The 57,252-nt window shown below is 70.4% G+C and carries 47 protein-coding genes and 2 pseudogenes (1 of these 49 only partly in view); 19 read left to right on the forward strand and 30 right to left on the reverse strand.

Annotation, left to right across the window (positions count from 1 at the left end):
* The 3 genes and pseudogenes from AV521_RS21220 to pgl all read left to right on the forward strand — a co-directional run.
* Positions 1-372: pseudogene (locus tag AV521_RS21220) on the forward strand (glucose-6-phosphate dehydrogenase); the annotation flags it as partial.
* A complete protein-coding gene (gene opcA, locus AV521_RS21225; RefSeq protein WP_076090053.1) occupies positions 369-1,412 on the forward strand; it encodes a glucose-6-phosphate dehydrogenase assembly protein OpcA in 1,044 nt (347 codons plus the stop codon). The pseudogene AV521_RS21220 and the gene opcA, both read left to right, overlap by 4 nt.
* Entirely contained in the window at positions 1,409-2,191 is a 783-nt protein-coding gene (pgl, locus tag AV521_RS21230) for a 6-phosphogluconolactonase (RefSeq protein ID WP_076090054.1), read from the forward strand. Before opcA ends, pgl begins: the two co-directional genes overlap by 4 nt.
* Positions 2,192-2,241: 50 nt before the next feature.
* Here pgl and AV521_RS21235 read toward each other — a convergent pair whose 3' ends face one another.
* From AV521_RS21235 to AV521_RS21255, 5 genes are all read right to left on the reverse strand, one after another.
* Positions 2,242-3,081, reverse strand: coding sequence for a carbohydrate ABC transporter permease (locus AV521_RS21235; RefSeq protein WP_076090055.1), 840 nt, complete (start codon positions 3,079-3,081; stop codon positions 2,242-2,244).
* A gap of 10 nt (positions 3,082-3,091) precedes the next feature.
* Positions 3,092-4,444, reverse strand: coding sequence for an ABC transporter permease subunit (locus tag AV521_RS21240; protein WP_076090056.1), 1,353 nt, complete (start codon positions 4,442-4,444; stop codon positions 3,092-3,094).
* Between the two features lie 11 nt (positions 4,445-4,455).
* Complete coding sequence (locus AV521_RS21245) at positions 4,456-5,781, reverse strand: ABC transporter substrate-binding protein (protein WP_076090257.1); 1,326 nt, start codon at positions 5,779-5,781, stop codon at positions 4,456-4,458.
* A 28-nt stretch (positions 5,782-5,809) separates the two neighbouring features.
* A complete protein-coding gene (locus AV521_RS21250; protein WP_179023277.1) occupies positions 5,810-7,420 on the reverse strand; it encodes a glycoside hydrolase family 13 protein in 1,611 nt (536 codons plus the stop codon).
* Between the two features lie 135 nt (positions 7,421-7,555).
* Complete coding sequence (locus AV521_RS21255) at positions 7,556-8,854, reverse strand: ABC transporter substrate-binding protein (protein ID WP_076090057.1); 1,299 nt, start codon at positions 8,852-8,854, stop codon at positions 7,556-7,558.
* A 130-nt stretch (positions 8,855-8,984) separates the two neighbouring features.
* On the opposite strand from AV521_RS21255, the gene AV521_RS21260 reads away from it, so the two are divergent.
* The 3 genes from AV521_RS21260 to AV521_RS21270 are packed head-to-tail and all read left to right on the forward strand — an operon-like array spanning position 8,985 to position 12,600.
* Positions 8,985-9,491: a PadR family transcriptional regulator gene (locus tag AV521_RS21260; RefSeq protein WP_076090058.1), complete on the forward strand. Its 507-nt coding sequence runs from the start codon at positions 8,985-8,987 to the stop codon at positions 9,489-9,491.
* A complete protein-coding gene (locus AV521_RS21265) occupies positions 9,488-10,285 on the forward strand; it encodes an ABC transporter ATP-binding protein (protein WP_256725645.1) in 798 nt (265 codons plus the stop codon). Before AV521_RS21260 ends, AV521_RS21265 begins: the two co-directional genes overlap by 4 nt.
* Positions 10,285-12,600 carry an FtsX-like permease family protein gene (locus tag AV521_RS21270; protein WP_256725646.1) on the forward strand — a complete coding sequence of 772 codons (2,316 nt, stop codon included), beginning with the start codon at positions 10,285-10,287 and terminating at the stop codon, positions 12,598-12,600. The genes AV521_RS21265 and AV521_RS21270 overlap by 1 nt, the downstream gene beginning before the upstream one ends.
* A gap of 158 nt (positions 12,601-12,758) precedes the next feature.
* Here AV521_RS21270 and pgi read toward each other — a convergent pair whose 3' ends face one another.
* The 13 genes from pgi to AV521_RS21335 all read right to left on the reverse strand — a co-directional run bounded on the left by pgi (position 12,759) and on the right by AV521_RS21335 (position 29,044).
* Complete coding sequence (pgi, locus tag AV521_RS21275; protein ID WP_076090059.1) at positions 12,759-14,411, reverse strand: glucose-6-phosphate isomerase; 1,653 nt, start codon at positions 14,409-14,411, stop codon at positions 12,759-12,761.
* A gap of 52 nt (positions 14,412-14,463) precedes the next feature.
* Positions 14,464-15,732 carry an MFS transporter gene (locus AV521_RS21280; protein ID WP_076090060.1) on the reverse strand — a complete coding sequence of 423 codons (1,269 nt, stop codon included), beginning with the start codon at positions 15,730-15,732 and terminating at the stop codon, positions 14,464-14,466.
* A 123-nt stretch (positions 15,733-15,855) separates the two neighbouring features.
* A complete protein-coding gene (locus tag AV521_RS21285; RefSeq protein ID WP_003976875.1) occupies positions 15,856-16,191 on the reverse strand; it encodes an RNA polymerase-binding protein RbpA in 336 nt (111 codons plus the stop codon).
* Positions 16,192-16,427: 236 nt separating this feature from the next.
* On the reverse strand, positions 16,428-16,658 hold the full coding sequence (gene secG / locus AV521_RS21290) for a preprotein translocase subunit SecG (protein ID WP_023551598.1): 231 nt from the start codon (positions 16,656-16,658) through the stop codon (positions 16,428-16,430).
* Between the two features lie 129 nt (positions 16,659-16,787).
* Complete coding sequence (gene tpiA, locus AV521_RS21295) at positions 16,788-17,564, reverse strand: triose-phosphate isomerase (RefSeq protein ID WP_076090062.1); 777 nt, start codon at positions 17,562-17,564, stop codon at positions 16,788-16,790.
* Between the two features lie 6 nt (positions 17,565-17,570).
* On the reverse strand, positions 17,571-18,782 hold the full coding sequence (gene pgk / locus AV521_RS21300) for a phosphoglycerate kinase (protein WP_076090063.1): 1,212 nt from the start codon (positions 18,780-18,782) through the stop codon (positions 17,571-17,573).
* Positions 18,783-18,917: 135 nt separating this feature from the next.
* The gene (gap, locus tag AV521_RS21305; RefSeq protein ID WP_076090064.1) at positions 18,918-19,925 is read right to left on the reverse strand and encodes a type I glyceraldehyde-3-phosphate dehydrogenase; all 1,008 of its coding nucleotides are present in this window, start codon (positions 19,923-19,925) and stop codon (positions 18,918-18,920) included.
* Between the two features lie 354 nt (positions 19,926-20,279).
* The gene (locus AV521_RS21310) at positions 20,280-23,234 is read right to left on the reverse strand and encodes a M14 family metallopeptidase (RefSeq protein ID WP_079249355.1); all 2,955 of its coding nucleotides are present in this window, start codon (positions 23,232-23,234) and stop codon (positions 20,280-20,282) included.
* Positions 23,235-23,407: 173 nt separating this feature from the next.
* Entirely contained in the window at positions 23,408-24,397 is a 990-nt protein-coding gene (gene whiA / locus AV521_RS21315) for a DNA-binding protein WhiA (protein WP_067125808.1), read from the reverse strand.
* A complete protein-coding gene (gene yvcK, locus AV521_RS21320) occupies positions 24,388-25,455 on the reverse strand; it encodes a uridine diphosphate-N-acetylglucosamine-binding protein YvcK (protein WP_076090065.1) in 1,068 nt (355 codons plus the stop codon). Before yvcK ends, whiA begins: the two co-directional genes overlap by 10 nt.
* On the reverse strand, positions 25,452-26,471 hold the full coding sequence (gene rapZ / locus AV521_RS21325; protein ID WP_076090066.1) for an RNase adapter RapZ: 1,020 nt from the start codon (positions 26,469-26,471) through the stop codon (positions 25,452-25,454). The genes yvcK and rapZ overlap by 4 nt, the downstream gene beginning before the upstream one ends.
* Entirely contained in the window at positions 26,468-28,600 is a 2,133-nt protein-coding gene (gene uvrC, locus AV521_RS21330; protein ID WP_076090067.1) for an excinuclease ABC subunit UvrC, read from the reverse strand. Before uvrC ends, rapZ begins: the two co-directional genes overlap by 4 nt.
* A 3-nt stretch (positions 28,601-28,603) precedes the next feature.
* The gene (locus AV521_RS21335) at positions 28,604-29,044 is read right to left on the reverse strand and encodes a hypothetical protein (protein WP_256725647.1); all 441 of its coding nucleotides are present in this window, start codon (positions 29,042-29,044) and stop codon (positions 28,604-28,606) included.
* Between the two features lie 282 nt (positions 29,045-29,326).
* Here AV521_RS21335 and AV521_RS21340 point away from each other — a divergent pair, with 282 nt between their 5' ends.
* Positions 29,327-30,274, forward strand: a complete 948-nt coding sequence (locus AV521_RS21340; RefSeq protein ID WP_076090068.1) for a hypothetical protein — start codon at positions 29,327-29,329, stop codon at positions 30,272-30,274.
* Between the two features lie 384 nt (positions 30,275-30,658).
* Here AV521_RS21340 and AV521_RS21345 read toward each other — a convergent pair whose 3' ends face one another.
* The 3 genes and pseudogenes from AV521_RS21345 to AV521_RS21355 all read right to left on the reverse strand — a co-directional run bounded on the left by AV521_RS21345 (position 30,659) and on the right by AV521_RS21355 (position 32,779).
* Positions 30,659-31,087 (reverse strand): Rieske (2Fe-2S) protein, encoded by a 429-nt coding sequence (locus AV521_RS21345; protein WP_076090262.1) that lies wholly within the window; start codon positions 31,085-31,087, stop codon positions 30,659-30,661.
* 249 nt (positions 31,088-31,336) lie between these two features.
* Positions 31,337-31,477: pseudogene (locus AV521_RS47755) on the reverse strand (IS5/IS1182 family transposase); the annotation flags it as partial.
* A 165-nt stretch (positions 31,478-31,642) separates the two neighbouring features.
* The gene (locus tag AV521_RS21355; RefSeq protein ID WP_076090070.1) at positions 31,643-32,779 is read right to left on the reverse strand and encodes an LUD domain-containing protein; all 1,137 of its coding nucleotides are present in this window, start codon (positions 32,777-32,779) and stop codon (positions 31,643-31,645) included.
* A gap of 151 nt (positions 32,780-32,930) precedes the next feature.
* Between AV521_RS21355 and sigJ the strand changes: the two genes are divergently transcribed.
* The 3 genes from sigJ to AV521_RS21370 all read left to right on the forward strand — a co-directional run bounded on the left by sigJ (position 32,931) and on the right by AV521_RS21370 (position 36,269).
* Positions 32,931-33,881: an RNA polymerase sigma factor SigJ gene (sigJ, locus tag AV521_RS21360; RefSeq protein ID WP_076090071.1), complete on the forward strand. Its 951-nt coding sequence runs from the start codon at positions 32,931-32,933 to the stop codon at positions 33,879-33,881.
* 322 nt (positions 33,882-34,203) lie between these two features.
* Positions 34,204-35,361, forward strand: coding sequence for a LacI family DNA-binding transcriptional regulator (locus tag AV521_RS21365; protein ID WP_076090072.1), 1,158 nt, complete (start codon positions 34,204-34,206; stop codon positions 35,359-35,361).
* Positions 35,358-36,269 carry a carbohydrate kinase gene (locus AV521_RS21370; protein ID WP_076090073.1) on the forward strand — a complete coding sequence of 304 codons (912 nt, stop codon included), beginning with the start codon at positions 35,358-35,360 and terminating at the stop codon, positions 36,267-36,269. The genes AV521_RS21365 and AV521_RS21370 overlap by 4 nt, the downstream gene beginning before the upstream one ends.
* A 147-nt stretch (positions 36,270-36,416) precedes the next feature.
* Here AV521_RS21370 and uvrA read toward each other — a convergent pair whose 3' ends face one another.
* Positions 36,417-39,443, reverse strand: a complete 3,027-nt coding sequence (gene uvrA / locus AV521_RS21375; RefSeq protein ID WP_076090074.1) for an excinuclease ABC subunit UvrA — start codon at positions 39,441-39,443, stop codon at positions 36,417-36,419.
* Between the two features lie 224 nt (positions 39,444-39,667).
* Here uvrA and AV521_RS21380 point away from each other — a divergent pair, with 224 nt between their 5' ends.
* The 5 genes from AV521_RS21380 to AV521_RS21400 all read left to right on the forward strand — a co-directional run bounded on the left by AV521_RS21380 (position 39,668) and on the right by AV521_RS21400 (position 43,990).
* Positions 39,668-40,354: a maleylpyruvate isomerase family mycothiol-dependent enzyme gene (locus AV521_RS21380; RefSeq protein WP_076090075.1), complete on the forward strand. Its 687-nt coding sequence runs from the start codon at positions 39,668-39,670 to the stop codon at positions 40,352-40,354.
* 45 nt (positions 40,355-40,399) lie between these two features.
* Positions 40,400-41,056 (forward strand): MBL fold metallo-hydrolase, encoded by a 657-nt coding sequence (locus AV521_RS21385; RefSeq protein WP_076090076.1) that lies wholly within the window; start codon positions 40,400-40,402, stop codon positions 41,054-41,056.
* Between the two features lie 347 nt (positions 41,057-41,403).
* Positions 41,404-42,303, forward strand: a complete 900-nt coding sequence (locus AV521_RS21390) for an ABC transporter substrate-binding protein (protein ID WP_076090077.1) — start codon at positions 41,404-41,406, stop codon at positions 42,301-42,303.
* On the forward strand, positions 42,300-43,235 hold the full coding sequence (locus tag AV521_RS21395) for an amino acid ABC transporter permease (protein WP_076090078.1): 936 nt from the start codon (positions 42,300-42,302) through the stop codon (positions 43,233-43,235). Before AV521_RS21390 ends, AV521_RS21395 begins: the two co-directional genes overlap by 4 nt.
* The gene (locus AV521_RS21400) at positions 43,232-43,990 is read left to right on the forward strand and encodes an amino acid ABC transporter ATP-binding protein (RefSeq protein WP_076090079.1); all 759 of its coding nucleotides are present in this window, start codon (positions 43,232-43,234) and stop codon (positions 43,988-43,990) included. Before AV521_RS21395 ends, AV521_RS21400 begins: the two co-directional genes overlap by 4 nt.
* A gap of 30 nt (positions 43,991-44,020) precedes the next feature.
* Here AV521_RS21400 and aroQ read toward each other — a convergent pair whose 3' ends face one another.
* Entirely contained in the window at positions 44,021-44,494 is a 474-nt protein-coding gene (aroQ, locus tag AV521_RS21405) for a type II 3-dehydroquinate dehydratase (protein ID WP_076090080.1), read from the reverse strand.
* Positions 44,495-44,703: 209 nt separating this feature from the next.
* On the opposite strand from aroQ, the gene AV521_RS21410 reads away from it, so the two are divergent.
* On the forward strand, positions 44,704-45,975 hold the full coding sequence (locus AV521_RS21410) for an MFS transporter (RefSeq protein ID WP_076090081.1): 1,272 nt from the start codon (positions 44,704-44,706) through the stop codon (positions 45,973-45,975).
* Between the two features lie 22 nt (positions 45,976-45,997).
* On the opposite strand, the gene AV521_RS21415 is transcribed toward AV521_RS21410, so the two are convergent.
* The 6 genes from AV521_RS21415 to AV521_RS21440 all read right to left on the reverse strand — a co-directional run bounded on the left by AV521_RS21415 (position 45,998) and on the right by AV521_RS21440 (position 54,327).
* Positions 45,998-47,098: a calcium:proton antiporter gene (locus AV521_RS21415; protein ID WP_076090082.1), complete on the reverse strand. Its 1,101-nt coding sequence runs from the start codon at positions 47,096-47,098 to the stop codon at positions 45,998-46,000.
* Positions 47,099-47,178: 80 nt separating this feature from the next.
* The gene (locus tag AV521_RS21420; protein ID WP_076090083.1) at positions 47,179-48,180 is read right to left on the reverse strand and encodes a TerC/Alx family metal homeostasis membrane protein; all 1,002 of its coding nucleotides are present in this window, start codon (positions 48,178-48,180) and stop codon (positions 47,179-47,181) included.
* A 222-nt stretch (positions 48,181-48,402) separates the two neighbouring features.
* Positions 48,403-50,475, reverse strand: a complete 2,073-nt coding sequence (locus AV521_RS21425; RefSeq protein WP_076090084.1) for a TerD family protein — start codon at positions 50,473-50,475, stop codon at positions 48,403-48,405.
* A gap of 57 nt (positions 50,476-50,532) precedes the next feature.
* Positions 50,533-51,111: a TerD family protein gene (locus AV521_RS21430; RefSeq protein ID WP_076090263.1), complete on the reverse strand. Its 579-nt coding sequence runs from the start codon at positions 51,109-51,111 to the stop codon at positions 50,533-50,535.
* A gap of 157 nt (positions 51,112-51,268) precedes the next feature.
* Positions 51,269-53,407 (reverse strand): excinuclease ABC subunit UvrB, encoded by a 2,139-nt coding sequence (gene uvrB / locus AV521_RS21435; RefSeq protein ID WP_076090085.1) that lies wholly within the window; start codon positions 53,405-53,407, stop codon positions 51,269-51,271.
* Between the two features lie 41 nt (positions 53,408-53,448).
* A complete protein-coding gene (locus AV521_RS21440; protein ID WP_076090086.1) occupies positions 53,449-54,327 on the reverse strand; it encodes an MHYT domain-containing protein in 879 nt (292 codons plus the stop codon).
* 280 nt (positions 54,328-54,607) lie between these two features.
* On the opposite strand from AV521_RS21440, the gene AV521_RS21445 reads away from it, so the two are divergent.
* Together AV521_RS21445 and AV521_RS21450 are read left to right on the forward strand one after the other, a co-directional pair.
* Complete coding sequence (locus tag AV521_RS21445; RefSeq protein WP_076090087.1) at positions 54,608-55,480, forward strand: glycerophosphodiester phosphodiesterase family protein; 873 nt, start codon at positions 54,608-54,610, stop codon at positions 55,478-55,480.
* Positions 55,481-55,521: 41 nt separating this feature from the next.
* Positions 55,522-56,076: a methylated-DNA--[protein]-cysteine S-methyltransferase gene (locus tag AV521_RS21450; RefSeq protein ID WP_076090088.1), complete on the forward strand. Its 555-nt coding sequence runs from the start codon at positions 55,522-55,524 to the stop codon at positions 56,074-56,076.
* 58 nt (positions 56,077-56,134) lie between these two features.
* Here AV521_RS21450 and AV521_RS21455 read toward each other — a convergent pair whose 3' ends face one another.
* On the reverse strand, positions 56,135-56,566 hold the full coding sequence (locus tag AV521_RS21455; protein WP_076090089.1) for a VOC family protein: 432 nt from the start codon (positions 56,564-56,566) through the stop codon (positions 56,135-56,137).
* Positions 56,567-56,664: 98 nt separating this feature from the next.
* Here AV521_RS21455 and AV521_RS21460 point away from each other — a divergent pair, with 98 nt between their 5' ends.
* On the forward strand, positions 56,665-57,252 hold the 5' portion of the coding sequence (locus tag AV521_RS21460; RefSeq protein ID WP_076090090.1) for a pseudouridine-5'-phosphate glycosidase. Its footprint extends 321 nt past the window's final position; 588 of the gene's 909 nt are visible here — the first part of the coding sequence; the start codon lies at positions 56,665-56,667; its stop codon lies beyond the right edge, outside the window.

Below are 57,252 nucleotides of genomic sequence, written 5' to 3' on the forward strand. Positions count from 1 at the left end.
ACCGAGGAACTGGGCCAGAACGCGATCGTCATCCGCGTCCAGCCGGACGAGGGCATCACGGTCCGCTTCGGCTCCAAGGTGCCGGGCACCTCGATGGAGATCCGCGACGTGTCGATGGACTTCGCCTACGGCGAGTCCTTCACCGAGTCGTCGCCGGAGGCGTACGAGCGCCTGATCCTGGACGTGCTGCTCGGCGACGCCAACCTCTTCCCGCGTACGGAGGAGGTCGAGCTGTCCTGGAAGATCCTCGACCCGATCGAGGAGCACTGGGACAAGCACGGCAGGCCCGCGCAGTACTCGTCGGGCACCTGGGGCCCCGCCGAGGCGGACGAGATGCTCGCACGAGACGGACGGAGCTGGCGCCGGCCATGAAGATCGACCTGACCGACACCACCGCCGGCGACATCAACAAGGCGCTCGTGCGAGGCCGCCGCGCCATCGGCACACCCGCCGTCGGCATGGTCCTCACCCTCGTCATCGTCACCGACGAGGAGAACGCCTATGACGCGCTGAGGGCCGCCAACGACGCGTCGCGCGAGCATCCTTCGCGCACGCTGGTGGTCATCAAGCGGGTCTCCCGCTCCCCGCGCGACCGTACGACGTCCCGGCTGGACGCCGAGGTGCGGGTGGGCGCGGACGCGGGCACCGGCGAGACGGTCGTGCTGCGGATGTACGGCGAGGTCGTCGAGCACGCCGACTCGGTCGTGCTGCCGCTGCTGCTGCCGGACGCGCCGGTGGTCGTGTGGTGGCCGGTGAACGCCCCGCTGGACCCGGCGAAGGACCCGCTCGGCGCACTTGCCCAGCGCCGGGTCACCGACACCTACGCCGCCGAGCAGCCGGTGCGGGAACTGTCCGCCCGCGCCGATGCCTACACCCCCGGTGACACCGACCTGTCCTGGACCCGGATCACGCCGTGGCGTTCGATGCTCGCGGCCGCCCTGGACCAGGTCACGTGCACGGTGCGGGGCGTCGAGGTGGAGGGCGAGGAGTTCAACCCGAGCTGTGAGCTGCTGGCGATGTGGCTCGCGGACCGGCTGGACGTCCCCGTCCGGCGCTCCCTGTCGTCCGGCCCGGGGCTGACGGCCGTCCGCATGGAGACGACCTGCGGCCCGATCGTGCTGGACCGCGCGGACGGCTCGCTGGCCACGCTGACCATCGAGGGACAGCCGGCCCGCGCGGTGGCGCTGAAGCGGCGGGAGACCGCCGAGCTGATCGCGGAGGAGCTGCGCCGGCTCGACCCGGACGACACCTACGCGTCGGCGCTGCGCTATGGCGTGGAGCGGCTGAACACCGCACCGGAGAAGGCGACTTCTCAGGAGTCGGCCGAGCCGGCTTCTGAGCCCGCGCCCGCCAACAAGGCACCGGCCAAGACCGCCAAGAAGGCACCGGCGAGGAAGGCGACGGCGAAGTGAGCACTCCGCAGCTGGTCGTCCACCGCGACAAGGAGCTGATGGCGCAGGCCGCCGCGGCCCGCCTGATCACGAAGATCGTGGACGCGCAGGCCTCCCGGGGCCGTGCGTCCGTGGTCCTCACGGGCGGCCGCAACGGCAACGGCCTGCTGGCCGCGCTGGCGGCGGCACCGGCCCGGGACGCCGTCGACTGGGCCCGGCTCGACCTGTGGTGGGGCGACGAGCGCTATCTGCCGGAGGGCGACCCCGAGCGCAATGTCACGCAGGCCCGCGCGGCCCTGCTGGACTCCGTACCGCTGGACCCGGAGCGCGTGCACGCCATGCCCGCCTCCGACGGCCCGTACGGCGCGGACGTCGAGGCGGCCGCGGAGGCGTACGCGGCGGAGCTGGCGAAGGCGGCCTGGCCGGAGAACCACGGCTCGGTGCCCACCTTCGACGTGCTCATGCTGGGCGTCGGCCCGGACACCCATGTGGCCTCGCTCTTCCCGGAGTTGCCGGCCGTGCGGGAGACCGAGCGCACGGTGGTCGGCGTGCACGGCGCGCCCAAGCCGCCGCCGACCCGGATCACCCTGACCCTGCCGGCGATCCGCTCGGCTCGCGAGGTGTGGCTGCTCGCGGCCGGCGCGGACAAGGCGGAGGCCGCGGCCATCGCCCTGTCCGGCGCGGGTGAGATCCAGGCGCCGGCGGCGGGGGCGTACGGTCGCTCCCGCACGCTGTGGCTCCTGGACTCCGCGGCAGCCTCGCAGCTGCCGAGGTCGCTGTATCCGCCTGCGTCGCCGTGACGCTCGACCGGGCACAGGGGCGGCGGGGACTTCGGTCCCCGCCGCCCCTCTCATTTCACCGACCCCGCCATCACGCCCTGCACGAAGTGCCGCTGGAAGGCGAAGAACACCACCACGGGCACGATCAGTGACAGGAACGCGCCCGGTGCCAGCACGTCGATGTTGCTGCCGAACTGCCGGATCTGGGACTGGAGTTCCACGGTGAGCGGCTGGGAGGAGCTGTCGGCGAAGAGCAGGGCGACGAGCATGTCGTTCCAGACCCACAGGAACTGGAAGATGGCGAGCGAGGCGATCGCCGGACGACCCACCGGCAGGATCAGCCGGGTGAAGATGCGCCACTCGCTGCCGCCGTCCATCCGCGCCGCCTCCAGCATCTCCTTCGGCATCTCCGCGAAGTAGTTGCGCAGCAGGAACACGGCGAACGGCAGGCCGTAGGCCACATGGAAGAGGACGACGCCGGGGATCGTGCCGAACAGGCCCAGTGCGCCGAAGAGTTTGGCCACGGGCAGCAGGCCGATCTGTACCGGCACCACCAACAGGGCCACCACCAGCAGGAAGAGGGGCTCCCTGAGCGGGAAGTCCAGCCAGGCGAAGGCGTATCCGGCGAGGGCGGCGATGACCACGACGAGTGTCGTCGCCGGTACCGAGATCAGGACCGTGTTCCAGAAGGCCTGGGTCATGCCGGAGTTCTTCAGCAGCGCCGTGTAGTTGTCGAAGGACAGCTGGCCGGGGCTGGCCAGGGCCGTCCACCAGCCGCCCTTCGCGGTGTCCTGGGCCGAGCGGAGGGAGGAGAGGAACAGGCCCGCCAGCGGGGTCAGCCAGACCAGGCCGATCACCACCAGGAAGGACTGCACCAGGCCGTTGCCCAGGCCCCGCCTGATCGCGTTCATCGCTGACTCCTCATCGTTGACTCTGCCGGAAGCGGCGGACGTTGAACACCATCGCGGGGATCACCAGGAGCAGGAGCAGCACGCCGAGGGCGCTGCCGAGGCCCTGGTTGTTGCCACCGCCGAAGGAGACCAGCCACATCTGGGTGGCCAGCACCGTGGCGTCCTCCTGCACCGGTCCGGGCGCGATGATGTAGACGAGGTCGAAGACCTTCATCACATTGATCACGAGGGTCACGAAGACCACGGTGAGCACGGGCGCGAGCAGTGGAACGGTGATCTTGCGGAAGATCTGCCACTCGTTCGCGCCGTCCATCCGCGCGGCCTCCAGCGCGTCCCGGGGCAGGGCGGACAGGCCCGCGCCGATCAGCACCATGGCGAAACCGGTCCAGATCCACAGGTACGCGCCGATGATCGCCGGGGTGACGAGCGTCGGACCGAGCCAGGAGACGCCCTGGTAGGGCGGGGCGAAGTTGGATTCCGGGAGTTTCACCGTGTACGAGCCCGCGCGCAGCCCGGAGAAGGTGAAGGAGCCGTCGGCGGCGGTCGTCGTGCTCGCGACCGTACCCCCGTCCCGCACCGCCTCGACCTTCATGCCCGGCAGTCCGCTCTCCTTCGGGTCGACCTTGCCCTGTCTGCCGCCTCCGCCGGGGGTGAAGTCCAGGTAGACGACACCGCGCAGTTCGCCGGGTGCGGCTTTGCGGCCGGCCGCCGGGTAGGCGGGCGAGGCGTTCCTGGGCAGGTCCCCCGGCAGCACGCCGACCATCGGGAGCGTCACCGAGTGGCCTGCGGAGGCGGTCGTACGGTACGAGCCGTCCCGGTCCTGGGTCAGCAGACCCTCGCGGCCGCGGGCCGTCGGATACGTGGACGTGCCCTTGAAGGCGTCGTGGACGGAGACCGCGGCCGCGTTCAGCACGCCCTTGCTCGGGTCCTGGTCGTAGGCGAGGCGGAAGATGATGCCGGCGGCGAGGAAGGACACGGCCATCGGCATGAAGAGCAGGAGCTTGAAGGCAGTGGCCCAGCGGACCTTCTCCACCAGGACGGCCAGGATCAAGCCGAGGCCGGTGAGCAGGGCCGGGGCCACGACCACCCAGAGGGTGGTGTTGCGGATGGCCTTCAGGGTCGCCGGGTCGCGGAACATCTCGGCGTAGTTGCCGCCGCCCACGAACCGGGTGCCGGAGGCGTCGAAGAAGCTGCGGCCGACGGAGAACAGCACCGGGTAGACGACGAGCGCGCCGAGCAGGAGCAGCGCGGGGAAGACGAAGAGCAGGGCGATCAGCCGGGCGCGCCGCCGGCTGCGGCGCCCGCGCGCCACGCCGGCGGCCCGCGGGCCCGCCTGCTGTTTCACAAGAGCGGTGGCGGTCATGGTGCTGCCGCTCAGCCCTGGTAGGCCTTGGCTGCGGCGGACTCCAGCTGCGCCGCCGTGCCCTTCGGGTCCGACGGGTCACGCAGGAAGTCCTGGAGGAGCTTCCACTCCCCCGCCCCCTTGGTGCCGCCGAAGGCCGCCGGGGCCTGGTCGGACATGTCGAAGCGGACCGAATCCCCGGCGCCGACCAGGGACTTGGCGGTGGCGCGGGTGACGTCGTCGGCGTACGAGGCGAGGTCGAGCTTCTGGTTCGGGGACAGGAAGCCGCCCGCCTTGGCCCAGACGGCCGCGGCCTCGGGGGTGGCCAGGTACTCCAGGAGCTTCATGCCGGCCTTGGCGTTCTTGCCGTCCTTGAGGACGACCGCCGCGTCACCGCCGCTGACCACGGGTGCCGTGCCGCCGTCGACCGCCGGGAACGGGAAGAAGTTCGCGTCCTTGCCGATGGTCTTGCCGAACTGGTCGTGCGCCACACCGGCCACGAAGTCGCCCTCGTAGACCATGCCGGCCTCGGGCTTGGGCCCGAACACCTTCTCCACCGAGCTGGGGAAGTCGGTGTTCAGGGCCTCCTTCTGGCCGCCCGCGAGCAGTTGCTTGTCCTTGAACAGCTTGCCGAGGGTGGTGAGCGCCGTGACCACGCTCGGGTCGGTCCACTTCAGTTTGTGAGCGGCGAGGGCGTCGTACTTCTCGGGTCCGGCCTGGGAGAGGTAGACGTTCTCGAACCAGTCGGTGAGGGTCCAGCCGTCCTCACCGGCGACGGCGAAGGCGGCGAGCCCGGAGTCGGAGACGGTGTGCCCGGCCTTCAGCAGCTCGTCGTACGTCTTCGGGGGCTTGACCCCGGCCTGGGTGAGGGCCTGGGGGCTGTACCAGACGGTCGACTTGTGGGCGGCCTTGAAGTACAGGCCGTACAGGGTGCCGTCGACGCTGCCGTACTTCTTCCACACGGGCGCGTAGTCGGCGGTGATCGTCTGCTGGGCGGTCGGCGAGAGCGGCGTGAGCCAGCCCTTCTTCGCGAACTGGTCCAGGACGCCGATCTGCGGGACCATCACGACGTCGGGTGCGTTGCCGCCCTCGATCTTGCTGCCGACGACGGTGGAGACGTTGTCGCCGGTGGAGACGAACTGGGTCTTGGCGCCGGTCTTCGCGGTGAACGCGTCCAGCACCTTCTGGAAGTTCTTCTGCTCGCTGCCGGACCAGACGCCGGCCACGGTGACGGTCTGGCCGCTGAGCGACTTGTCACCGCCGCCGGCCGAGACGGGTCCGCCGCCGCAGGCGGTGGCGCCGAGAGCGAGGGCGAGGGCGGTACAGGTCGTGAGCAGGGTCGTACGTCGTCGCATCATCATCGATGTCCCTTCAAGAGGCGGTTGATCAGAGATCGTTGAGCCACCAGGCCGCCGTGGCGCCGGGCAGGACACCGGCCGGGCAGGGGCCGCTGGAGAGCAGCGGAGTGCCGGAGACCGGTGCGGGTGTGGGGGCCGTACCGAAGTTGACGGCGCAGACCAGGCCGTCGCCGCGGGTGAAGGCGAGGACACCGGGCGGGGCGTCCAGCCAGTGGAGCGTGCCCTCGCCCAACTGGGGCAGTGAGGCGCGCAGTTGGAGGCCGTCGCGGTACAGGTGCCAGAAGGAGCGGGTGTCGGCGACGGCGCGGTCGGTGGCGTACTCGGCGAAGTACTCGGGCTGCGGCAGCCACGGCTTGGCGGACTCCGCGCCGGAGGTGAAGCCGAACGGGGAGGCCTGACCGGACCAGGGCAGCGGCACCCGGCAGCCGTCTCGGATGCGGGCGCGGCTGCCGGTGCGGCGGAATATCGGGTCGGTGAGCACGTCGTCGGGCAGGTCCACGACCTCGGGCAGGCCCAGTTCCTCGCCCTGGTAGATGTACGCGGCTCCGGGCAGCGCCAGCAGCAGCAGCGCGGCGGCGCGAGCGCGGGCGGCGCCGAGGCCGCTGCCCTCGGTGGCGGCCTCGCCGTAGCGGGTGACGGTGCGGACCTGGTCGTGGTTGTTGAGGACCCAGGTGACCGTCGAGCCCGTGCCGGCGATGTCCTGCATGGCCTCGGAGATGACCTTGCGGAAGGCGTCGGCGTCCCAGGGGGCGCCGAGCAGGTCGAAGAAGAAGGCCTGGTGGAGTTCGTCCGGGCGGACGTACAGGGCGTGTTCGCGGGCGGTGGGGACGGAGACCTCGCCGACGAGGAGCCGTTCGCGGCCGTCGCGGGCGGTGTACTCCTCGCACACGGCGCGCCACCAGCGCCACACCTCGTGCACCTCGGGCTGGTTCCAGGCGAGGGGGTTGACCGAGTCGCGGGTGCGGGCGTCGGCCTCCGGGTCGTCGGAGTCGGGCAGTTCGGGGTGCTTGTACAGGCCGGCCGCCACATCGATGCGGAAACCGTCGACGCCCCGGTCGAGCCAGAAGCGCAGCACGCGGTCGAACTCGGCAGCGACCTCGGGGTCGCGCCAGTTCCAGTCGGGCTGCTCGGGCGTGAACATGTGCAGGTACCACTGGCCGTCGCCGACCCTGGTCCAGGCCGGGCCGCCGAACATGGCGTGCCAGTTGTTGGGCGGCTCGGCGCCATCGGGGCCACGGCCGTCGGCGAAGTGGAAGCGGGCGCGGGCCGCGCTGCCGGGTGCGCCGTCCAGGGCTTCGCGGAACCACGGGTGAGCGCTGGAGCAGTGGTTGGGGACGATGTCGAGCAGCACCTTGATGCCGAGCCGCCGGGCGGCCGCCATCAGCAGGTCGAACTCGGCGAGGTCGCCGAAGAGCGGGTCGACTCCGCAGTAGTCGGCGACGTCGTAGCCGTGGTCGTGTTGCGGCGAGGGGTAGAACGGGCTCAGCCAGATGCCGTCGACACCGAGCTTCTTCAGATACGGGAGCCCGGCCCGGACGCCGGCCAGATCGCCGACGCCGTCGCCGGTGCTGTCCAGGAAGCTGCGGACGTACACCTGGTAGATCACCGCGTCGCGCCACCAGTGGTGCTTACTCAACATGCATGCATGTTAGGTAGGCGTATCGCGAAGGTGTCAATGAAAAGAACAGTAGCTACTGGCGAGTTGGGGCACCGAATACGGACTTATCGGGTCACTTCTGCAACAGATGAGATGTGCGCGTTACCTAACAAGTAACTAGCGGCTGGAGACGGCCGCCAGCTCCCGGGCCAGTCGGCGCACCGCCGCCGCGGGCGTCTCCTGCCCGGTCAGCGCGTCATGCACGATCGCCTGCACCACCAGGCTGACCTGGTCGTAGTGCGCGCTCTTGGGGCGCGGGGCGGCGGTGAGGACGGCGGTGCGCAGGGTCGGCAGATAGGGGAACCGCCGTACCAGCGCGGGATCTTCGTAGAGCGCGGCGCGTACGGGCGGCAGCGCGCCCCGGGTGAGCACCTGGCGCTGGACGGGCGCGCTGGTGAGGTAGGCGATCAGGCGCGCGGCAGAATCGGGGTGCCGGGCATGGGAGTTGACGGCGAGGTTGGAGCCGCCGAGCACACTGGTCCCCGGCCCGTCGGGTCCGGGCAGCGGTACGGCGCCGATCTTCCCGGCGACCTTGGAGCCCTTGGCGGAGGCGACGGCATAGGCGTAGGGCCAGTTGCGCAGGAAGAGCAGCCCGCCGTTCTGGAAGGCCTGCTTGGATTCCTCTTCCTTGTACGTCAGCGCCGCCTTCGGGATCCAGCCCTCGCGGATGCCGCGGGCGAGGAAGCCGATGCCCTCGCGGGCGGCCGCCGAGTCGACGGTGACCCGGGTGCCCTCGTCGCCGAGGATCGAGCCGCCCGCCGAGTAGACGGCCTCGGCGGCGTTCACGGTGAGCCCCTCGTACGGCAGGAACTGGCCCGCGTAGCCACCGAGTCCGTACTTCGGCGCGATGGTCTTCGCGTCGTGCTCCAGCTCGGCCCAGGTGCGCGGCGGGGGGACGCCCTCCTTGGCGAGGATGTCCTTGCGGTACAGGAGAAGTCCGGCATTCGTGACGTACGGGACCGCGTACAGCCGTCCGTCGTAGGTGGCCGTGTCCACGACCGGCGGCAGGAAGGTGCCGAGCGGGAACCGCTCCCTCGGGAGCGGCCGTATCCAGCCGGCCGCCGCGAACTCCGAGGTCCAGTTGACGTCGATGTTGAGGACGTCGAACCGGCCCCGGTCGCCGCCGCGCAGATCGGTGGTCATCTGCGCATGGGTCTCGTCGGCGGAGTCCGGCAGCTCGACCAGGGTGACCTTCTCGCCGGGATGGGTGCGGTTCCAGCCCTGGAGCAGCGGGCCGAGATAGCCGGTGAGATCGCCTGCGGTGGCCAGGGTGAGCGGGCCACGGCCGGAACCGTCGCCCTCGTCGGCCCGCGCACCGGAGGCGACGTACCCGGTCATGAGCACGGCGAGGACGAGGAGGGCCCGGCCGGCGGCACGTATCCAGGACCCCCTACCGGCGGCGCGTATCCACCGCATAGGTTCCTCCCTGAACACGTACACACGACTTCGGGCATCCTCGCCGGGAGTCAGAGGCCATGTATACCTGTTAGGTATGGGCGATACTAGGGCCTGGAGCACATTGTGAGCAGACAGGAGGACAGCACGAGTGCGCCTTGCCCTCCTGGCACTCCTCGCCCGCGGCCCGGCCCACGGCTATGAGCTGAAGCAGGACCTTGAGCAACTGCTGGGCTCCGCGTACCCTCAGCCGAACGTCGGCCAGATCTACGTCACCCTCGGCCGCCTCGAGAAGTCGGGACTGATCGAGGGCGAGGACGTCGAGCAGTCCAGCCGGCCCAACAAGAAGGTCTACCACCTCACCGACGCCGGGCGGGAGGCGCTGCACGCCTGGTTCGAGGAGACCGAGGACGAGCCGCGGGTGCGGGACGAGTTCTTCATGAAGCTCGCCCTGGCCCCGCAGACCGGTCTCGCCGACCAGATCGCCCTCATCAACAGGCAGCGGCGCCAGTACCTCACCACCATGCGCAATCTGTCGAAGCTGGCCGCGGCCGAGAACCGGGACAACCGCATCGCCCATCTGCTCATCGAGGGCGCGATGCTGCATCTGCAGGCCGACCTCGACTGGCTGGAGCGGTGCCAGGAGGAACTGGAATGAACGAGGACGGTACTCCGGTTCCGCGGACCGAGGGCGCTGCGGCGCAGGCCGAGGGCACTCCCGTGCTGCGCGCCGAGGGGCTGGTGAAGACCCACCACGGCGAGGGCGCGCCCGCCCATGCCGTGCGCGGAGTCGATCTCTCCGTGGCGCGCGGCGAGTTCGTGGCGATCACCGGCCCGTCGGGCGCGGGCAAGTCCACGCTGCTGCATCTGCTCGGCGGACTGCAGCGGCCGGACGAGGGCAGCATCTGGCTCGACGGGCGGTGCACGGACTCCTTCAGCGAGGCACGCTGGGCGGTGGAGCGCCGCAGGGCCATCGGCATCGTGTTCCAGTTCTTCAACCTGGTGTCGAATCTGTCCGTCGCCGACAACGTCGAGCTGCCCGCCCTGCTCGCCGGCGTCCCGCCGAGGCAGGCCCGTGCCGAGCGCGAGGAACTGCTGGCCGAACTGGGACTCACGGGCAAGGAGCGCAGCATGCCGGGCGAGCTGTCCGGCGGCGAGCAGCAGCGGGTCGCGCTCGCCCGGGCCCTGGTCAACCACCCCCCGCTGCTGCTGGCCGACGAGCCCGCCGGGAGCCTGGACAGCAGGGGCACGCGCGAGGTGATGCGGCTGCTGTCCCGCTTCCACGGACGCGGCCAGACGATCGTTCTGGTCACACATGACGCCCGGCTGGCGAGCGCCGCCGACCGCGTGATCAGCTTCTTCGACGGCCGCATAGCCGACGACGCGCCGCTGGACGGCGCGCTCGCGTCCCGGAAGGCGGGGATCTCGGGCGTGCTGGAGCTGAGGGACTGATGGCAGCGGGTCCGCTGGGCATGGGCTCCGGCGTACGGGGCAGCCTGCGCTGGGCGCAGTCCGATCTGCGGACGCATCGCGGTGAGGCGCTGTTCCTCGTGCTGGCCACCGCCGGGATCGTCGCCTCGTTGCTGCTGGCCACCGCCCTGTTCGGGTACGCCACCAACCCCTGGCAGCGGATCTTCGCCCAGGCCCGCGGCGCGCATGTGTGGATCCACACCGTGCCGTCCGCCGACCCGCGTGGGCTGGCCCAGCTGGACGGCGTCGCCTCGATGGCCGGCCCCTACCGCACCGAGTCCGCCACCGTCGCCGTACGCGGCACCCGCGCCTCCGTCGAGCTGCGCGGCACCCCTCGCCTGCCCTCCGTCGACCGGCCGCTGCTCACCGCCGGGCACTGGCTGGACGCGGCCGAACCGGACGGCGTGGTGCTGGAGAGCAGCCTGGCCCGGGCCCTGCTGGCCGAGCCCGGGGACACCCTCACGCTGCCCGGTACCGCCCGCACCCTGACCGTCGAGGGCATCGCGGACAGCGCCGAGCCCCACTACAGCCCGGGCGAGCAGCCGGGGCTGGTGTGGGCCCTGCCCTCCGCCGTACGCGCTCCCGGCGGCCAGGTCATCGGGCTGCGGCTGGACGACCCGGCCGACACGGACTACGCGGTGCAGCGTGCCGTCACGGTGCTGGGCTCGGGCTCGGTCGGCGAGGTCTCCACCTGGCAGCAGGCGCGCTCCGCGGCGCAGGGCGACAACCGGCTGCTGGGCCAGGTGCTCGGTCTGTTCGGCCTCGGCGCGCTGATCGCGGCGGGGTTCGCCGTGCACGGGGCGATCGCCACCCGTATCCGGGGGCATCTTCGGGACCTCTCGGTGCTGAAGGCGATCGGTTTCACACCGGCCCAGGTCGTCCGGATCTTTCTGCTTCAGCATCTGGCGTACGCGCTGCTCGGCTCGGTGGCCGCCGCGGCGCTCACCGAGGCCCTCGGCAGCCGGATCCCCGGCCGGCTCGGCGACGCCGTGGGCGTGTGGCAGGGGCTGCCCGGGCACACCGTGGCGCTGTTGGCGGTTCCCTTGGGCGCGGTGCTGTTCATCGGCCTGACCACAGGGCTCGCGGCCTGGCGGGCCGGGCGGGTGCCGCCGGTTCCGGTGCCGCGTCCGGCAGCGCCGGCCGGCGGTCGGCTGACCGGCCCGGCCCGGCGGGCGCTCGGACTGCGGCTGCCGGCCCCGCTGGTCCTCGGTGTCCACAAGGCGTGCGCGGGGCGCGGCCGGTCGCTCGCCACCGTGGCCCGGCTGACGCTGCCGCTGCTGCTGATCGTGGTGGCGCTCGGCGCCTGGACCACGATCGACCGCTTTCACAGCCACCCGGAACGCATGGGCCTGCCCACGGCCCTCACGGTCCGCTCCGACAACGCCCTGGACGCGTCCGGCGTCCAAGCCCTCCTGACCGGTGAGCACCGGGTCGCCGACGCCTACCCCGGGGTCGAGGTCGCCGCGCTGGTCCCCGGCCAGACCGGCACCATCGCGCTGCGCGGCGTAGGCACCCGCGCCGAGCCCTACCCCTACGCCCTCGCCGAGGGCCGCGCCGCACGCGGACCGGACGAGGCGGTGGCGGGCCAGGGCCTGCTGGACCTGCTGCACGCCCGGGTCGGCGACTGGGTGCGCATGACGGTGGGCGACCGGCCGCAGATCCTGCACATCGTGGGCCGCAGCATCGAACCGCAGAACGCCGGCCGGGTCGTGACCACCTCCCTGGACACCCTCCGCGCGAACGACCCCCAGCTGACCACCGCCTTCTACGAACTGCGTCTGCGCCCCGGCGCCGACCCGCGGCAGGTGGCCGACGCACTGACCCGGGCCGGCCGCGGCCACCTCGACGTGCACCCGGTGACGAACCCGGCCGACGGCCTGTCCCCGCTGCGCGCGGTCGTCGCCGGGCTCATCGCCGTACTGGCCCTGATCGGCCTGGTCGAGCTGCTCACCGCCATCGGCGGCAGTGTCCGCGAGGGCGAACGGGACGTGCTGGCGCTGAAGGCGATCGGCATGTCCCCACGGCAGATCACCGCGATCACCGTCACGGCGACGAGCTGTACGGCCCTGGCCGCGGCGCTCGCCGCCACGGCACTGGGTCTGCCGCTGGCCCACCGGCTGATCGACGCCCAGGGCGGCTCCAGCGGCATCGGCGCCGGCATCGCCCAGTCCCCGTCCCCGGTGCTGCTCCTGTCGGTCGGCCTGGCCGCGGTCCTCGGTGCCGCGCTGCTGTCCGCCCTGCCCGCGGGCCGAGCCGCCCGCAAACGACTCGCGGACACACTCAGCGCGGTGGCCTGACCGACACGGAACTCCTCCCCGCGCGGCGCAACACCGGTACGGAGACCGGAGGTTGGACGGCCCCTGCACGGGATGCGGCCCCGGGACACCGGGCGGCCTGCTTCGCCCGATGCCCCGCGTCCCCAGCCGGTCGGCGCCCTGCTACCTGCTACCGGTGGTCAGCTCCGGCCGCGCAGCTGCCGGTACTTGGCGACCAGCGCCTTGCTCGACGCGTCCAGTCCGGGCACCTCCGCGCCCTCGGTCAGGGCGGGTTCCACCCGCTTGGCGAGGACCTTGCCGAGTTCGACGCCCCACTGGTCGAAGGAGTCGATGTTCCACACCGCGCCCTGCACGAACACCTTGTGTTCGTAGAGGGCGATCAGCTGGCCGAGGACGGACGGGGTGAGTTCCTTCGCGAGGACGGTCGTCGTCGGCCGGTTGCCCTGGAAGGTCTTGTGCGCGACCAGCTCCTGCGGCACCCCCTCCGCGCGGACCTCCTCGGCGGTCTTGCCGAAGGCGAGGGCCTGGGTCTGGGCGAAGAAGTTGGCCATCAACAGGTCGTGCTGGGCCTTCAGTTCACCGCTGAGCTCGGCCACCGGCTCGGCGAAGCCGATGAAGTCCGCCGGGATCAGCTTGGTGCCCTGGTGGATCAACTGGTAGTAGGCGTGCTGGCCGTTGGTGCCCGGCGTACCCCAGACGACCGGCCCGGTCTGCCAGTCCACCTGCCTGCCGTCCCGCGCCACGTACTTGCCGTTGGACTCCATGTCCAGCTGCTGGAGGTAGGCGGTGAACCTCGACAGATAGTGGCTGTACGGCAGGACGGCGTGCGACTGGGCGTCGTGGAAGTTGCCGTACCAGATGCCCAGCAGGCCCAGCAGCAAAGGCGCGTTGGCCTCCGCGGGCGCGGTGCGGAAGTGGTCGTCGACCAGCCGGAAGCCGTCGAGCATCTCGCGGAAACGGTCGGGCCCGATCGCGATCATCAGGGACAGCCCGATCGCGGAGTCGTACGAGTACCGGCCGCCGACCCAGTCCCAGAACTCGAACATGTTGGCCGTGTCGATGCCGAACTCGGCGACCTTCTCGGCGTTGGTCGACAGGGCGACGAAGTGCCTGGCCACGGCGGCCTCGTCACCGAGCGCGTCCAGCAGCCAGGTACGGGCGGAGGTGGCGTTGGTGATCGTCTCGATCGTGGTGAAGGTCTTGGAGGCGATGATGAACAGCGTCTCGGCCGGGTCGAGGTCGCGGGTGGCCTCGTGCAGGTCGGCGCCGTCCACGTTGGAGACGAAGCGGACCGTGAGGGTGCGGTCGGTGAAGCCGCGCAGCACCTCGTAGGCCATCGCGGGGCCCAGGTCGGAGCCGCCGATGCCGACGTTGATCACGTTCTTGATGCGCTTGCCGGTGTGGCCGGTCCAGGCGCCGGAGCGGACGCGGTCGGCGAAGTCGGCCATCTTGTCGAGCACGGCGTGCACCTTCGGGACGACGTTCTCGCCGTCGACCTCGATCACCGCCTCGCGCGGGGCGCGCAGCGCGGTGTGCAGCACCGCGCGGTTCTCGGTGACGTTGATCCTCTCGCCGCGGAACATGGCGTCCCGGAGCCCGAACACGTCCGTGGCGGCGGCCAGTTCGCGCAGCAGCCGCAGTGTCTCGTCGGTGACCAGGTGCTTCGAGTAGTCGATGTACAGATCGCCGACCTGGAGCGCGTACCCCTCGGCGCGCCCGGGATCGGTGGCGAACAGTTCCCTCAGATGGGTGTCGGCCAGCTCCTCCCGGTGCTTGGCGAGAGCGGTCCATTCGGGCGTCTGGTTGAGCCTGGTCCGGCCGTCTGCGTTCATTTCCGACTTCCGCCTTCTTTCGTGCCTGTCCCAGCTGTTCCAACCTAATTGATCACCGCGGGCCATGAGCCGTCGTGACGTCGTCCGCGCGGGCAACAACAGGTACGTCCGGCTTGCGGGCCGGTATCAGCGAGGTGACGGACAGGACGAAGAAGGCGGCCGTGAGCAGCGCCGGGGTGTTACGGCCCCAGGCCGTGGCCACGGCTCCGCCGAGCAGGGCGCCCAGCGGGGCCCCGGCGACGGCGAGGGTGCGGAATGCGGAGCTGACCCGGCCGAGCATGTCGGCGGGGGCACGCTGCTGCATCAGCGTCGTCGTGTTGACGTTCCACAGCATGCCCATGCAGCCGAAGACGGCGAGCGCGGCCACCGCGGCGGCCAGGCTGCGCACGGTGCCCATGACGATCAGCGCGCCGATCTGCACGGTGCCGGCGAGCAGGACGGTCCGCAGCGGGCCGAGAGCTGCCGCGACCCACCGGTTCAGCGCTCCGCCGGTCAGCCCGCCGACGGTGTACGCGGTGGTCACCGCCGCATAACCGGCCGTGCCCGCGTCCAGCCAGCCGGTCACCAGGACCACCAGGGTGGCGATCAGCGCGCCCATGCCGACGTTGCACAGGGCCGTGGCGGCGCACAGCCCGCGCAGCGCCCGGTCGCGCCCCAGGGTACGCAGTCCGGCGGCGATCTCCCGGCGCAGGGTGCTGCCCGCCGGTCTCGCCGTACGTTCGGGTGCGTCGGTCCGCAGGGAGGCGACCAGCGCGGCGGCCACCAGGAAGGTGGCGGCGTCGGCCGCGAAGGGGACGGCCGCCCCGGCGGCGATCAGCACCGGCACGACGGGCGCTCCCATCAGGCCGCCGGCGATCTTCTGTCCGGTCATCAGCCGGGCGTTGGCACTGCCGAGTGCCGGTCGGTCCACCAGGGCGGGCAACAGTGCCATGGAGGCGTTGTCGAACAGCGTCTGGAGCGTGGTCAGCGTGAAGGCCAGCGCGATGAGCAGGGCGATCGAGGCGTGGCCGAGGGCTACGGCCACCGCGAAGGCGGCGACGAGCGTTCCTCGTACCGCGTCCACGGCTCCCATCGCGCGCCGCTGGTCCACCCGGTCCGCCACCGCTCCGCCGAGCAGCCCGAAGACGATCCAGGGCAGATAGCCGCAGGCGGTCACGGAGGCGATGAGCAGGGGACGGTCGGTGAGCGAGGCGGCGAGCAGGGGCAGCGCGGCCCCACGCAGCGCGTCACCGAAGCTGGACAGCACGGCGGCGCTCCACAACCGCCCGAATCCGCCGCGCCACGCGGGCGCACGCCTGTCCCCCGTCTCGGCCCCTGTCACAACTCCCCCTCACGGTTCTCGCCTTCACGAAAACCGTAGAGGTCGCCACTGACAATCGGCCGGGCCCGCGGTGCGGATACCGCTCCGGCCAGGCACCCGCAGGCACCTGGCCGGTGTCAAGTCCTAGATCTCGCCCCGCAGTTTGGCGAGCGCCTCGGCGAGGATCGCCTCGCCGTCCGCGTCGCTGCGCCGCTCCCGCACATACGCGAGGTGCGTCTTGTACGGCTCGGTGCGCGGCGGGTCCGGCGGGTTGTCCCGGTCCTGGCCGGCCGGGAAGCCGCAACGCGGGCAGTCCCAGGTCTCGGGCACCTGTGCGTCGCTGGCGAAGCTCGGCTGGGTCTCATGCCCGTTGGAGCACCAGAAGGAGATGCGCAGCCGTGGCGCGGACTCGCCGCGCTCGGCCTCGCCCATCGGCCCCGCCCCGACCCGGCTTCCCCGGATCGCGTTGCCACTTGCCACGGTCGTAACTCCCTGCGTGATGGTGCCGCGAAGCGAGTCGGCGTTTCGCTTCGCCGCGAGCGCCTCAGTCTACGTAAGGCCCAACGCGCGTCCAGTGATTGGAGTTACAACCCCCACACCAAGACGCAAGCCCCATGATAGGCCGCGCTCAGGAGCGCGTACCGAACATGGGGCCTTGCGTACCGAATATGCGTGATATGCGCCGCTGCGCGGAATGTCAGCGGTTCGTCTGTATGTCAGCTGTTCGTCTTCATCAGGATGCCGAGGACGATGATGCACGCGAACCACAGCAGGCCGACCACGATGGTGATCCGGTCGAGGTTGCGCTCAGCGACCGAGGAGCCGCCGACGGAGGACTGCATGCCGCCACCGAACATGTCGGAGAGGCCGCCGCCCTTCCCCTTGTGCATCAGCACCAGCAGCATCAGCAGCAGGCTGAAGACGATCAGGGCGATCGAGAACCCCAAAACCACGGCTGGACCAACTTCCTCGGATACGGATGGACGACTTCGGTGGGACGACGGGGGGCACAGCACACCGGCTGTGCCCCCGCAAGAGTACGACGTATCGCCGCTGCCGCCTACTCGCGGCGTGCGTCACTGATCGCGGAAACGCACGATCTTGACGAACTCGTCGGCGTCCAGCGAGGCACCGCCGACCAGGGCACCGTCGATGTCGGCCTGGGCCATGATCTCGGCGACGTTGCCGGCCTTGACGGAGCCGCCGTACTGGATGCGGATCTTGTCGGCCACGTCCTGCGAGTACAGCTCGGCGAGCTTGGCGCGGATGGCGGCGCAGACTTCCTGGGCGTCCGCGGAGCCGCAGACCTTGCCGGTGCCGATGGCCCAGACGGGCTCGTAGGCGATGACGACGGTCTCGGCCTGCTCGGCCGGGAGGTCCTTCAGACCGCCCTCAAGCTGGGCGAGGGTGTGGCTGACGTGGTTGCCCGCCTCGCGGACGTCCAGCTCCTCGCCGACGCACAGGATCGGGGTGAGGCCGTGCTTGTAGGCGGCCTTGACCTTGGCGTTCACCAGCTCGTCGGTCTCGTTGTGGTACTGGCGCCGCTCGGAGTGGCCGATGACCACGAACGTGCACTTCAGCTTGGCCAGCATCGGACCGGAGATCTCGCCGGTGTAGGCGCCGGAGTCGTGCGCCGAGAGGTCCTGGGCACCGTACTTGATCTTGAGCTTGTCGCCGTCGACCAGGGTCTGCACGGAGCGCAGGTCGGTGAAGGGCGGCAGGACGGCGACCTCGACGGCCTCGTAGTCCTTGTCGGCCAGGGCGAAGGCGAGCTTCTGGACGTGTGCGATGGCCTCTAGGTGGTTGAGGTTCATCTTCCAGTTGCCCGCCATCAGAGGCGTGCGAGTGGTCATACGGGGTCAGTCCTCCAGTGCGGCGAGGCCGGGGAGCGTCTTGCCCTCAAGGTATTCGAGGGAGGCGCCACCACCGGTCGAGATGTGGCCGAATGCATTCTCGTCGAAGCCGAGCGTGCGCACGGCCGCGGCGGAGTCACCGCCGCCGACGACGGTGAAGCCGTCCGAGGCGACGAGCGCCTGGGCGACCGCCTTGGTGCCCTCGGCGTAGTCGGGGTGCTCGAAGACGCCCATGGGACCGTTCCAGAAGACGGTCGCGGCGTCGGCGAGCTTCGAGGCGTACAGCTCCCGGGTCCTGGGGCCGATGTCCAGGCCCTCCTGGTCGGCGGGGATGGCGTCCGCGGCGACCACGGAGTGCTCGGTGGGGGCCTGGGCCTTCAGGTCCGGGAACGCCCGGGAGACCACGACGTCGACGGGGAGCACCAGCTCCACGCCGGTCTTCTCGGCGCGCTCCATGTACTCCTTGACGACCGGGATCTGGTCCTCCTGCAGGAGGGAGATGCCGACCTCGTAGCCCTTGGCCTTGAGGAAGGTGTAAGCCATGCCGCCGCCGATGAGCAGGCGGTCGGCCTTGCCGAGCAGTTCGTCGATGACGGCGAGCTTGTCGGAGACCTTGGCGCCGCCGAGCGCGACGACGTAGGGGCGCTTGACGTCTTCGGTGAGCTGCTTCAGGACGCCGACCTCGGTGGCGATGAGGTAGCCGGCGTAGTGCGGCAGCTTCTTCGGCAGGTCGTAGACGGAGGCGTGCCCCCGGTGCACGGCGCCGAAGCCGTCACCGACGTAGACGTCGGCGAGTGCGGCCAGCCGGTCGGCGAACCCGGCGCGCTCGGCGTCGTCCTTGGACGTCTCGCCGGCGTTGAAGCGCAGGTTCTCGATGACCGCGACCTGGCCGGGCTGGAGGCCGTCCACGGCGTCGTGGGCGGCCGGGCCGACGGTGTCCTGGGCGAAGGCGACCGGGGTGCCGAGGAGTTCACCGAGGCGCTCGGCGGCGGGCAGCAGCGAGAAGGCGGGGTCCGGGGCGCCCTTGGGGCGGCCCAGGTGCGAGGCGACGACCACCTTGGCGCCGGCGTCCACCAGGGCCTTGATGGTCGGCAGGACGGCACGGATACGGCCGTCGTCGGTGATCGTCCCGTCAGCCAGCGGCACGTTGAGGTCGGCGCGGACGAAGACCCGCTTGCCGCTCACGCCGTCGGCGAGAAGTTCGTCGATCGTCTTCATTGAGTGGACTCCAAAGGAGGGCTCGTGGTGCACCTGATCGTAAGAGGACGTGGTCCGTACGTGAGAGCAGGGCCCGGACAGCGCGGCGGTGCGCTGCCCGAGCCCTGCTCTCACTTCAAGGTCTTGCTGCGACGATCAGAGCTGGTTGCCGACGAAGACCGTGAGGTCGACGAGGCGGTTGGAGTAGCCCCACTCGTTGTCGTACCAGCCGATGACCTTCACGTTCTTGCCCTCCTGGACCATGGTCAGGGAGGAGTCGAAGGTGCAGGACGCCGGGGCGTTGACGATGTCGGAGGAGACGATCGGGTCCTCGGTGTAGTCCAGGAGGCCCTTCAGCTCGCCCTCGGCGGCCTTCTGGAAGGCGGCGTTGACCTCTTCCTTGGTGACCTCGCGGCCGAGCTCGATGACCAGGTCGGTGACCGAGCCGGTCGGGACCGGCACGCGCATGGCGATGCCGTCCAGCTTGCCCTTGAGCTGCGGCAGGACCAGGGCGGTGGCCTTGGCGGCACCGGTGGTGGTCGGGATGATGTTCTCGGCGGCGGCACGGGCGCGGCGCAGGTCCTTGTGCGGGAAGTCCAGGATGCGCTGGTCGTTCGTGTACGCGTGCACCGTGGTCATCAGACCCTTGACGATGCCGAAGTTCTCGTCCAGGACCTTCGCCATCGGCGCCACACAGTTGGTGGTGCAGGAGGCGTTGGAGATGACGTGGTGGTTCGCCGCGTCGTACTTGTCCTGGTTGACGCCCATCACGATGGTGATGTCCTCGTCCTTGGCCGGGGCCGAGATGAGGACCTTCTTGGCGCCGCCGGCGAGGTGCTTGGCGGCGTCCTCGCGCTTGGTGAAGATGCCGGTCGACTCGATGACGATGTCGACACCCAGCTCGCCCCAGGGGATGTCGGCCGGGTTGCGCTCGGAGAGCACCTTGATGGTGTGGCCGTCCACGGTGATGGTGTCGGCGGTGTGGGAGACCTCCTGCTTGAGGCGACCCAGGATCGTGTCGTACTTGAGCAGGTGGGCCGTGGTGGCGGTGTCACCCAGGTCGTTGACAGCCACAACCTCGATGTCCGCTCCCTGCTCCAGCAGCGCGCGGAAGTAGTTACGACCGATACGGCCGAAGCCGTTGATGCCTACGCGGATCGTCACGAACCGATCTCCTCGTTGGTACGCCGGCCATGCGGTGCCGGCGAGCTCTGTTTGGGATGTCCCCGACCACCACCGACCCTACCTCCCTGCGGGCCCCGGGGTGACATCGAGATGGCCCATACACGGGCAGGCGGTCCGTACCCGTCAGTAGGGGTACGGACCGTCCCGGATCGACAATGGATTCACCCGTATTTGGTACGGAATGTCGGGCGGTTTTTGCGCCCTCTTCACTCGTTCGTGAGCGGGTCGGCTCACTTGATCAGGTGGTGGAGAGGGGCACGTCTGCGCACCGTTGAGAGGGCTCCCGCTCACCTGTTGGAACAAGGAGAGCGGGATCTGTCAACGTGGCGGGCCTCACCCGCCGAGCGTGGTGAACGCCTTCCTCAGCAGTGCTGCCCGATCGGCCGCCGACGACACCTGCTCCAGACCGAAACCGAGCAGCACGGTGTCGTCCGTGGTGACCGCTCCGTAGGTCTGGAACAGCGTCCCGGAGCGCGTCCAGTCCTTCAGGACGGCCGGACTGCCCGGGGGCGGTCCGGGCACGTGCCAGGCCCCGAGGGACGACTCGAAGCCCTCGGTCTCCTTGGCCGTGCCGCCGACGACGAGCGAGGCGTCGTCGGCGAGGACGCCATGGCCGCCGGTGCCCGGGTCGGTGATGTAGCTGATCGACACCTCGACGGACTTGCCGGCATAGGCGCTCAGGTCGAAGGCGACCTGCCGCCAGCCGCCGGAGTTGCCGGTGAGGCTGTTCCAGGAGCCGGTCGTGCCGGTCGCGGTGCAGGCGTTGCCGTCGAGCGTCAGATAGTGCTTCAGCCACGGATGCTCGCCGATCAGGAACCCCTGCCCACAGTCCGCCGGTACGGCCGCCCTGGTGGCGCCCCCTGCCTCCGGCAGGGTCGTCCAGTCGTCGGCGCCCACGGTGTGCGCCTCGATCACGGCATGGTCGTAGCCCGGCTCGGTGTCCCACAGCAGCCGGGCGCTCAGCGTCGGCTTGTCGGCGGCGCTGACGCCGGTGAGGTCGATGGTGCGGGCGAGGCGCTTGTAGGCGTCGTCGGTGTGCACGGCGGCGGCCATGTACGAGCCGGAATACGGCCCGTAGGGATTGACGGTCCCGGCGAACCGGCCCGCGCCCGCGCTCTTGAACTGCGGGTACGTGGCGACCGGCAGCGCGTCGGAGGTGACGCCGTAGGTGCCGGCCTGGTCCAGCGGGTTGCCTGAGGCGTCGCCGAGGGCGCCGGTGTAGCCGTCGAGTACGCCGGAGCCGGTGAACCCGGTGGCCCCCTTGGTCGACGTACGGCTGTAGGCGCCCAGGTAGTACTGGCTGAAGTCGTCCGAGAGGGTGCCGCCGCCGAGGTCGACGCTGCCGCCTGCCAGTTCGCCGGCCTCGATCAGCCTGCCGCCCTCGTTCAGATAGGCGCGCAGTTGCAGTTGGGTGGCGTTACCGGGGCCGTTCGCGCCGGAGTAGTGCACGACGGTCCGGAAGTGCTTCAACACGCCGAGCGCGTCCGGGGCGCCCTGTGTCGCGACGTCCCACACGATCGCCCGATGCCCGGCCGCCCGGACCGCGTCCATGTACTTCTGCGCCTGCGTGGCCGCGGTGCCCTCCTCGGCGACGACGAGCGTGTCGGCCCTGGGCCGCTCGGCGACCGTGTACGTGAAGTGCGAACTGGAGACCTTCTTGCCGCTGTCCGTCTCACCGGTGAACCACACCTCGACCTTGTCGCCCGGCTCGCCGTCACGCACCTTGGCCCGGTACTCGTCGAAGTACAGATCGTCCTTGCCGCCGTAGGTCTTGCCGCCCTTCCAGGGCCGGAGCGTCTGGTCGAGGACGCGGCCGCCGTTGACGCGGTACCTCAGCTCCTTGTCGCGGATCGCCTTGCGGACGACGACGGAGACCTCCTGGTCCGCGCCCCGGGAGTACGACGTGGGGAACGCGGCCGGTGTGAAGTCGGCGGCGCTCAGCCCGACGGAGGAGACCGGTCTGTCCGGGTGTACGGCGGTCTCGGCGACGGAGAGCGCGAACGGGATGTTCTTGGCGAACTCCTGCTGGATCAGCTTCTCGTCGTCGGGGAAGTTGAAGACCGACTGGCAGTCCTCGGGCTTCCACGCGTCGTTGGGATCGACGTTCGACGCGGTCTGGCAGGTCGACATCTCGGGGGTGAACATCGCGACGCCGTTGACGTTCGAGGCGTGCCCGTCCGCCTCGCCGTTGGTGGTGTACAGCTCCGAGGAGAGCTGCGAACGGTAGCCGGGGATGGCCGGGTTGTCCGGTGTGCCGGCGAGCGCCTTGTAGAGGACGTCGTCCGGAGTGGGGGTGGCGACCTGCCAGCCGACGCCGTAGAGGAGGAGCTGGGCGGCGGAGTGATAGTTGACGGCGTACGCGAACCCAATGCGTTTCTCGAAGGCGTCCAGCGCCCTGGTCTCGGGCTCGGACGCGGGGCTCGCGCCGCGGTAGGTCTCGCTGGTGGGATTGGGGGACGAACCCTCGTCGTCGTAGCCCCACTTGTAGGGGAAGTTGCGGTTGAGGTCGACGCCGTCGCCCGTGCCGATGACACCGTCGCCGTTGACGTCCCGCAGGTTCTTGCGCCACAGGCGGGTGCTGGAGTTCTTGAACGTGTAGTCGTAGCCGTCGGGGTTGGCCGAGATCACGAACCACAGTTCTGTCGAGTCGACGATCTTCCGGATGCGGCTGTCGTTGCGGTAGTGGTCCAGGTAGTAGTGCATCAGACGCCGGGTCATCTCCGGTGTGATCCACTCGCGCGCGTGCTGATTGGACAGGTACAACACGGACGGCTTGGAGCCGTCGTCCGACTTCCGCGCGTTCTTGGTCAGTTTGAGCGCGAGGATGTCCTGACCGTTGATCGTCTTTCCGATGGATTCGACCTTGGTGAGACCGGGGTTGGCCTCGGCGGTGTCGAGAATCTCCTGCTTCAGCCCGCCGGTGCCGCCGTACGGGCGGAACACGCCTTGGGACGCTCTCGCCAGGCGTGCCTGCGCCTTGGCCGAGACGGTGTGCTCGGTGAGGCCGACGCCCTGCTTGCGGAGCTTCGCGGCCTGCTGGTCGGTGAGGTAGACCTCGACCTCGGACTTTCCGCCTCCGGTGACCTGCTCGCCGAGCTCGTCACCGTCCTGGCCGGCCTGGAGAAGCAGCGGTATCTGCTTCTTGGTGACATCGGCGCGGAAGACCTTGACCTGGTCCGGGTCGGACTTCGCCGGACTTCCGCCCTGCGCCTGGGCTACGGGTGCGAGGCTCGCTCCGCCGATCAGGAGCGCGCCGACAGCGAGGATCGATCTCGCTCTGTGTCTCATGAACCCCCCTAGCGGTGGTCCGCCACAGCGGCGAACAGGTTGCCAGGTTCATGTCAGTCCATGATCGAGTCAAGGGCGCCTCACGGCCACACAAATGAGGGTTCGTCAGGTACGCGAACGCCGGTGCCGAAGCCCCGACCGGGGCCCAGCACCGGCTCGCCGACCTGCCACGGTCAGCCGGCCAGGTTGTCCGCCAGCTCCTCCGAGAGATTGGCCTCCGTGCCCGGGATGCCCAGGTCGGCGGCGCGCTTGTCGGCCATCGCCAGCAGCCGGCGGATACGGCCCGCGACCGCGTCCTTCGTCAGCGGCGGGTCGGCGAGCGCGCCCAGCTCCTCCAGGGAGGCCTGCTTGTGCTCCATGCGCAGCCGGCCCGCCGCGGCGAGGTGCTCGGGAACCTCCTCGCCCAGGATCTCCAGGGCCCGCTGCACGCGGGCACCCGCGGCCACGGCGGCGCGGGCCGAACGGCGCAGGTTGGCGTCGTCGAAGTTGGCGAGCCGGTTGGCCGTGGCCCGCACCTCGCGGCGCATCCGGCGCTCCTCCCAGGCCAGCACCGACTCGTGCGCGCCGAGCCGGGTCAACAGCGCGCCGATCGCGTCACCGTCCCGGACCACCACCCGGTCCACGCCCCGCACCTCACGGGCCTTCGCGGCGATCGACAGCCGACGGGCGGCGCCGACCAGCGCGAGCGCGGCCTCGGGCCCCGGGCAGGTCACCTCCAGCGAGGAGGAACGGCCGGGCTCGGTCAGCGAACCGTGCGCCAGGAAGGCCCCGCGCCAGGCCGCCTCCGCGTCACAGGTGGCTCCGGAGACCACCTGCGGGGGAAGCCCCCTGATCGGGCGGCCCCGGCCGTCGACCAGACCCGTCTGGCGGGCCAGCTGGTCACCGCCGGCGACGACCCGCACGACGTACCGCGAGCCGCGGCGCAGCCCGCCGGGCGCCATCACGATCAGCTCGGAGCTGTGTCCGAAGATCTCCAGGATGTCCCGCTTGAGCCGGCGCGCCGCCATCGCGGTGTCCAGCTCCGCCTCGATCACGATGCGCCCGCTCACCAGGTGAAGGCCGCCGGCGAACCGCAGAATGGCGGAGACCTCCGCCTTCCTGCAGCAGGTCCGGGTGACGGGGAGCCGGGAGATCTCGTCCTTCACCGCTGCCGTCATCGCCATGGGCCGATCCTTCCATGCATCCGAAAAATACGGTCGTACGCGGCGGCCAACAGCTCCGGGTCGTGCCGGGGACTGCCGTCGGTCCGGGCCACCGGGGCCAGCTCGACCGCGGCTCCCAGCCGTTTGGCGGCTTCGGTGAGCGAGTCGCGGTCGGGCACGGCGGCCTCGTCGGCCAGCACCACGTCCAGGGCGAGTTTAGGGGCGTGTCGCCCCAAAACCTCCAAATGACGCTGCGGGGAGAAGCCCTCGGTTTCTCCGGGCTGCGGGGCGAGATTCAGCGACAGCACCTTGCGTGCCTTGGTCTCGGTCAGGGCGTCCAGCAGCTCGGGGACGAGCAGGTGCGGGATCACCGAGGAGAACCAGGAGCCGGGGCCGAGCACCACCCAGTCCGCGTCCAGCACCGCCGCCACGGCCTCGGGCACGGCCGGCGGGTCGTTCGGCACGAGATGCACCGACTGCACCTCGCCGGGCGTGAGCGCGACCGTGGCCTGCCCGCGCACCGTGTCCACCTCCTCCGGGCGCTCCGGGTCATGCCCCTTGACCAGGGCCTGCAGCTCCAGCGGCACGGCGGACATGGGCAGCACGCGCCCGTGCGCGCCGAGCAGCTTGCCGACCAGGTCCAGGGCCTGCACATGGTCGCCGAGCTGCTCCCACAGGGCGACGATCAGCAGATTGCCGACCGCGTGCTCATGCAGGTCGCCCTGGGACTCGAAGCGGTGCTGGATGACCCGGGCCCAAGTCTGGCCCCACTCGTCGTCGCCGCACAGCGCGGCCAGCGCCTTGCGCAGGTCGCCCGGTGGCAGCACGCCCAGCTCGTCCCGCAGCCGGCCGCTGGAACCGCCGTCGTCGGCCACGGTGACGACGGCGGTCAGGTCGCCGGTGATCCGGCGCAGCGCGGCGAGCGAGGCGGACAGGCCCATGCCGCCGCCCAGCGCGACCACCTTGGGCTGCGCGCCGCGCCGGCGGGGCCGGGCCCCGCGAGCCTCGACCGGGCGGCCGGAGCGCGCCTCGGGGACCATCCGGCGCAGCCGGCTCAGCCGCGGTGTACGTTCCGTCATTCCCGTCCCATGTCCCGGTGTACGACCACCGTCTCCACACCCTCGGCCGCGAGGCGCGCGGCGAGCTTCTCCGACATCGCCACCGAACGGTGCTTGCCTCCCGTGCAGCCGATGGCGATGGTCACATACCGCTTGCCCTCACGCCGGTAGCCGGCCGCGATGAGCCGCAGCAGTTCGGCGTACCGGTCGAGGAACTCCTTCGCACCGGGCTGGTTGAAGACATAGGCGGACACCTCCTCGTTGAGGCCGGTGAACGGGCGCAGCTCCGGGACCCAGTGCGGGTTGGGCAGGAACCGCATGTCCGCGACCAGGTCGGCGTCGACCGGAAGGCCGTACTTGAAGCCGAAGGACATCACCGTGGCCCGCAGCTCCGGCTCCTCCTCGCCGGCGAACTGGGCGTCCATCTTGGCGCGCAGCTCGTGCACGTTGAGGCTGGAGGTGTCGATCACCAGGTCGGCGTCGCCGCGCAACTCGCGCAGCAGCTCGCGCTCGGCGGCGATGCCGTCGACGATCCTGCCGTCGCCCTGCAACGGGTGCGGGCGGCGCACCGACTCGAAGCGGCGCACCAGAGCCTCGTCGGACGACTCCAGGAAGACGATGCGCCGGGTGACACCCCGGGTGTCCAGGTCGGCCAGGGATTCGCGCAGATTGTCGAAGAAGCGTCTGCCGCGCACGTCCACGACGACCGCGATCCGCGCCACGTTGCCCTGCGAGCGGGCACCCAGCTCCACCATGGTGGGGATGAGGGCGGGCGGGAGGTTGTCCACGACGAACCAGCCGAGGTCCTCCAGACACTTGGCCGCCGTCGACCGTCCCGCTCCGGACATACCGGAGATGATCACCAGCTCGGGGATGGCCGCTTCGGGGCCTGCACCCGGCGTACCGTCCGTGCTCACCTGTGCTCCGTTTTCCTGGTCCGCGGGCTGGCCACCGGCCGCGGGCAGGTGCTGATCCCGCCCTGCTTCCTTGTGGGCCCGATCTCGCTCCGCTGTGGGCTGTGTCTCGTGCTCGGTCATGTCTCCTGCCCCCGTCGTTCGTCCGGGAGGCCCGCGGTTACGGGTTCCCCCGAGGAACCCGCCGTCGTCTCGGGTTCCTCCTCCTCAATGATCTCCCCAGTCGCCGTGTTCACGGCGGGTGCGGCCGGGACCGCCGCGGCGAGCGCCGCGGCGATCGTCTCGGCCGTCTTCCGGCCTATCCCGGGCACCGCCTGGATCTGTTCGATTGTGGCGGACCGAAGCTTCTTCACCGAGCCGAAATGCTTGATGAGCGCCTGTTTGCGGGTCTCGCCGAGGCCGGGGACATCGTCCAGGGGACCGGCCCGGAAGCGCTTGGCGCGCTTGGTGCGCTGGTAGGTGATCGCGAACCGGTGGGCCTCGTCCCGCACGCGCTGGAGCAGATAAAGGCCCTCGCTGGTCCGGGGCAGGATCACCGGGTCGTCGTCGCCGGGCAGCCAGACCTCCTCCAGGCGCTTGGCGAGACCGCAGACCGCGATGTCGTCGATACCCAGCTCGTCCAGGGCGCGCCGGGCCGCGGCGACCTGGGGCTGTCCGCCGTCGACCACGACCAACTGGGGCGGGTACGCGAACTTCTTGGGGCGGCCCTCGTCGTCCTTGAGGGAGCTGGTGAGCCCGTCCGTACCGGTGAACGCCTCGGCACCGGCGCCCATGTCCGCGCTCGTGAGCGCGCCCTCACCGTCGGTGAGGGAGTCCTCGGTGCCGGAGCCGTCGGCCCACTCGCCCGTCTTCTCCTTCTCGGCGAGGTAGCGCTTGAAGCGGCGGGTGATCACCTCGTGCATGGAGCGGACGTCGTCCTGGCCGGCGAAGCCCTTGATCTGGAAGCGGCGGTACTCGCTCTTGCGCTGCAGGCCGTCCTCGAAGACGACCATGGAGGCGACCACGTCGTCCCCCTGGAGATGTGAGATGTCGTAGCACTCGATGCGCAGCGGGGCGCTGTCCAGGTCGAGGGCCTCGGCGATCTCCTCCAGGGCGCGTGAGCGCGTGGTCAGGTCGGATGCGCGCTTGGTCTTGTGCAGCGTGAGGGCCTGCTGGGCGTTGCGCTGCACGGTCTCCATGAGCGCCTTCTTGTCGCCGCGCTGCGGGATACGCAGGGAGACATTGGCCCCTCGGCGGCCGGTCAGCCACTCCTGGGCCGGCAGGGCCGGCTCGGGCAGCGCCGGAACCAGCACCTCCTTGGGGACCGCGTCCCCGGTCTCCTCGCCGTAGAGCTGCTGCAGAGCATGCTCGACCAGCGCGCCGGTGGTGATCTCCTCGACCTTGTCGGTCACCCAGCCGCGCTGGCCGCGCACCCGGCCTCCGCGCACATGGAAGATCTGCACGGCCGCCTCCAGCTCGTCCTCGGCGACGGCGATGAGGTCGGCGTCCGTCGCGTCGGCGAGCACGACGGCGTTCTTCTCCATGGCCTTCTTCAAGGCCTCGATGTCGTCGCGCAGCCGGGCGGCACGCTCGTACTCCATCTCCTCGGCCGCCTCCATCATCTGCTTCTCCAGACGGCGGAGGTAGGTGCCGGTGCGGCCGGCCATGAAGTCGCAGAACTCCTCGGCCAGCTCCTGGTGATCCTCGGGGCTGATCCGGCCGACGCAGGGGGCGGAGCACTTGCCGATGTAGCCGAGCAGACAGGGGCGGCCGGTGCGGGCGGCGTTCTTGAACACACCGGCCGAGCAGGTGCGCACCGGGAACACGCGCAGCAGCAGATCGACGGTGTCCCGGATGGCCCACGCGTGCCCGTACGGCCCGAAGTACCGGACACCCTTCTTCTTGTGACCGCGCATCACCTGCACACGCGGGAACTCCTCGTTCATCGTCACCGCGAGGTACGGGTAGCTCTTGTCGTCGCGGTACTTGACGTTGAACCGGGGGTCGTACTCCTTGATCCAGGAGTACTCCAGCTGGAGCGCCTCGACCTCCGTGGACACCACGGTCCACTCCACGGACGCGGCAGTGGTCACCATCGTCCGGGTGCGCGGGTGCAGGTTCGCCAGGTCCTGGAAGTAGTTCGCCAGGCGCTGGCGCAGGCTTTTCGCCTTTCCGACGTAGATCACCCGGCGGTGCTCGTCACGGAACCTGTACACCCCGGGAGAGTCCGGGATCTCACCCGGCCTGGGGCGGTAGCTGGAGGGATCGGCCATGTCTCACACCCTACTGGCGAGCACCGACACCGCGTCGGGCCTGTGGACAACCCCCGCGCCCGTGCCGCTCACCCCTCCGCGCACCATGCCGTGCCCGCCGGCGGCAGACCCGTACCGATCATGTGCCGGACGATGCGGAAGGCCTCGTCGAGCGGCACGGTGTCCTCGTCCGGGTAGGTGTCGCACTGCCCGTTCGACGAGCCGGAAGCCGCCGCTCGTCCCGTGAGATCCCGCCGAGACGGCGTGCGCGCCCGGATCGTCCTCTTCGTCGAGAAGCATCACCAAAGCGCGCTCGGTGTTGCTCACCACGGTCAGCAGACGCCCGGCGGAGCTGATCAGCCAGGTTTCGGGACGCCCCTCGGCGATCCGCCGTCGCAGGGCGACGGCCGCCTCCCCGGCCGTCACGGACATGGGCTCACCGGCGAATGTCCAGGTCTCCGTCACCCGCCGATCTTCCCATCGGGTGGCGCGGGCGAGCGTGCGGCCCGTGACCGGCGGCTCGGGCACGGCGTCGGGACCCGGTCGGCTTCGGTCGTGGCGGGTTCGAGGTGTTGTCGGGGTCTGGTCAACACGCTTCAATGCGGGGGAACTCGGGGCCGCGCACGCACGCGTACGGGCGCGGCGTGCGCAGCTACAGGCGTCCACAGCGCCCACGGGGGTGGCCCCGCACACCAGCGCAGACGGTCTGACCAGCCGTAGCGACACCTCACAGAAAGGCGCCCCGGCATGCGGCATGCCACAGAGCACGCGCACCTCCCCACCGCGGAACTGGACACGGCCCTGCGCGGCGGCCCCTTCCATGTGGCGCTGCGCGCCGCGATCGCCGCACGCGGGCTGCCGCTCCAGCGCGTCCAGCACCACCTGTCCCGGCACGGGGTCAAGGTCGGTGTGACCAGCCTCAGTTACTGGCAGCAGGGCGCCCGCCGCCCACAGCGCCCCGAGTCACTCCGGGCGGTACGGGCGCTGGAGGAGATCCTCCAGTTGCCGGACGAGTCGCTGATCCGGCTGCTCGCCGAGGTCGACGAGCGCGCGGTGACCGGCCGCCCGGCGGGGCGCTCCTACCGCTCCCTGATCGAGGCCTCGGGCGTCCTGGACCGGCTCCGGGCCGAGCTGGGCTGGTCCCTCGACGGCGGGCTGCACACCCTCGGCCACCACGAATGCGTCCGCATCGGCGCCCGGCGCGAACTGGCGGGCCGCGAAGCCCACCACATCGTGCGGGCCCACCGCGACGGCGTCGACCGCTTCGTCACCGTGCACCACGGCGACCCGGGCTGCCGCCCGCACGACATCAGAGTGCGGGCGCTGGAGAACTGCCGCACAGGACGCGTCCGCTGGGACCAGGAGACCGGCGTCCTGGTGACAGAGCTGCTCTTCGACACCCGGCTGCGCTCCGGGGACACCTTCCTCTTCCGGTACGGCATCGAGGACGGCACGGCCGGGCCCTCCCGTGAGTACCTCCACCGCTTCGGCTTCCCCGGCGGCCAGTACGCGCTCCAGGTGCGCTTCGACGCGGCCGCGCTGCCGGCCCGCTGCCATCGCTTCACCCAGCACTCGGCGGCGGCCCCCCGCAGCGGCCGGCACGAACTGCTGGTCACCGGCCCACACCACTGCGTCCACGTGGTCGAGCCCCGGATACGCCCGGGCATCGTCGGCATCGCATGGGAGTGGGAGTGAAGTCGCCTCGGGCGTAAGCCAGTTGAGGCAGTCCAAGTCCATCCGGACGACGCCCGGGGCTTCCCTCCTGGCTCGGTGGCGCGGCGCTGGGCGGTCACGTGCGAGCCGGGGGCAGCCGCGCGACTGACGGCCGCGGAGGGACGGTCGTGCGACAGCCGGAGAGGCTGATGGTCGCGCAGCTGCGCAGGCGCAGCCATGCGGCCGCGCGGGAACGGTCGTGCGCAGCGGGGAGGAGGACCGTCGGCGACCGTGCGGGTACGGTGCACGGCAGCGCAGGGACAGCACGCGCCCGCCCGGGAACGCCCTGGGGCTATGCGGGGACGGCCGAGCAACTGTGCGTGAGGACGGTCATGCGGTCGCGCGGCCAAGACGCCGGCACGGCGGTCAGGCGCCCGGGCCGGCGATGATCCTGCCGTTCGTGGTCTTCACCGACAGCTCGGCCAGGGGCTCGCTGGCCGGTGACTGGACCACCTTGCCCGTCACGGCATCGAACTGGCTGCCGTGACAGGGGCAGATCAAGGTCGTCCCCTGCAGCTTGTTGATGGGGCACCCCGCGTGCGTGCAGATCGTGCTGTAAGCCTTCAGCGTGCCGTTTCCGTCACGGCTGACAACCACGTTGTGGTCCCGGTAGAGCTTGGCGCCGCCCTTCGAGACCTCGCTCTCGGCACCGAGGTCGACCGGCGCCGTCGGAGTGGCCGCGACCGCGCTGCCCTGGCCCGGCGCCGAGCACGCGGCCAGGCCGAGCCCGGCGACCGGCGCCACGGCGGCCCCTCGAAGAACGGTGCGGCGGCTCGCGGAGGATCGGGAGGGCATCTGGAACTCCACTGCTCAGGGGGTGTGCAGGGCGACGATACCCGGGCAGAAGGGTCGCCCCTGAGCCGGGGTGGCGACTGCGGGGAGGGGACGTCAGGCAGTGGCAGTGAGGGGCTTGGCAGTGTCCGGCCGATCGTGATGGATCAGGAATTTGCCTGGCGGCGTGGCCATGGCAAGCGACCATGGTGGCTATGGACACGGAGCGGAGGTTTCCGCGCCAAGTGGCTTGCTGGTCCGGCATCCGAGGGCTCAGGCACGTAGCCAGATCTGGATCGCCGCTACGGTGACGGTGCCGTGGAAGACGCATCGTCGCTTGTCGTAGCAGGCCACCACGGCCTGGAAGTGCTTCAGCCTATTGATCGCGCGCTCGACGACGTTGCGCTTCCCGTACCTCCGCCAGGAGGGCGGTGAGGCAGTTCCAGACTGCCTCGCTCCGATGTCCACGACTGCCGCCCCCTTTGAGAGTGCGAAAGGCGGGGGACGCGGCGGACGGTGAGCCCGATACGGCTCGCCGTCCGCCCCCGCGGTGTTCTGACGTCCTCACCGCGCGGGATGTCAGAATCCGATGGCCTCGCGCAGCAGCAGGACGGTGCCGCGCCCGGGCTGCGGCTCGGCGTTGAGGACAAGCAGACGGTTGACCGCGCTCGGCTGCCCGTAGACCGCCTGGGCGCGGGCGGTCTCCAGCGGAAGAGCGTGCTCCTCGACCCGCCGCAGTGCGGTGCTCAGGTCAGGCACCACCTTCTGCGCCCCGACGACCCAGATCGCCCTTGCTGCGCCGCCGGCGGAGGCGGGCAGCTGGCTGCCGCTGCCCGAAGCGATGACGAGCGAGCCGGTCTCAGTGACGGCCGCGACGCTGGCGACGAAGACGTCGGGGGTGGCTACCAGCCGGCGGATCTGGTCGAACTCGGTGGCGCGGTCCATCTTCAGCACGCGCGGCCGGATGGCCTGGTAGCGGTCGCCCGTCTCGATGTCCTGCGTGACACCGGAGAGCCGAAGCGTCTCGCTGGCCCCGGTGAACACGCCCGCGCCCTCGGGTATCAGTTCCTTGATGCGAGCGCGGGCCGCCGCGGCGTCGTCGAGCAGTTCGGCGGTAAAGCCGTTCGCTCGCAGCGCCTCGATCGCCCGGTCCAGCCGTTCGGCGGACGCCGGTGCGCTGAAGTCGTCGGGCGCCCCCGTGGCCGACGCGTCCGCCTCACCGGCACCCGGCGCCCGGCCGGCGTCCCCGGCCTTACCGGAGTCGGGCGCCTGAGCGTCGGGGCCGGGCGCCGAACCCCCCAGCGGGGTGTTGTCGACGTACCTGACCTCGTAGACCCGCTCGGCGAACTTCCATCCCTCCGGTGTACGCCGGTAGGTGTCGTGGTAAATGGCGAAGTTCAGGCCCGAGCGGCCGTCGAGCAGACGCACGATCTCCTGCATGTACGTGCGACCGGTGGCGGTGTCGCCGTCGATCTGGATCGTGCCCGGGTGACTGTTCTGCACGAAGAAGTCCCACTGGCTCTGCAGGCGTTCGCGTCCGGTCCGGATCTCCTCCCGGCCGATAAGCTCGACCGGGACGTTGGGCATGCGCAGAACGCCGTCGGGGGTGAACAGCGCGGCGAGGCGGGCACGGTCGCGCATCATCGCCGCGTCGGTGAACTCGCCGCGCAGCGCTTCGATCTCGACGCGGTCGGCGATTTCTTGGAAGTCGTTCATGCTCAGCGTCCTGTCCTGTGGATGGCGTGCTCCTCTTCACCAGTCCGACAACGCAGCCCCGCCGAATGTGAGGCGAGCCGCCGACCTCACATTCCGCCGCTCTGATTCGTCGTAAAGGGAAGGGAACGTGAACGAGGGAGCCGGAGAGCGTATGACCACCCCGTCGGAACAGGCACAGCGGCAGGCAGACGAGCAGCGGGACCCGGGCCTGAGCACGATCATGAGCGAGCGGCGACAGCTGCTGAATCTCGCCTACCGGCTGCTCGGGTCCCTGGCCGACGCGGAGGACGTCGTCCAGGAGACCTACACCCGCTGGTACGCGATGTCCCGGGCGCAGCAGGAGGCCGTCCAGTCCCCGGGCGCCTGGCTGACGAAGGTGGCCAGCCGCATCTGCCTGACCATGCTCGGCTCGGCGCGTGCCCGGCGGGAGACCTACGTCGGAGAATGGATCCCGGAGCCGCTGCCCGACCCGGCCGAGTGGATCGCCGGGGCGGCGGGCGGCGCCGAGCTGGACCCGGCCGACCGGATCACCCTCAACGAGTCGGTGACCATGGCCTTCCTGGTCGTGTTCGAGTCGATGACCCCGGCCGAGCGCGTCGCGTTCGTGCTGCATGACGTCTTCCGCTACCCGTTCGCCGAGGTGGCCGAGATCGTCGGCCGCAGCCCGGCAGCGTGCCGTCAGCTGGCGTCCTCGGCCCGCCGTCGCATCGCCGCAGCCCGGGCCGGAGCGAGCCCGAACGCGGCCCGGCAGGCGAGCGTCGTCCGGCGGTTCAAGGCGGCCTGGGAGGCGCAGGACATCGAGGCCCTGCTAAGCCTGCTCGACCCGGGCGCCACCGCGATCTCCGACGGCGGTGGCCGCGCCATCGCCCACCTGCTGCCGATCGAGGGCGCAGAGCAGATCGCCCACCTCTACCGCACGATCGCCCGGTTCGCGCCGCCCCGCACGATCCTCGAGCGCACGGTCAACGGGCTGCCGGGCCTGGTGGTCGAGTCCGGGGGCCTGATCGAGACGGTGTTCGCGTTCGAGGTCGAGGACGACCGGATCACGCGTATCTGGGCGGTGCGCAACCCGGACAAGCTCCGCCCATGGCAGCTGTGGTGACCGGCCTCGCGGGCCGACGACAGCCATGGGGACCTCCAAGCACCCCGGAACCGAGGGGCTTCGGGGCGAAACGACCCTGTGCTCGATCAGCGGCCTCCGACCGCGGGGACTTACTCCGGCGCATGGGCCGGTCCCAGCGCTGACCGAAAGATCGACGGGACAGGGCCTATCCAGGCGGTGACGGGGAAGGTGTGGCCCGGTGCTGGTGGCGGACTGGATGGAGGGGGCGTAAACGCTTGCGTAAGCGTTTACGCGAGCGTGGCCGATGGGATACCGTCCCGGCCAGAAAGCCTGCGCTCGATCAGTTCAGGGAGGGGACGCAATGCCCACCATGGCCGACGTCGCGCGGAGCGCCGGGGTCTCCGTGGCGACCGTCTCCCACGTCCTGAACGGCACGCGTCCGGTGCTGTCGCACACCCGCCAGGCCGTGCTGGACGCCATCGACGCCCTCGGCTATACCCCCAACACTCTGGCCCGTTCCCTGGTGACCTCCCGCACCCGCTCCATCGGGCTCGCGGTGTCGGCGATCAGCAATCCGTACTTCACGGAGATCCTCCAGGGCGTCGAGGCCGCCGCCCTGGAGGCGGGCTACAGCCTGCTCATCGCGGACCCCCACGACGACCCCGGGCACGAACGCAAGGTCGTGCAGCTCCTCCATGAGCGCCGGGTGGACGGAGTGATCGTCGCTCCTTCCGTGTATCCGCACGATCTGGTCGGCTATCTGCGCCGCCATGCCGTACCGACGGTGTTCCTGGACCGTGTGATCGACCCGGGCGTGGCGGACGGCGGCGCGACCGGCGGCGGAGCGGGGGGTGGTGGAGCGGGGGGTGGCGCGGGCGCCGCCCCTGGCGAGGACACGCCCTGGTACGACCAGATCTGCGCCGAGAGCGCCGAACCGACCGCCCGTCTCGTCACCCACCTCGCCGGTTTGGGCCACCTCCGGATCGGCCTGGTCGCGGGCCTGCCCGGGCTCAGCACCACGAATGAACGGGTGGCCGGCTACCGGGACGGTCTCGCCGCCGCCGGCCTGGCCCACGACGAACGGCTTCTGGTGTCCGGGAACTCCGAGTCCGCGGGTGCCGAGCAGGCGACGGCCGCCCTGCTCTCCCTGCCCGATCCGCCCACGGCTCTCGTCACCGCCAACAACGCGATGACCATCGGCGCCCTGCGCGCCCTTCGCCGGCACGGCCTGTCCGTACCGGACGACATCGCCCTGTGCTGCTTCGACGACTTCGCCTGGGCCGACCTGTTCTCACCCCGGCTCACCGCGATCGCCCAGCCCAGCAGGGAGTTGGGCGCGCAGGCAGTGCAGGTGCTCCTGGACCGCCTGGACGAGCCGCACCGGCCGATCAGGACGCTGCGGCTGCCGTGCGCATACGTCCATCGCACGTCCTGCGGGTGCCCGGAGGAGCCGGGCGGGTCGGAGGAGCCCGCGCACACCGCATCAACCACGCTGTCGGAGAAGGGAATTGCCTCGTGATCGTCGTCGCCGGTGAGGCACTGATCGACCTGGTACCGCAGGGCCCCGGTGCCCTCGCGGACCTGAAGCCGGCGCTCGGCGGCGGCCCGTACAACACCGCCGTGGCCCTCGGTCGGCTGGGCTCCCCCACCACGTTCTGCTCCCGGACGTCGCACGACGCCTTCGGCGAGGCCCTGCTCGACGGGCTGCGAGGAGCGGGAGTGGACGTGTCCGGCGTGCAGCGTGGGACGGAGCCGACGACTCTGGCGGTGGCCACGATCGACGGCAGCGGCTCGGCCGCCTACTCCTTCTATGTCGAAGGTACCGCCGACCGTCTGTTCACCGCCCCGGCCGTGCTGCCCGCCGACACGCGCGCGGTGTCGTTCGGCACCTGCTCGCTCGTCCTGGAACCGGGGGCGAGCGCCTATGAGGAGCTGATGCGCACGGCCGCGCGGCAGGGGCTGTTCACCGCGCTCGACCCCAACATCCGGGCGGGACTGATCCCGGACGCGGACGCCTACCGGGCGCGTTTCAAGAGCTGGCTGCCCTCGGTGACGCTGCTGAAGCTCTCCGCGGAGGACGCCGAGTGGCTGGGTGGCACCCCGGGCGAGTGGCTGGCCGCGGGACCGGCGGCCGTCGTGGTGACCCGGGGCGGGGACGGGCTGAGCGTGTTCACCCGGGACGGCGCGGAGTACTCCGTGCCGGGTGAGAAGGTCGCCGTGGTGGACACCATCGGCGCCGGTGACACGGTGAACGCGGCTTTGCTGCACGGGCTTTCGGCCCTGGACGCGCTGTCCGCGGACGCGCTCGCCGCCCTCGGGACAGAGGGCTGGACGCGCCTGCTGCGCTTCGCGGCACACGCGGCGGCGATCACCTGCTCACGGGCGGGAGCCGAGCCGCCGTACGCCGCCGAGCTGGGTGAACTGTGAGCGGCCCTCGTTCTCTCTGCTGTTGTCAAGGTGCGGCCGGACCCGTGGTACGGGGGCCTGTCGGACCGCAGGGCCGGGGTGGCTGATAGTGGAACGAGCGGCGCCCCGCGGGGAGTTCCCGCGGGGCGCCGCTTATTTGGTGGTGTGTCAGGCCTTGCGTGCTCGCGTCGTCTTCTTCGCGGGCGTCGTCTTCTTGGTGGCCGTGGCGGCCTTCTTGGTCGCCGTGTTGTTGGCCCTGGCTGTCACGGTCTTCTTGGCCGCCGTCTTCGCCGCGGCCGTCTTCCTGGCCGTGGTGGCACGCGGAGCCTTCACCGGTTCCGCGTCGCTGATGCGGTCGGCGCCGAGGATCTCGCGCAGGAACTTGCCGGTGTGGCTGGCCGGAACCCCGGCGACCTCCTCGGGCGTGCCCTCGGCGACCACAAGGCCACCGCCGGCGCCGCCCTCCGGACCCATGTCCACGATCCAGTCGGCGGTCTTGATCACGTCGAGGTTGTGCTCGATGACGATGACCGTGTTGCCCTTGTCGACCAGACCGCCGAGGACCTTCAGCAGCTTGCTGATGTCCTCGAAATGCAGACCGGTGGTCGGCTCGTCCAGGACGTAGACCGTGCGCCCGGTGGACCGCTTCTGCAGTTCGCTGGCCAGCTTCACACGCTGGGCCTCACCGCCCGAGAGGGTGGTGGCGGACTGGCCGAGGCGGACGTAACCGAGGCCGACGTCCTTCAGTGTCCTCAGATGCCGGGAGATGGCCGGGACCGCCTCGAAGAACTCGGTGGCCTCCTCGATCGGCATGTTCAGCACGTCGGCGATGGACTTGCCCTTGTAGTGGACCTCCAGGGTCTCCCGGTTGTACCGGGCGCCGTGGCAGACCTCGCACGGGACGTAGACGTCCGGGAGGAAGTTCATCTCGATCTTGATCGTGCCGTCGCCCGCGCAGTTCTCGCAGCGGCCGCCCTTGACGTTGAAGGAGAAGCGGCCGGGCTGATAGCCGCGGACCTTCGCCTCGGTGGTCTCGGCGAACAGCTTGCGGATGTGGTCGAAGACACCGGTGTACGTCGCCGGGTTGGAGCGCGGGGTGCGGCCGATCGGCGACTGGTCGACATGCACGACCTTGTCGACCAGGTCGTCGCCGTCCACGCGTGTGTGGCGACCGGGGACGTTCCTCGCGCCGTTCAGCTCGCGGGCCAGGTGCGTGTAGAGGATGTCGTTGACCAGCGTCGACTTGCCGGATCCGGACACGCCCGTGACGGCCGTGAACACGCCCAGCGGGAAGGACACGTCGATGTCCTGCAGGTTGTTCTCACGGGCGCCGTGCACCGTGAGCTGCCGAGACGGGTCGAGGGGACGGCGGATGTCCGGCAGCGGGATCGCCTTGCGGCCCGAGAGGTACGCGCCCGTCTGCGACTCGGTGTTGGCGAGCAGCTCCGTCAGGGAGCCGCTGTGCACGACCTTGCCGCCGTGCTCACCGGCGCCGGGGCCGATGTCCACCACCCAGTCGGCGACCTTGATGGTGTCCTCGTCGTGCTCCACGACGATGAGGGTGTTGCCCATGTCGCGCAGCCGGACGAGGGTCTCGATCAGCCGGTGGTTGTCCCGCTGGTGCAGACCGATGGACGGCTCGTCCAGGACGTACAGGACGCCGACGAGGCCGGAGCCGATCTGGGTGGCCAGGCGGATGCGCTGGGCCTCGCCGCCGGAGAGCGTGCCGGCCGCGCGGTTCAGCGAGAGGTAGTCCAGGCCGACGTCGACCAGGAAGCGGAGCCGTTCGTTGACCTCTTTCAGGACTCGCTCGGCGATCTTCTTGTCCCGGGCGTTCAGCGTCAGTCGGCCCAGGAAGTCCGCGCAGTCACTGATCGACATCGCGGAGACCTCGGCGATCGACTTCTCCATGACCGTGACCGCGAGGACGATCGGCTTCAGACGCGTGCCCTCGCAGGAGGGGCAGGGCACCTCACGCATATAGCCCTCGAAGCGCTCGCGGCTGGCGTCGCTCTCGGCCTCGCTGTGCCGGCGCTTCACGAACGGCACCGCGCCCTCGAAGGGCGTGGTGTACACACGCTCGCGGCCGTACCGGTTGCGGTACCGGACCTCGATCTGGGTCTTGTGGCCGTAGAGCAGGGCCTTCTTCGCGCGCTGGGGCAGGCCCGCGAACGGGATGTCCGTGCGGAAGCCGAGGGCGTCCGCGAGGGCGCCGATGAGGCGGCCGAAGTAGTCCTTGGTGTGTCCGTGCGACCAGGGGTGGATGGCTCCCTCGTCCAGGGACTTGTCCGGGTCCGGGACAAGCAGCTCCGGGTCGACCTCCATGCGCGTGCCGATGCCGGTGCACTCGGGGCAGGCGCCGAAGGGCGAGTTGAAGGAGAAGGAGCGGGGCTCCAGCTCCTCGAAGGACAGGTCGTCGTACGGGCAGTACAGGTGCTCCGAGTACATGCGCTCGCGCTCGGGGTCGTCCTCGGGGAGGTCGACGAAGTCGAGCACGATCATGCCGCCGGACAGGCCGAGGGCGGTCTCCACGGAGTCGGTGAGGCGGCGCTTGGCGGAGTCCTTCACCGTGAGGCGGTCCACGACCACCTCGATGGTGTGCTTCTCCTGCTTCTTCAGCGTCGGCGGGTCGGAGAGCTGGATCGTCTCGCCGTCCACGCGCGCGCGGGAGTAGCCCTTGGTCTGGAGGTCGGCGAAGAGATCGACGAATTCGCCCTTGCGCTCGCGCACCAGCGGGGACAGCACCTGGAAGCGGCTCCCCTCAGGCAGCTCCAGGACCTTGTCCACGATGGCCTGCGGCGACTGGCGCGAGATCGGGCGGCCGCACTGCGGGCAGTGCGGCTTGCCGATGCGTGCGAAGAGCAGACGCAGATAGTCGTAGACCTCGGTGATGGTGCCGACCGTCGAGCGCGGGTTGCGCGAGGTCGACTTCTGGTCGATGGAGACCGCCGGGGACAGGCCCTCGATGAAGTCGACGTCCGGCTTGTCCATCTGGCCGAGGAACTGCCGGGCGTACGAGGAGAGCGATTCCACGTAGCGGCGCTGGCCCTCCGCGAAGATCGTGTCGAAGGCCAGGGAGGACTTGCCCGACCCGGACAGGCCCGTGAAGACGATGAGCGAGTCACGAGGCAGGTCGAGCGACACATTCTTCAGGTTGTGCTCGCGCGCGCCACGGACGATGAGACGGTCGGCCACGCCGGTCCGCACCTTTCTTGAGAGAAGTGACAGGGGCGGGGCCCCCGTGCTTCTTCAGACTAGGGGGAGCCACTGACAACGCCGGTCGGATTGCCCGGTTGCATAACAACCTCCGGCCATCCAGCATGCCCGACGCCGCCTCCGACGATATAGCACGTGCTTTCGATTAGCGGACGAGGTTCACCACCTTCACCCAAAGGTGTGGCCGGGCTAGTGTCACGCTCATGATTGATCACGCTCATGACCTGGCATGTGTACGTGACGCGACCGAGCTGCTCCTCACCGCGGTCGCCAAACTGGACAACGCGTCGCTCGCCGAGCCGTCACGGCTCCCGGGCTGGACCCGCGGACACGTCCTCGCCCACCTCGCCCGCAACGCGGACGCGCTGGTGAACGTTCTCGAGGGCCGCCCCATGTACGCGAGCGCCGAGGCGCGGGACGCCGACATCGAACGGGACGCCCCGCGCCCCCTCGACGCCCAGCTCGCCGACCTGCGCGAGAGCACGGCCCGCTTCCAGTCGGCGGGGGACGCGCCGGCGGACTGGACGCGCACGGTGGAGCTGCGCAACGGGGTCACCGACTCGGCGTCCCGGGTGCCGTTCCGGCGGTGGGCCGAGGTCGAGCTGCACCATGTGGATCTCGGCATCGGATACGAGCTGGAGGATGTCCCGGCGGAGTTCGCCGAGCGCGAGATCGACTTCCTGGCGGACCGCTTCGCCGGGCACAAGGAGGTGCCCTCGACCGGCCTCACCGCCGGCGACGGCCGGACCTGGACCACCGGCGGCGGCGCGGCGGGCGGACCGGTCGCGGTCGAGGGCACGGCCGCCGACCTGCTGGGCTGGCTCGCCGGGCGGCGCGACGGCTCCCGTCTGACCGCGAACGGCGCGCTGCCGAAGCTGCCTCCGTTGTAGGCCGCCGGCGGCCCGCGGGCCCCTCTCCGCTATAGGCTGATCACCATGACGTACACCGGAGAGGTCAGGGTCGGCGGACCGGCGGATGTGCATGAGCTGAAAGACCTGATGATCACGAAGATCGCGGTCGGCCCGATGGACAACAACGCCTATCTGCTGCGCTGCCGGGCCACCGACGAGCAACTTCTGATCGACGCGGCCAACGAGGCGGAGACGCTCCTCGGCATGATCGGTGACGACGGCATCGCGTCCGTCGTCACCACGCATCAGCACGGCGACCACTGGCAGGCCCTCGCCGAGGTCGTCGCCGCCACGGGCGCGCGTACATACGCCGGCCGGGAGGACGCCCCGGGTATCCCGGTGCCCACCGATGTCCTGGTGAACGACAGAGACGTCATCAGGGTGGGGCAGGTGGAACTCACCGCGCGGCATCTCGTGGGGCACACCCCGGGTTCGATCGCGCTGGTCTACGACGACCCGCACGGCCACCCGCACGTCTTCACCGGCGACTGCCTCTTCCCGGGCGGCGTCGGCAACACGCGCAAGGATCCGAAGGCCTTCGCCAGTCTGATCCACGACGTGGAGACGAAGATCTTCGACGCTCTCCCGGACGAGACCTGGGTATATCCCGGACACGGCAACGACACGACGCTGGGAGCGGAGCGGCCGCATCTGCCGGAGTGGCACGCGCGCGGTTGGTGAACGCCCGGCGCGAGCGGTGAGCGCCGGGCACGGGTGGTGAACGCCAGGAGCGTTTTCATCGCGCGCGCCCCGTGTGAACTTTTCGCACACGTCGGGGGCGCGTGCGCGCTCCCGGCGCGCCCCGTCGCGCGGTCAACTGGGAGCAGCGCCGCAGAGGATGACGGCTCCTGTGCGGTGGGGCCGCCGGTCTCCCATCCCGCCCTCGACCGGCGGCCCTGGCCAAAGAGCCGCGGTGTGCGCGTCGTTGACACAGCTGCCGTTCACACGACTGCAACACCCGCTCCCACTATGCGAACAGTTGCGGCTGTGACCTGGACAAACGGAGGGCCGGCTGTCAATCTCCCGCCATGCATCTCGCCCCCCGCGCTCCGCGTCCCCGCACCTTGCGCCGTGCGCTGACCGCCGCCACCGTAGCCCTGCTCGCCACCGCTGTCGGCTGCGCTCCGCAGCCCGAGGGCAACGCGTCGGCCGGCCCCTCCGGCTCGGCCTCGAAGAGCTGCGCCAAGGGCAAGTTGGCCTCCAGGACGTCCGGGAAGCTGACGATCGCGACGGACGAGCCGGCGTACGAGCCCTGGTTCAAGGACGACAAGCCGGCCAACGGCAAGGGCTTCGAGTCGGCGATCGCCTACGCCGTGGCCCGCCGGCTGGGATACGACAAGAGCGCGGTCGTCTGGCAGAGCGTGCCGTTCAACAAGGCGTTCGCGCCCGGCGTGAAGACCTTCGACTTCGACATCAACCAGGTGTCGATCAGCGCCGAGCGCAAGAAGGCCGTCGACTTCTCCTCCGGTTACTACGACGTGCGCCAGGCCGTCATCGCGCTGAAGGGAGGCAAGGCGGCCAAGGCGACGAGCATCGCGGACCTGAAGGACCTCAAGCTCGGCGCCCAGGTGGGCACCACGAGCCTCGCCTACATCACCGACGTGGTGAAGCCCAAGCAGGAGGCCGCCGCGTTCGCGAAGAACGACCAGGCCAAGTCGGCGCTGCAGAACGGCCAGGTCGACGCCATCGTCGTCGACCTGCCGACCGCGTTCTACATCACCTCGGCCGAGGTGACGAACGCGAAGATCGTCGGCCAGTTCGAGAACCAGGGCGGCACGCCTGAGCAGTTCGGGCTGGTGCTGGACAAGGGCAGCGCGCTGACCTCGTGCGTGAGCGACGCCGTGGACGCCCTGCGCAAGGACGGCACGCTGGCGAAGCTCGAGAAGCAGTGGCTCTCCGACGCCGCCCACGCCCCGGTGCTCAAGTGACGGTCACCAAGGGCGAGTCGGCCCAGGAGGGGGCCGGCGGCAAGGACGGCATCACCGGTGGCGCCACCGACGACGCCACCGGTGATGGCTACGCGCCCTCCGAACGGCGGCTGGAACGCGAGCGCTACAAACGCGCGCGTGCCCGCCGCGCCACGGCCATCGCGGCGCTCTCCACCCTGGTCACAGCCGTTGTGCTGTACCTGGTCGTGGTCAACGCGCCGGGCTGGCCGCGCACCAAGGAGACCTTCTTCAGCGCGCAGTACGCGCGCGAGGCGCTGCCGAAGGTCCTCGAAGGGCTGTGGCTGAACGTCCGCCTGCTCGCGATCTGCGGCGTCGCCGTCCTGGTCCTCGGCATGCTGATCGCGATCGCCCGCACCCTGCGCGGCCCGGTGTTCTTTCCGCTGCGAGTGCTGGCGGCCGCCTACACCGACTTCTTCCGCGGCCTCCCGCTGATCATCAACCTGATGATCGTGGTCCTGGGCGTCCCGGCGCTGCGGCTGCAGGGCGTCACGGTCGATCCGGTGCTCCTGGGCGGTACGGCGCTGACGCTGACGTACTCGGCGTACGTGGCCGAGGTGTTCCGGGCCGGCATCGAGTCGATCCACCCCTCACAGCGCGCCGCGGCCCGCTCGCTGGGCCTGACCAACCGCCAGGCCCTGCGCTACGTCGTCCTCCCCCAGGCGGTACGGCGTCAGGTGCCGCCGCTGCTGAACGACCTGGTGTCGCTGCAGAAGGACACCGGTCTGGTGTCGATCGGCGGCGCGGTGGACGCCGTGCAGGCCGCCGACATCATCGTGGGCCGCAGTCTGAACTACACGCCGTACATCGTCGCGGGGCTGGTGTTCGTGGCGCTGACCATTCCGATGACCCGCCTCACGGACTGGGTGACGGCCCGGATGGACCGGCAGCGGGCCCAGGGAGGATCGCTATGAGCGACGCAGACGCGCCCGTCCTGCGCATGGAGTCCGTCCGCAAGACCTTCGGCGGCTCCGTCGTGCTGCGGGACGTCGGTCTGGAGGTCACGCAGCACACGGTGACCGCTCTGATCGGTGCCTCCGGCTCGGGCAAGTCCACGCTGCTGCGCTGCGCCAACCTCCTGGAGGAGATCGACGACGGCGCGATCTGGCTGGACGGCGAGGAGATCACCGATCCGCGCGTCGACCAGGACGCGGTGCGGCGCCGGATCGGCGTGGTCTTCCAGGCGTACAACCTCTTCCCGCACATGAGCGTCCTGGACAACATCACACTGGCCCCGCGCCGGGTGCACGGCGTATCCCGCGCGGAGGCCGAGGAACGGGCCAGGGAGCTGCTGGAGCGCCTCGGACTGGGGGCCAAGGCGGATGCCTACCCCGACCGGCTCAGCGGCGGTCAGCAGCAGCGTGTGGCGATCGTACGGGCACTTGCCGTGCGGCCCCGGCTGTTGCTGCTGGACGAGATCACGGCGGCACTGGACCCCGAACTCGTGGGTGAGGTGCTGGAGGTGGTCCGGGGGCTGAAGGACGACGGCATGACCATGGTGCTGGCGACACACGAGATGGGCTTCGCGCGGGACGTCGCCGACCAGGTTTGTTTTCTGGACGGTGGAGTCGTGCTGGAGCGCGGCAGCGCCGAGCAGGTCTTCGGTGACCCGCAGCAGGAGCGCACGCGGCGCTTCCTGCGACGGATCGTGGAGGCGGGCCGGCTGTAGCGGCGCGGTGGCCCGGGCCGCCGGTTCCGGCTACGCGTCGGCCCGGGCCGCGCCCGCCAGGGCGGCCACGCGCTCCACGCCGAACACATAGCCCTGCACTCCGCATCCGGCGATCACGCCGTCCGCGCGCAGCGAGACGTAGGAGTGGTGCCGGAACGATTCGCGCTGATGGATGTTGGAGATGTGCACCTCCAGGACGGGCATGCCGTCACAGGTGTTGAGTGCGTCCAGAATCGCGACGGACGTGTGGGAGTAGGCGCCGGGGTTGATGACGATCCCGCAGTGGTTCAGCCGCGCCTCGTGGATCCAGTCGACCAACTCTCCCTCGTGGTTGGACTGCCGGAAGTCCACCGTGCCACCGTGCGCGGCCGCGGCCTTGGCGCACAGCGCCTCGATGTCGGCCAGCGTGTCTCTGCCGTAGATCTCGGGCTGGCGCTGGCCGAGCAGGTTCAGGTTGGGCCCGTTGAGGATCATGATCGGGGCGTTGGCCAGGGTGCGGGGCACGGTTCCTCCGGTCCGTTCGGGGCGGTACGCCTACGACCGCCGCTCGCACCCGGTCTATCACGGTGGCCACAGCGGACGACGAGCCGCGCGCGCCGTCGCCTCGGCGCACACTCCGGTCGCTTCATCACCTCCGCACGCCCCCGTAACCCATGATCACCGTGGGTAGTTGACGCAGCATGGCACCTGCACGCACCGTAAGCACGCCGTCGATGCTGCGGCTCGCTGCGGCCTCCCTCGCGGGGACCGCGATCGAGTTCTACGACTTCTTCGTCTACGGCACGGCGGCCGCCCTGGTCCTGGGGCCGCTGTTCTTCCCGACGTTCTCGCCGCTCGCGGGGACGCTGGCGGCGTTCGCGACGTTCGGGGCGGGGTTCGTGGCCCGCCCGCTGGGCTCGGTGCTGTTCGGGCACCTCGGCGACCGGCGCGGCCGGCGGCCGGTACTGGTTCTCTCGCTGCTGCTCACGGGCGCTTCGACGGTCGCGGTGGGCTGCCTGCCGTCGTACGGGTCGATCGGCGTCGCCGCGCCCGCGCTGCTGCTCGTGCTGCGCTTTCTGCAGGGTCTGGGCCTCGGCGGGGAGTGGGGTGGGGCGGTGCTGCTGACCGCCGAGCACGCACCGCCCGGGCGACGCGCCCTGTGGTCCAGCTTTCCGCAAGTGGGGCCCGCACTCGGGTTCGTGCTCGCCAACGGGGTGGTGCTCGCGCTGTCGGCGACGCTGTCCGACGCGGAGTTCGCGCGCTGGGGGTGGCGGGTGCCGTTCTGGGCGGCCGGTGCGCTGGCGCTGGGCGGGCTGTGGCTGCGCTCCTCGCTCGCCGAGAGTCCTCGGTTTCTGGAGATCGACGACCACGCGCGCGTGCCGTTCGCCGAGGTCGTACGGCATCACGGTCGGCTGGTGCTGCTGACGGCCGGGGCACTGGCCGCGGGGTACGCGGTCTTCTACGCGGTGACGACCTGGTCGCTGGCGTACGCGACGGAGCGGCTCGGGGTGAGCCGGACGGTGATGCTGACCTGTGTCATGGCCGCGGTGGTGGTGAAGGCGTCTCTCACGCCGTTCATGGCGCTGCTGGGCGACCGCTACGGGCGCCGGCCGATGTGCCTGACGGGCTGTGCGGCCTGCTGCGTGTGGATGCTCCCGATGGTGGCGCTGCTGGCCACCGGCCAGCCACTGCTGATGTTCCTCGGCATCCTGGGCGCCCTGGTCTCCTTCATCACCATGTTCGCGGTGATCGCCGCCTATCTGCCGGAGCTGTACGAGGCGCGGGTGCGCTGCACGGGCGCCGCGGTGGGCTACAACCTCGGCGGAGTCCTGGGCGGCGCCCTCACCCCGATCGTGGCCACGGCACTCGCGGAGCACAGCGGGCGGGTCCCCTGGAGCGTGGGCGCCTATCTCACGGGCGTCGCGCTGCTCAGTCTCGCGTGCTTCGCCCTGCTGCCCGAGACCCGCCCGGTGTCCGTACCGGCTGTGGAGCCGGCGACGGGCTGACCGGCCGAGGCCGGGCGGACGGCTATGGGTTGACCGCCAGTTCCAGGTAGGCCGCGAAGATCACCAGATGGACTCCGCCCTGCAGCGGTGTGGCCCGCCCGGGCACCACCGTGAGGGAGCTGACCACGACGGTCAGCGCGAGCAGCAGCATGTGGGTCGGGCTGAGGCCGAGGACGAGTGGTCCGGACAGCCAGACGGAGGCGAGGGCGACGGCCGGGATGGTCAGGCCGATGCTGGCCATGGCCGAGCCGAGAGCGAGGTTGAGGCTGGTCTGCACCCGGTCGCGGCGTGCGGAGCGCAGTGCGGCGATCGTCTCCGGCAGCAGGACGAGCAGGGCGATGATCACACCGACGACGGCGTGGTGCAGGCCGACTGCCTCCACTCCCGACTCGATGGTGGGCGACACGCCCTTGGCCAGGCCCACCACTCCGATCAGAGCCAGGCCGAGCAGGCCGAGGCTGATCCAGGCGGTACGCGCGGACGGCGGTGTGGCGTGGTCGTCGGCGGTGATGACCTCGCCCTGCCTGGTGATCGGCAGGAAGTAGTCGCGGTGGCGCACGGTCTGAGTGGCCACGAACAAGCCGTACAGAATCAGTGACGACACCGCAGCGAAGGTCAGCTGCACCGGGGAGAACTCGGGTCCGGGCTTGCTGGTGGTGAAGGTCGGCAGCACCAGGCTGAGCGTGGCGAGCGTCGCCACGGTCGCCAGAGCCGCACCGGTGCCCTCGGGATTGAAGACCGCGGTGCCGTGCCGCAGGGAGGCGACGAGCAGGCAGAGGCCCACGATGCCGTTACAGGTGATCATCACGGCGGCGAAGACGGTGTCCCTGGCCAGGGTGGAACTCTTGTCGCCACCGTCCGCCATGAGAGTGACGATCAGGGCCACCTCGATGATCGTGACGGCGACGGCGAGCACAAGGGACCCGAAGGGTTCGCCGACGCGGTGGGCGACGACTTCGGCGTGGTGCACGGCCGCCAGGACGGAGCCGGCGAGCACCAGGGTCACCAGCGCGACGACCGCGCCCGGCAGCTCACGGCCCCAGGTGAAGGCCAGCAGGACGATCGCGAGGACCGGCACGAGGATCGTCCATTGCCGGGTCAGCGACCGAAGCCGAGTGATCATGCCGCGATCGTCGCAGAGACGTACAGGATTCGCATTCCATTCTTTTCGGATATCTTGCCTCCTTTCCGCCCCGGGCTTGGTCAGGCGTCGATGGTGTCCCTCGGGGCGCCTTCGCCACTGCTGTGCGCCGCCTCGGCGGCGGCCTGCTTCCTGGTGGCCATCAGGCTGGTGATGGTGGTCACGACCAGGACCGCGCAGATCACGCCGAGCGAGACCGGGATGCTGATCTCGGGGACGTGGACGCCGGACTCGTGCAGGGCGTGCAGCACCAGCTTGACGCCGATGAAGCCGAGGATGACCGACAGGCCGTACGAGAGGTGGACCAGCTTCTTCAGCAGGCCGCCGATGAGGAAGTACAGCTGCCGCAGACCCATGAGGGCGAAGGCGTTGGCGGTGAAGACGATGTACGGGTCCTGGGTCAGACCGAAGATCGCGGGGATGGAGTCCAGGGCGAACAGGACGTCCGTGGTGCCGATGGCGAGCATCACGACCAGCATCGGGGTCATGACCCGCTTGCCGTTCTGCTGGATCCACAGCTTGGTGCCGTGGTACCGGTCGGCCACGCCGAATCTGCGCTCCGCGGCCTTCAGTAGCTTGTTCTCCTCGTATTCCTCGTCCTCCTCGTCCGCGCGGGCCTCCTGGATGAGCTTCCAGGCGGTCCAGATCAGGAAGGCGCCGAAGAGGTAGAACACCCAGGAGAAGCCGGCGATGATCGCGGCTCCCCCTGCGATGAAGACGGCCCGCAGGACCAGGGCTATGAGCACGCCGACGAGCAGGACGCGCTGCTGGTACTGCGTGGGCACCGCGAACTTGGCCATGATCAGGACGAAGACGAAGAGATTGTCGACGCTCAGCGACTTCTCGGTGATGAATCCGGCGAAGAACTCGCCGGCCGGCTGTCCGCCGCCGAAGAGGAGGAGGCCGAGGCCGAAGAGCCCGGCCAGGGCGATCCAGACAACGGTCCAGATACCGGCTTCCTTGATCGACACCTCATGCGGCTTGCGCCCGATGAGGAAATCGACCGCGATCAGGACGGCGAGACCCACGATGGTCAGGACCCACAGGGTCACGGAGACTTCCACTGCACCTCCGGCATTACGTCACGGCAAACACGTCAGCGTCGTCGCTGCCGGAGGTCTCTTCCACCCGCCACGGGCCGACGCCCCGGGACCGGAACCGGTCCGTACTGACGGGTGCGCCGCAGTCAGGGAGTACTCCCCTCCGTACGGAAAACAGTACCCCAATCACCAAAGAAAGGTAAAGAGAAAGGCAAAATCAGAACCAAAGCACCTGGTCAGACTCCTTTACCTGTGCTTGGTCAGGGCTCTGGCCACCTCGGTGAGGACCTGGTGCGCGATCTGGCTGCCCGCCGGCACCAGCGAAGGTTCGTAGGTCCAGGCGTGCCCGACCCAGGGGTCGGCGAAGTGGTCGTCGGGGACGGGCGTGAGTCGCAGCAGCGAACGCCACAGCGGATCGAGCAGGGGGCCGTAGGCGGTGGCGTCCTCGCGGTCCGCCACCAGCAGGAGGTGCACACCGACCGCGGGCCCCTCGTCGGCCAGGTAGCGCAGCCGGGTCACCGACCGGTCGTCGAAACCGTGCGGGAAGTCGTGGACGATCAGCAGCTGACGCGCGGTGTCGACGTCGGCCGGCAGGGACTCGGGCGCGTCGGCGCGCAACGCCATCTGCACCAGGTCGACCCGCCGGGTGAGCCGCTCCAGCAGCTCCGTCACCCCCGCGGCCCCCGCCGCGGGAGGCACGGCGAGCACGCCGCTCCGCAGCAACGGGTCGAACGCGGCGGCCCCGGCGCCGGCCGGGTCGATGACCTGCACGGCGAAGTCCCCCGCCGGATGCACGGCGAGCAACCGCACCGCGATCGCCACGGCCGCCTCCAGGGCAAGGTGCCGTAGCTCGGCGGAGTCCGGAAAGCCGTCGGCCGCCCCCGCACCGCTGTCGAGCCACAGGCCGCGTTCGAGCGGAAGCCTGACCAGCAGGGGGATGCGCAGCGGCACGCTCTCGGGCAGATGGAGATCGCCGAGGCGCAGAGCCATCGGGGGCTCGGCGGGGACGCGGTAGCCGTGCCAGACGGGGTTGTCCCAACGGGCGTAGGCGGGCGGAAGCGCGGGCTCGACCACCTCGGACTCGGCGGTGAGCTGGGCGAGGTCGCGGTCGATGACCGCGCGCGCCTGGTCCACCAGCTGCGTCCGGCGGTTGTGGGCCGCCTCGCGCGCGGCGTCACCCGCGCTGCCGAGCCGACCGCGGGGGTCGGCGAGGGCCTGGTCGAGTTCCTTCTCCAGGCGGGAGTCGGCGAAGTCGACGGCGCTGCGGTACGCGGCCGTCGTGCGCGCCAGGTCCTCGAACATGCCCCAGATCTGGTTGTACAGCCGCTCCTCCATCGACCAGCCCGCGGCGTCGCCCGCGACGGGCTGTGCGGGCCGGTCCTCGGCGGCCGGAGCCGCCGGTGGCGGTGTGCCGTGCGGGCCGCGGCCGGGGTGTGTGTAGTCGACCCGGCCGCCGAGGTCTTGCGGGGCGGTGCCGGACGCCTGGGCGTCGTACGGGTCCGGCGCGTCGTACGAGGATGCCGGCTCCGGCCGTTGCGGGCCGGACGAGGATGTCTGCCCGGCCGTCCCGGAGGCGGGGGTGTCCTGCGACTCGGACCCGTATGGGTCGTAGGGCGTGGCAGCCGGGGTGTCGTGCGCCGTGGCGGCGGACGCGTCGTGCGGCACGGTCGCGGAGGTGTCGCGCGGTGCGCAGGCCGCGGTGTCGTGCGGTGACGCTGCGGAGGGCGGTGTCGGCAGGGAGCGGGACGAGCCGTGGGTCGATGGCTCATGGGCGTGGGCCGACGCTCCGTGGACAGCGGTCGCGAGGTCGGTGGCCTCGCGCAGTCCCTGGTCGGCGAGGAGTGCCGCGAGGCCGGCCGCGTAGCCCTGGCCCATCGCGCGCACCTTCCAGGAGCCCTGTCTGCGATACAGCTCCAGAGCCAGTACGGCCGTCTCGCTGTCCAGGCCGGTGAGGGTGTAACAGACGAGTTCGGTGCCGTCGAGGCCCTCGACCGTGGTGTGCGGGGCGGCGACGGCACCGAACCGGAGCGGTCCTTCGGTCCCTGCGGGCAGGGCAAGGAAGACGTCGACGCGGTGCACGGCCTCCGGCAGGGCGCCCAGGTCGACCACCAGCCGGTGTTCGGGGGCGGCCTGCCGGGACACCTCGACGCCGGGCAGAGCGGGAGCGCCGGGATGGGCCACCCACTGGGGGCCGTGCACCGTGCCGTTCTCGTCGCTGAGCGTGGCTCCGGCCAGGACCGGTGCCCCGGCCGAGATCCGGATCACCAGTCGGATCTCGGAGAGCGGGTGGTTCTGCCCTCGCACCAGCTCGGCCGTCATCGCGGTCGCCCCCTGTGTCGTTCCGTCGTACGCACCCCGCCGGTTGCGGCGGCGGTCCTACAGGTGCTGCTGGATGGCCGGCATCAGGTCCTGGAACGTGCGGCCGTACGCCGGGGTGCCCAGCGCGGTCATCGTCCAGCCCGAGCCCGCGCGGTGCACCTTCGCCATGATCTGGGCGGTGTAGTCGCCTCCGCCGTCCAGGGTGTAGCGGGCGAGTTCCTGGCCGTTGGTCTCGTCCACGAGGCGGCAGAACGCGTTCTGCACCTCCTGGAAGGTCTGGCCCGTGAAGGAGTTGACGGTGAAGATGATCTGGTCGATGTGGACCGGAACGCGCTGCAGGTCCACGAGAATCGCCTCGTCGTCGCCGCCCTGACCGACGCCGCCGACGAGGTTGTCGCCGGTGTGGCGGACGGAACCGTCGTCGCTCACCAGGTGGCGGAAGAAGACGACGTCGACCGGCTCCTTCTCGGCGAAGAGGACGGCCGAGGCGTCCAGGTCGATCTCGCGGGTGCGGGTACCGAACAGGCCGCGCCGCTTCGCCGCCTGCCAGCCGAGCCCCATGCGGACCGCGGTCAGGGTGGCCCCGTCCTTCTTCTCCAGGCTGATGGCCTGACCCTTGCTCAAGTTGACGGACACCACTGAATCCCCTCTCGAAGGTCCCCTGTTGCCGCGCAGTGCGCGGTTGTCCAGAACCCTACGCAGGGGCACCGACAGTGCCGAACCCCGGCCCGCGCTTTGTGTCGGTGTTGCAACACTTGGCGCATACGCCGAGGTCCGGCGGGGTGGCGGGGGCTCAGGCGAGGCCCGCTTCTCGCATCTGGCGCAGTTCCTTCTTCATCTCCGAGACCTCGTCACGCAGCCGGGCCGCGATCTCGAACTGCAGTTCCGCGGCGGCGGCGCGCATGCGCTCGGTCATCTCCTCGATCTGCTCGGCGAGTTCGGCCGCCGGGCGGTCCGTGGGCACCGCCTTGCCCTTGGCGGCCTTCCCGGCCTTCGCGCCCTTGGCTGCCTTGTCGCCCAGCGACGGGACGGGGGCCTTGGCACCCTTGCCGTCCTTGGACTTGCGGTAGCCGGAGCCGAGGAGCTGCTCGGTGTCGACCTCCTCGCGGGCGATCTGCGCGACGATGTCGTTGATCTTCTTGCGCAGCGGCTGCGGATCGATTCCGTTGGCCGTGTTGTAGGCGATCTGCTTCTCCCGGCGGCGGTTGGTCTCCTCGATGGCCTTCTCCATCGCCGGGGTGATCTTGTCGGCGTACATATGGACCTGGCCGGAGACATTGCGCGCCGCGCGGCCGATGGTCTGGATCAGAGAGGTGCCCGAGCGCAGGAAGCCTTCCTTGTCGGCGTCCAGGATCGCCACCAGGGACACCTCGGGCAGGTCGAGGCCCTCACGCAGGAGGTTGATGCCGACCAGGACGTCGTACTCCCCGGAGCGCAGCTCGCGCAGGAGCTCGACGCGGCGCAGGGTGTCGACGTCGCTGTGCAGATAGCGCACCTGGATGCCGAGCTCCAGGAAGTAGTCGGTGAGGTCCTCGGCCATCTTCTTGGTGAGTGTGGTGACGAGGACGCGCTCGTCCTTCTCGGTGCGCTTGCGGATCTCGTGCACCAGGTCGTCGATCTGACCCTCGGTGGGCTTGACCACGACCTCCGGGTCGACCAGGCCGGTCGGCCGGATGATCTGCTCGACGACGCCGTCGGAGCGCGACATCTCATACGTGCCCGGGGTGGCCGAGAGGTAGACGGTCTGGCCGATGCGCTCCTGGAACTCCTCCCACTTCAGGGGGCGGTTGTCCAGCGCGGAGGGCAGGCGGAAGCCGTGGTCGACGAGGGTGCGCTTGCGGGAGGCGTCGCCCTCGTACATGGCGCCGATCTGCGGGACGGTGACGTGCGACTCGTCGATGACGAGCAGGAAGTCGTCCGGGAAGTAGTCCAGCAGGGTGTTGGGCGGGGAGCCGGGCAAACGGCCGTCGAAGTGCATCGAGTAGTTCTCCACACCGGAGCAGGAGCCGATCTGGCGGAGCATCTCGATGTCGTACGTCGTACGCATCCGCAGGCGCTGGGCCTCCAGGAGCTTGCCCTGCTTCTCCAGCTCGGCAAGGCGCTCCCCCAGTTCCTTCTCGATGTCGTTGATGGCCCGCTCCATGCGTTCGGGGCCGGCGACGTAGTGGGAGGCGGGGAAGACGTACAGCTGCTGGTCGTCGCTGATGATCTCGCCGGTGAGCGGGTGCAGTGTGGACAGTGCCTCGATCTCGTCGCCGAACATCTCGATACGGACGGCCAGCTCCTCGTAGACCGGGAAGATCTCGATGGTGTCGCCGCGGACCCGGAAGGTGCCGCGGGTGAAGGCCATGTCGTTGCGCGTGTACTGGATGTCGACGAAGCGGCGCAGCAGCTCGTCGCGGTCGATCTCCTCACCGACCCTGAGGGGGACCATCCGGTCCACGTACTCCTGCGGAGTACCGAGGCCGTAGATGCAGGACACCGAGGCGACGACGATGACGTCGCGGCGGGTGAGCAGCGAGTTCGTCGCCGAGTGGCGCAGCCGCTCGACCTCCTCGTTGATCGAGGAGTCCTTCTCGATGTACGTGTCCGACTGCGGGACGTAGGCCTCGGGCTGGTAGTAGTCGTAGTACGAGACGAAGTACTCGACCGCGTTGTTCGGCAGCAGCTCGCGGAACTCGTTGGCCAGCTGGGCGGCCAGCGTTTTGTTCGGCGCCATCACGAGCGTGGGGCGCTGGAGCTTTTCGATCATCCACGCCGTGGTGGCGGACTTGCCGGTGCCGGTCGCGCCCAGCAGGACGACGTCCTTCTCACCGGCCTCGATGCGCTGGGCCAGCGCGGCGATGGCCGCCGGCTGGTCGCCGTTGGGCTGGTAGGGGCTGACGACCTCGAAAGGCGCCACCGTGCGTTCGATGTGGGAAACGGGCCGCATGTCATCCACCGTACGACCCCCCACTGACAACGGTGCCCGGATCAGCGGTTCTGCGGGGTCCGGGAGGCATGGTGCTCGGCCCTGCGGACCGGACGGCCTCCCTCGTGCAGAGCGGGACGACGTTCCGGGTGGGAGGCGACGGCGGCAGCCGGGACACCCGGTTTCTGCTCGACGGGCATCGGGACGGGACGGCCCATGATCATCAGCGGATCGAAGATCACGACGATGCCCGCGAGGAGCAGGAAAGCGAGCGGGCCGATCAGCATGGGCGCGAGCACCGACGGCTCCGGCGCACCTCCGGCGGCGTGGGGCGTGCCGTCGAGATGGACGCCCAGGGCTGCCATGCCCATGTAGTGCATACCGCTGACCGCGAGCCCCATGACGAGGCTCGCCCCCACGCTCCACATGAAGCCCCGGACGCGCCCGGCGGCCCACAGGGCGGCGGTGGCGGCCACGACCGCTATGACGACGGAGGCGGCGACGGTGAGCGTGTTGTAGGTGAAGTGCCCGTGGAAGTGCACGCCCGCCATGCCGAGGTAGTGCATCGAGGCGACGCCCAGACCGGTGATCGTGCCGCCGGTGAACAGGGCGGCGCCGGTCGCGCCCCGGTAGCCGACGATGAAGATCCCGACACCGACCATGACGATGGCGAGGCCGAGGCTCGCGTAGGTGATCGGCTTGTCGTAGTGGATCGGCGCCTCCTTGATGGCGAAGCCCATCATGGCGACGAAGTGCATGGTCCATATACCGGAGCCGATCGCGGCCGAGCCGAGAGCCAGCCAGGCGGGTCGCCAGGAGTGCGTGACCAGCAGGGACCGTGTGGTGCAGCGCAGGCCGAGGGCGCCGCCGAGGCAGGCCATCAGATAGGCCACCAACGGGGTGACGGCCCCGTAGCTGAATCCGTCGACCGTGCCTTGCATCCGCGGCTGCCCTTCCGCCCTCTTGCGTCCCGGAATCCTCGAAATGTTCCCCCGGCCCAGGACCGCCCGCGCGGTCAGGGTTGTCGCAGAGAGTATGGCCCCCGCCGGAATGGTCGAACGATTTTCCGGCAAAGAAACACGGCCTTGCCGCAGTTGTGCGGCATCCGTGAGCGAGCTTGGACATCTCCATTGAGTGTGTGGCCATCGTGCACGCGGGTGTCGTTGACCGTCTGCTGTCAGTCTGGTTGCTGTCCGTATTCGCTCGACGCGAGGAGTCTGCATGCACGCGCGCGTAGTTGCCGCCACGGCCGCCGCGGTCCTGGGGACGGTGGCCCTGCTGCTGAGCCCCACCTCCGACGCCCGGGCCGGTGAAGTGGGCGAGACCACGGTGATCGCCCACCGGGGTGCCTCCGCGTACGCCCCCGAGAACACGCTGGCCTCGATCGACAAGGCCGCGCAGCTGGGCTTCACGTGGGTCGAGAACGACGTCCAGCGCACCAAGGACGGCGAGCTGGTCGTCATCCACGACGACAGCCTGCAGCGCACCACGAACGTCGAGCAGGTCTTCCCCGACAGGGCGCCGTGGAAGGTCAAGGACTTCACCGCGGCCGAGATCGCGCGCCTGGACGCGGGCAGCTGGTACTCCCCCGCGTACGCGGGCACGCGCGTGCCGACGCTGAGGGACTACATGTGCCGCATCGAGCACAACCACGAGAAGCTGCTCCTGGAGATCAAGAACCCGGAGCTGTATCCGCGCCTCGAGCAGCAGATCCTGAAGCAGCTCGGCAACGAGGGCTGGCTCGACCAGAAGCATCTGAGGCGGCTGATCGTGCAGAGTTTCAGCGCCGACAGCATCCGGACCGTGCACGAGCTGCGGCCCGCGATCACCACCGCCTACCTCGGGTCACCCACCGCGGCACAGATGCATCAGTACGCGCGCTTCACCGATCTGATCAACCCGTCGTACGGATCTCTCTCCAAGGGGTACGTCTCGGCTGTGCACTCCTTCGAGGGGCCGCACGACGAGCCGCTCAGGGTGTTCGCCTGGACGGTGAACGACGCGGCCACCGCCCGCCGGGTCGCGGGCTACGGCGTCGACGGGATGATCACCAACAAGCCCGACGTGGTGAAGGCGGCGCTGGGTTCGAACTGATCGCGGCGGGCGTTGTCAGTGGCGGGCCGTACCGTGGGCGCATGGACAGCCATGGGCAGGATGAACAGCGGGTCGTGTGGGCCGTGGTGGGCACGGACGTCGGGCCGCTGATGCTGGCAGCGACCCGGGACGGCCTGGTCAACGTGGTCTTCCACGCCACGGACGCGGTGCGCGACCGCGCCGTGGAACGGCTGGCCGACCGGCTGGGCGGCGCTCCTGTGGAGGATCCGGACTCGCCGCTGCTGGCGGAGGCGATACGCCAGCTGCGGGCGTACTTCGCGGGCGAGCGGCACGACTTCGACCTGCCGCTGGACTGGTCGCTGATCTCCGGCTTCAACCGGCAGGTGCTGCGCGAGCTGGCGGCCGGTGTGCCGTACGGCACGGTGGTGGGGTACGGCGATCTTGCCGGGCGGGTCGGGCAGCCGGGCGGGGCGCAGGCGGTCGGCGCGGCGATGGGTGCCAATCCGCTGCCGGTGGTCGTGCCGTGTCACCGGGTGGTGGAGAGCGACGGCGGCATCGGCGGCTTCGGGGGCGGGCTGGAGACCAAGCGCAGGCTGCTCGCCCTGGAGGGCGTGCTGCCCGAGCCGCTGTTCTGACCGGGACCGGCCACTCGCCTCCGGCCAGCCCCTTCCGCTCGTCTGCGACCGGCTGCGGCTACTCGTCGTAGTGCCGGGCCTCGAAGACGTTGCCATCGGGGTCCCGGAAGTAGAAGCTGCGCGGGGCCTTGCCGCGGGCGCCGAACGAGTCGTGACCGATGTCGCTCAGGGGTACGCCGTGCTCCGCCAGCCGGGTGCGCAGAGTGTCGAAGGCGTCGGCGGGCAGGGACAGACAGATGTGGTTGACCGGGTGGCCGGCGCTGTCGGCCGCACCGGGCAGCATCTTCATGCGTTCCGCGATGGCGAGCGGGGCGAGGTCCAGGATGGTCTCGTCGTTGACGCGCACGGACGGGAACGCGGCCTTTCCCTCGGCGAACTCGGCGACCCGCACGGGCTCCAGGCCGACGGTCTCCTGGTAGAAGCGGGCCGCGGCGAGCGGATCGGCCACCCACAGGACGACGTGGTCGAGACGCATTCTGTTCTTCGTCATGCGGTCCAGGCTGGTGGCGTCCCCCACAGGCCGCAAGCGTTTAGCGGCCGCCGGGGCCCGCCAGAGATGAGGAAAAGCCGACGGACAGGAGGCGGTGCGTGGTGCTGGTGGTGTCGGAAGAGGTCCGGGAAGCGATCGACGCGCGGCGACCGGTGGTGGCCCTGGAGTCCACGATCATCGCGCATGGTCTGCCCCGCCCGCGCAACCTGCAGGTGGCGCTGGAGCTGGAGGACGCCGTGCGGCGGGAGGGCGCGGTACCGGCGACCATCGCCGTGCTCGACGGCCGCCCCCGCGTCGGCCTGGACAAGGAGCAGTTGGAGCGGATCGCGAACGAGGACGGCATCCGTAAGCTGGGCCACCGCGATCTGCCACTCGCCGTGGCGGCCGGCGTGAGCGGCGCGACCACGGTGTCGGCGACGGCGCAGCTGGCCGCGCTCGGGGGCATCCGGGTGTTCGCCACCGGCGGGCTGGGCGGTGTGCACCGGGAGTGGACGGTGACCCAGGACGAGTCGGCCGACCTGGGTCTGCTGGCCCGTACCAGGATCACCGTGGTCTGCGCGGGCGTGAAGTCGATCCTGGACGTGCCCGCGACCCTGCAGCGGCTGGAGACCCTGGGCGTGGCCGTCGCCGGGTACGGCACGGACCGGTTCCCCGGCTTCTATCTCTCGGATTCGGGGCATCCGGTC

The sequence above is a fragment of the Streptomyces sp. IMTB 2501 genome, from assembly GCF_001953885.1.
Taxonomy (GTDB): domain Bacteria; phylum Actinomycetota; class Actinomycetes; order Streptomycetales; family Streptomycetaceae; genus Streptomyces.

What these genes read in the sequence shown, in the direction of transcription:
- opcA (WP_076090053.1), top strand. Translation starts at nt 369, where the DNA reads ATGAAGATCGACCTGACCGACACCACCGCCGGCGACATCAACAAGGCG.
- AV521_RS21235 (WP_076090055.1), bottom strand. Translation starts at nt 3,081, where the DNA reads ATGAACGCGATCAGGCGGGGCCTGGGCAACGGCCTGGTGCAGTCCTTC.
- AV521_RS21240 (WP_076090056.1), bottom strand. Translation starts at nt 4,444, where the DNA reads ATGACCGCCACCGCTCTTGTGAAACAGCAGGCGGGCCCGCGGGCCGCC.
- AV521_RS21245 (WP_076090257.1), bottom strand. Translation starts at nt 5,781, where the DNA reads ATGATGCGACGACGTACGACCCTGCTCACGACCTGTACCGCCCTCGCC.
- AV521_RS21250 (WP_179023277.1), bottom strand. Translation starts at nt 7,420, where the DNA reads ATGTTGAGTAAGCACCACTGGTGGCGCGACGCGGTGATCTACCAGGTG.
- AV521_RS21255 (WP_076090057.1), bottom strand. Translation starts at nt 8,854, where the DNA reads ATGCGGTGGATACGCGCCGCCGGTAGGGGGTCCTGGATACGTGCCGCC.
- AV521_RS21265 (WP_256725645.1), top strand. Translation starts at nt 9,488, where the DNA reads ATGAACGAGGACGGTACTCCGGTTCCGCGGACCGAGGGCGCTGCGGCG.
- AV521_RS21270 (WP_256725646.1), top strand. Translation starts at nt 10,285, where the DNA reads ATGGCAGCGGGTCCGCTGGGCATGGGCTCCGGCGTACGGGGCAGCCTG.
- pgi (WP_076090059.1), bottom strand. Translation starts at nt 14,411, where the DNA reads ATGAACGCAGACGGCCGGACCAGGCTCAACCAGACGCCCGAATGGACC.
- tpiA (WP_076090062.1), bottom strand. Translation starts at nt 17,564, where the DNA reads ATGACCACTCGCACGCCTCTGATGGCGGGCAACTGGAAGATGAACCTC.
- pgk (WP_076090063.1), bottom strand. Translation starts at nt 18,782, where the DNA reads ATGAAGACGATCGACGAACTTCTCGCCGACGGCGTGAGCGGCAAGCGG.
- AV521_RS21310 (WP_079249355.1), bottom strand. Translation starts at nt 23,234, where the DNA reads ATGAGACACAGAGCGAGATCGATCCTCGCTGTCGGCGCGCTCCTGATC.
- whiA (WP_067125808.1), bottom strand. Translation starts at nt 24,397, where the DNA reads ATGGCGATGACGGCAGCGGTGAAGGACGAGATCTCCCGGCTCCCCGTC.
- yvcK (WP_076090065.1), bottom strand. Translation starts at nt 25,455, where the DNA reads ATGACGGAACGTACACCGCGGCTGAGCCGGCTGCGCCGGATGGTCCCC.
- rapZ (WP_076090066.1), bottom strand. Translation starts at nt 26,471, where the DNA reads ATGACCGAGCACGAGACACAGCCCACAGCGGAGCGAGATCGGGCCCAC.
- uvrC (WP_076090067.1), bottom strand. Translation starts at nt 28,600, where the DNA reads ATGGCCGATCCCTCCAGCTACCGCCCCAGGCCGGGTGAGATCCCGGAC.
- AV521_RS21340 (WP_076090068.1), top strand. Translation starts at nt 29,327, where the DNA reads ATGCGGCATGCCACAGAGCACGCGCACCTCCCCACCGCGGAACTGGAC.
- AV521_RS21345 (WP_076090262.1), bottom strand. Translation starts at nt 31,087, where the DNA reads ATGCCCTCCCGATCCTCCGCGAGCCGCCGCACCGTTCTTCGAGGGGCC.
- AV521_RS21355 (WP_076090070.1), bottom strand. Translation starts at nt 32,779, where the DNA reads ATGAACGACTTCCAAGAAATCGCCGACCGCGTCGAGATCGAAGCGCTG.
- sigJ (WP_076090071.1), top strand. Translation starts at nt 32,931, where the DNA reads ATGACCACCCCGTCGGAACAGGCACAGCGGCAGGCAGACGAGCAGCGG.
- AV521_RS21365 (WP_076090072.1), top strand. Translation starts at nt 34,204, where the DNA reads ATGCCCACCATGGCCGACGTCGCGCGGAGCGCCGGGGTCTCCGTGGCG.
- AV521_RS21380 (WP_076090075.1), top strand. Translation starts at nt 39,668, where the DNA reads ATGATTGATCACGCTCATGACCTGGCATGTGTACGTGACGCGACCGAG.
- AV521_RS21385 (WP_076090076.1), top strand. Translation starts at nt 40,400, where the DNA reads ATGACGTACACCGGAGAGGTCAGGGTCGGCGGACCGGCGGATGTGCAT.
- AV521_RS21390 (WP_076090077.1), top strand. Translation starts at nt 41,404, where the DNA reads ATGCATCTCGCCCCCCGCGCTCCGCGTCCCCGCACCTTGCGCCGTGCG.
- AV521_RS21400 (WP_076090079.1), top strand. Translation starts at nt 43,232, where the DNA reads ATGAGCGACGCAGACGCGCCCGTCCTGCGCATGGAGTCCGTCCGCAAG.
- AV521_RS21410 (WP_076090081.1), top strand. Translation starts at nt 44,704, where the DNA reads ATGCTGCGGCTCGCTGCGGCCTCCCTCGCGGGGACCGCGATCGAGTTC.
- AV521_RS21415 (WP_076090082.1), bottom strand. Translation starts at nt 47,098, where the DNA reads ATGATCACTCGGCTTCGGTCGCTGACCCGGCAATGGACGATCCTCGTG.
- AV521_RS21425 (WP_076090084.1), bottom strand. Translation starts at nt 50,475, where the DNA reads ATGACGGCCGAGCTGGTGCGAGGGCAGAACCACCCGCTCTCCGAGATC.
- uvrB (WP_076090085.1), bottom strand. Translation starts at nt 53,407, where the DNA reads ATGCGGCCCGTTTCCCACATCGAACGCACGGTGGCGCCTTTCGAGGTC.
- AV521_RS21440 (WP_076090086.1), bottom strand. Translation starts at nt 54,327, where the DNA reads ATGCAAGGCACGGTCGACGGATTCAGCTACGGGGCCGTCACCCCGTTG.
- AV521_RS21445 (WP_076090087.1), top strand. Translation starts at nt 54,608, where the DNA reads ATGCACGCGCGCGTAGTTGCCGCCACGGCCGCCGCGGTCCTGGGGACG.
- AV521_RS21450 (WP_076090088.1), top strand. Translation starts at nt 55,522, where the DNA reads ATGGACAGCCATGGGCAGGATGAACAGCGGGTCGTGTGGGCCGTGGTG.
- AV521_RS21455 (WP_076090089.1), bottom strand. Translation starts at nt 56,566, where the DNA reads ATGACGAAGAACAGAATGCGTCTCGACCACGTCGTCCTGTGGGTGGCC.